Here is a 56,462-nt window from a genome sequence, read left to right as displayed (position 1 = left end):
CTCATGGTTGAGAGAGTGATCGTAGCCGTCGACGGGGGTCCCGCGAGTCGCGCCGCCCTCGAGTGGGCGCTGGAGCGGGCCGCCACCGTTCCCCTCCATCTGGAACTGACCACGGTGGTCGAACTCGGCTGGTCGCCGGTGGACGGTCCTGCCGATGACTTCCAGCCGGCGTACGAGCGGGCGTTGGCGGAGGCCGCCGGCGTCGTGCAGCGCACCGACCCCAGGTTGAAGACCACCAGTATCGTGCGCAGGGGCGCCCCGGTCGATGAGCTGGTGCGCGCGTCAGCGGATGCCGACCGCCTCGTCGTCGGCACCAACAAGACCGGCCTGCTCGTCGGCGCCGTGCACGGCACTCTGCCGCTGCGCCTGGCCGCACACGCCAAGTGCGCCGTCACCGTCGTCCCCACCGGCTGGACTCCCGGGGGCGACAGCGTGGTGGTCGGCGTGGAGGACGACGACACCGTCGACGCCCCACTCGCCGTCGCCGCGGCTGAGGCCGAGACTCGCTCTCTTCCCCTCGTCCTCGTTCACGCCTGGTCGATTCCGGCCACCCTCGGCGTGGACTTCGGGGCCGCGGTCCCGTTCGACGCCCTGATCGAGGCCCACGAGGAGATCCTGGTGCGCGCCCTCGCCCGGGTCAGGGCAACGCACCCGGCGCTCACCGCATCCACCGTCCTGATGCAGGGCGCCGCCGCGCCGGCTCTGGTCGATGCCGCCTCGTCTGCGGCCGTCCTCGTCGTCGGATCGCACGGCCGTGGCGCCATCGCCGGCCTCATTCTCGGCTCGGTCAGTCACGACGTGCTCCTGAACATGCCCTGCCCGGTGACCGTCGTACCGCGCAGTGCCCATGGTGTCGCCGACGAGTCCGCCCGGGGGTCCAGATGACGGTCACGTATTACATCGGTGTCGATGGATCCGGCCCCAGCCGCGCCGCCCTGCGTTGGGGGGTGCGTCGAGCCGCCGAGTGCGACGCGACCGTGGTGTTGGTCAATACCGTCGATGACGAGTGGGGCCGCATCGGCCGTGACGCCGCCGCCGATGCCGAACACCAGGCGAAGGAACTCCTCGCCGAGGAATCGGACCGTGTCCAGGCCCTGCATACCGGGGTCGCCCTGAGCACCCGGATCGTGCACGGCGGAACGGCGTGGGAGTTGGCCCGGCTGCCCCGGCCGGAGGACCTGCTGATCGTGGGTACCCACAAGACCGGGTTCCTTCGTGGTCGAGTCCTCGGGTCCCGCAGCGTGCAGATCGCCTCGGCGGCCCGGTGCTCCGTGGCCATCGTTCCCGACACCACCCTGGAGTCCCGCCACGACATCGTGGTCGGTGTCGACGGCGGCGACGGCTGCATCCCCGCCGTGCAGATGGGCGCCCAGGAGGCGAGCCGCCTCGACCAGGATCTGCTGTTGGTCTATGCGCCCGGCGCCAGGGCCGAGGCCGCGGACGATCGCAACCCGCAGTCCGCGCGCGTGCTTCTGAACGCCGCCGCCGTCGCATCCGCCACGGCGCCGCGGATCACGGTGCGGCGTCGGGTGGCCCACCGCGACCCGGCGGAGGCCCTGCTGGATGCCAGCTTCGATGCCGCCCTGCTCATCCTCGGTGTGTCGACGCGGCACGGCGAGAGCGCGCTGATCGGCTCCGTCACCCACGACGTGCTGATGAACATCAACGTCCCGGTGCTGATTGCCAGGGGAACGGGCGCCGCCAATTCGAGCGGCACGCTGGCGTCAACGGTCAGCGCCTACTAGGACAGCGCCTGCGACAGCAAGAGGCGGAGCCGTCCGGTCAGTAGTCGAATTCGTCGAACTGCGGTGAGCCCGCAGGGGCGCCGGCCCAGGCCAGGGACGCAGGAACCGAGCCCGAGCGCACCTTGTTCCGCAGCGACGTCGTGGTCGACGCTTCGGTCAGCTCGAGCACACCGTCGGCACTGGTCACGCTGACCAGTTGACTGGACCTGCCGATGAGGAACTGGGCTCGACCCTGGCTCCCGTCATCGGCGATCACCGGGATGTCCACGACGTCGGTCTCGTGGCGGTTGCTCAAAGCCTCGGCGTAGAGCATGACGGCGTCGGCGAGATCGCTGCCGGTGACGACAGACCCGCCCGGATGGTAGATGCGTTTCATGATTGACCCCTGCAGACTCACGAGAAGATGATGTGCCGTAGCCGGGGTCTGGGGCTATGGCGTTATCCTACGACCGTCGGAGTCATAAGGCGAGGTCTGAGCTGACGATCCGCGCTGCCACGTCGGCCAGCGCCAACCCGTTCGACCTGGCGTGCTGGCGGATCAGGGTGAAGGCCTCGTCCATGTTCACCGAGTGGGTATAGGCCACGACACCCTTGGCCTGTTCGATCACGACGCGGCTACTCAGGGCGTACTGCAGCTGCTGCCGCGCCAGGTCACTCTGTCTCAGGGCTCGTTCCTGCAGAATACCGATCGTCGCGACATCGGCGAGGGCCTGCACGGTCGGCGCGTCCTCGACCGGCAATCCACCCGTCCGATCCCAGAACAGGTTGAGTGAACCGATCGTGGTGTCCCGCAGCCGCATGGGCACCGAGAACATCGAGGAGAAACCCTGCTCGAGCGCGCCCTGGCGAAACCGTGGCCACTTCGGCCCAGACGCGCGGATGTCCGGGACGGACACGGCGTGCCCGGTGACAACGCTCTGAACACAGGGACCACTGCCGCTGCGCAGCTGCAGGATCTCCACCAGCCGGCTGCGCTCGTTCGTGGAGGCCACAACCTCGAATTCTTCGTCGTCGGTGAGGATGATCCCTGCGGCGGACGCGTCGAACAGAGGCACACAGTGGGACACCAGGGTGTGCAGCAGGTCGACGACGTCGTAGCCGACGACGAGAGTGTCGGCGAGCGTCACGAAGGCCTCAACGAGTTGGCCTTCACGGGTCTTGGTCGCCATGCCTACATCATAATGAACCGGCCGGAGGTGCCCAGTCCTCGGCCACGTCGACCCGGCGGGCCACGATATCGGCCGCGACGCGCCGCACCGTCATGCCCCGCGCGAAGGCGTACGCGTTGATCACGAGCAGGGCGTCAGCCGCGGTGAGTCCCAGCTGGGCCAACACCATGCCCGTCGCCTGGTGCACCTCCCGACGGGAGAACCCGTCCGGGTCCTCCTCGCCCCGCTGCACGGGCGACTCGGTCAGCGCCCGCCGCAGCACCTGGCGGGTGCAGATCTCGGCCAGGGTCACGGCGTCCTGTACCTGAGCGGTCGACAGCGTGCGCTCCTGATCGCTGTAGAGATCGACGGCGCCGATGTTCAGGGAGCCCAGGGTCAACGGAAAGGCGAACATCGCGCAGACGTCGAACCCGGCGAGGGCCGCTGTGAACAGCGGCCACCGGTCGGATTCCCGGTCCAGCTTCGCGGTCAGGACCGGGCGACGTTCCGTCAAGGCCTGCCAGCACGGCCCTTCACCGAGGTCGAATTGGAGTTCGTCCAGCCTGGCGGCCTGCGCGTCGGTGGCGCACACCGTCTCTGAACCGAATGGGGCGCCCAGCGTGGACACGGCCGCCCCGACGACCGGCAGCACCCTCAGGAACGGCCGGCACAGGCTCCGACCACGATCGACAGCAGTCGACAGTTCCTCGGCGGCGGCGGCGAGTGCCGATCGATCAGGCATCCGGGATCCCTTGCGGCGAACGGTCTTGTCGCGGTGTCGCCACGCAGACCTCGCAACCGATGAGAGTGGGCCCTACCGGGCTCGAACCGATGACATCCACGGTGTAAACGTGGCGCTCTACCAACTGAGCTAAAGGCCCCGACCGACGCGAGCGGCGGGATGGAAACAGCTTACCGGCACGGGAGGCCCGGGCGGCAACTCAGGCTAGGCCGGCTGCAGTTCCGCCAGCGCGGCCCGGTAGGCCGCGAGGGAGCGGGCCTCCCCCGGCGCGGTGATGAAGCTGGCGCGGATGATTCCGCTGGGATCGATCAGGAAGGTCGCCCGGTTGGCGAAACCCTTCTCGTCGAGGAAGACCCCGTATTCCTTGGCCACGGCCCCGTGCGGCCAGAAGTCGGCGAGGAGGGTGAAGCCGTAGCCCTGCTCATCCCCCCAGGCCCGGAGCGTGTGCCGGGAATCGACCGAGATACCGATCAGTTCGACGCTGTTGTCGGCGAACAGCGCCAGATTATCGCGCAGCTCGCACAGCTCGCCGCTGCAGATACCGGAGAACGCCAGCGGGAAGAACACCAGCGCGACCGATTTCTCACCCCGGTAGCGGCTGAGTTGGATGCGTTCGCCGTACTGGCTGACCAGCTCGAAATCGGGTGCCTGGGTGTCGTTCTCCAGAGCCATGGTGGGTGTCCTTTCCGGCCACCGGGAAACGGTGGCTGAATCCGAGAGTGCAGCCTAGTCTCCCGTTTCGGCATCGCCAACACGGACGAGGCCGGGCCGGCGGCCAGCCGTCTGCGCTTCCCAGCAAGAATCACTAGGCTGACGGGGTGCCTTTCGGTCGTGACCCGACCAGAGCTCTCTCCGGCACGCCTAATCCAGGCATGATCTTCCCCCAGCACGATCTGCCCTACAGAAAGAGGTCGAGTGTGACTGTCAACGACCAGGACCCGTACTCCATGGACAACTCGGACGCCGATCCGGACGAGACAAGCGAATGGTCGCAATCCCTCGACGCTCTCGTCGCCGCGAACGGCCCCGGCCGTGCGCGCGAGATCATGTTGAGCCTGCTCAAGAGGTCCAAGGAACTGCACCTCAACGTTCCGATGGTGCCCACCACGGACTACATCAACACCATCGCCTCGACCAACGAGCCCGAGTTCCCCGGCGATGAAGACATCGAACGGCGCTACCGCGCCTGGATCCGCTGGAACGCCGCCGTGCTCGTGCACCGCGCCCAGCGCCCCGGCATCGCCGTCGGTGGCCACATCTCGACGTACGCGTCCTCCGCGGCCCTTTACGAGATCGGCTTCAACCACTTCTTCCGCGGCCAGGATCACCCCGGCGGCGGCGACCAGATCTTCATCCAGGGCCACGCCTCCCCCGGAACCTACGCCCGCGCCTTCCTCGAGGGCCGCCTCAGCGCCAACCAGCTCGACGGCTTCCGCCAGGAGAAGTCGCACGCTCCCGACGGCATCTCGTCCTACCCGCACCCGCGCCTCATGCCGGAATTCTGGCAGTTCCCGACCGTGTCGATGGGCCTCGGCCCGATCAACGCGATCTACCAGGCCCAGCTCAACCGCTACCTGACCAACCGAGGCATCAAGGACGCCAGCGACCAGCAGGTCTGGGCGTTCCTCGGCGACGGCGAGATGGACGAGGTCGAGAGCCGCGGCCAGCTCCAGGTCGCCGCAAACGAGGGCCTGGACAACCTCAACTTCATCGTCAACTGCAACCTGCAGCGTCTTGACGGCCCCGTCCGCGGTAACGGCAAGATCATCCAGGAGCTGGAAAGCTTCTTCCGCGGCGCCGGCTGGAACGTCATCAAGGTGGTCTGGGGCCGCGAGTGGGACGACCTGCTGTCCCGCGACACCGACGGTGCGCTGCTCAACCTGATGAACGTCACCACCGATGGCGACTACCAGACCTACAAGGCCGAGAGCGGCGCATACGTGCGCGAGAACTTCTTCGGCCGCGACCCCCGCGCGCTCAAGCTCGTCGAGGGCTACACCGACGACGAGGTGTGGAACCTCAAGCGCGGTGGCCACGATTACCGCAAGGTCTACGCCGCGTTCAAGGCCGCCTCGGAGCACAAGGGCCAGCCGACCGTGATCCTGGCCAAGACGGTCAAGGGCTACGGCCTCGGCCCGAGCTTCGAGGGTCGCAACGCCACGCACCAGATGAAGAAGATGACTCTGGACAACCTCAAGACCTTCCGTGACAGCATGCACGTGCCGATCACGGATGCCCAGCTCGAGGCCAACCCGTACCAGCCGCCGTACTACACCCCCGGCGACGGTGACGAGGCCATCCAGTACATGCACGAGCGCCGCCGCGCGCTTGGCGGGTACCTGCCGGAGCGTCGCACCAAGTACACCCAGATCAACCTGCCGGACGACTCCACCTACGCCGTCACGAAGAAGGGTTCTGGCACGCAGGAGATCGCCACCACGATGGCGTTCGTCCGACTGCTCAAGGAGCTGCTGCGCTCCAAGGACTTCGGTCACCGCATCGTGCCGATCATCCCCGACGAGGCTCGCACCTTCGGCATCGACGCGTTCTTCCCGAACGCGAAGATCTACAACCCCAACGGCCAGCACTACACCTCGGTCGACCACGCGCAGCTGCTCGCCTACAAGGAGAGCCCGCAGGGCCAGATCATCCACGTCGGCATCAACGAGGCCGGGGCACTCGCGGCCTTCACTAACGTGGGAACGTCGTACTCCACCCAGGGCGAACCGCTCATTCCGGTGTACGTGTTCTATTCCATGTTCGGTTTCCAGCGCACCGGCGACGCCATGTGGGCCGCGGGCGACCAGATGACCCGCGGGTTCATGATCGGCGCGACGGCCGGCCGCACCACGCTCACCGGTGAAGGCCTGCAGCACGCCGACGGTCACTCGCCGCTGCTCGCATCGACGAACCCCGCTGTCGTGTCCTACGACCCCGCATTCGGTTACGAGATCGGGCACATCGTGCGCTCCGGCCTCGAGCGGATGTACGGCGGAGACCACACCGACCCGAACGTGATGTACTACATCACCGTGTACAACGAGCCGCAGGTCCAGCCCGTCGAACCGGCCGATGTGGACGTCGACGGCATCATCCGGGGCATCCACCGGGTATCGGTGTCCGGCCAGGACGGGCCGAAGGCCCAGCTGTTGGCCTCCGGCGTTTCGGTGCCGTGGGCACTCGAGGCCCAGGCCCTGCTCGCCGCCGACTGGGGGGTCTCCGCCGATGTCTGGTCGGTCACCTCGTGGTCCGAACTGCGCCGGGACGGCTTGGCCGCCGAGGAGCACAACTTCCTCTTCCCGAACGAAGAACCGAAGACCGCATACGTCACCGACAAGCTGGCAGACACCGCCGGCCCGTTCGTCGCCGTGTCCGACTTCATGCACGCCGTGCCCGACCAGATCCGTCAGTTTGTGCCCGGTGACTTCGCGACGCTCGGCGCCGATGACTTCGGCTTCTCTGACACCCGTCCGGCAGCACGCCGGTTCTTCAAGATCGACAGCCCGTCGATCGTGGTGCGCACCCTGCAGCAGCTGGCCAACAGCGGCGAACTGGACCGCAGCGTGATCCAGCAGGCGATCGACAAGTACAAGCTGCACGATGTGCTGGCCGGCAACACCGGCTCGGCCGGTGGCGAGAGCTAACCGACAACGTGGCCGCGTCGCCGAAGACAAAGGAACAGACGCTCACCTGGTTGCGCACAATTTCAGGTGAGCTGTCGACGGCGACGCTGAAACGGCTCGAGGACACGCTGCCCTGGTACGGCGATATGCCACCGGGGCGGCGGTCCGCCGTCGGCCTGGTGGCTCAGGCCGGCATCACGTCCTTCATCTCCTGGTACGACGATCCCCGGTCCACCCCGTGGATCGCCGCGGACGTCTTCGGCGCCGCTCCCCGCGAGCTTCTCCGCTCGGTCAGCCTGCAGCAGACGCTGCAACTGATTCGAGTCACCGTCGAGGTCGTCGAGGAGCGTGTCAAGGACGGCTCGGAGACCCTGCGGGAAGCGATTCTGCTGTACTCCAGGGAGATCGCGTTCGGCGCTGCGGATGTCTACGCCAGGGCTGCAGAGGCGCGCGGCCTGTGGGACGCCAGGCTCGAAGCGCTCGTGGTCGATTCGATCCTCAGCGGCGAATACGACGACGAACTGCCCAGCCGCATCGCCGCCCTGGGGTGGCACGGCCATGGCGAGGTCTGCGTCCTCGTCGGTACCACCCCGAAGATGCTCGACGTCGACCAGCTGCGCCGGTCCGCCAGGCACATGACCGCGGACGTGCTCATCGGCGTGCAGGGCAACCGGCTGGTCCTGGTGATCGGCCGTGCGCATCCGACCGTGCCGGAGGCCGACGAGGCCGCGGGCACCACGACCCTCAGCTTCATGGACATCGCCCTGCAGTTGGAGCCCAGCTTCGGCCCCGGCCATCTGGTGCTCGGCCACGAGGTGCCCAACCTGGTCGACGCGTCCAAGAGCGCCAAGGCCGCTCTGGCCGGTTTCGCCGTCGCCAGGTCCTGGCGAAACGCGCCCCGGCCCGTGTCGGCGGACGACCTGCTGCCTGAACGTGCCCTGGCCGGCGACCCGCTCGCTCGCGCCACCCTCATCCACCGCATCTACCGCCCGTTGCAGGCCCACTCCACCGAGCTGCTCACCACACTCTGGTGTTACCTCGACAACGGCCGCTCCCTCGAGGCGACGGCCAGGGAGCTGTTCGTGCATCCCAACACCGTGCGATACCGGCTCAAACGGGTCTCAGAGGTGATCGGGTACGACGCCACCGGTGCGAGGGAGGCTTTGATCCTCCAGGCGGCCCTGATCATCGGGTCCATCAGCGACCACGACGGTTCCAGCCGGCGACGGTAACCACACCCTGGCGCGGCGTTTGCGCATTCGCACAAACGTTTCCGGCATACTCGGTAGATTGTCCACACCCCTTGTGTGGGTCAAGTTGGGAGACTTAGGAAATGCTTGTTGTCGTCTGTCCCGGTCAGGGTTCGCAAACACCCGGATTCCTCGAACCCTGGCTGCAGAACCCGGTGTACGCCGACCAGCTGCGCAGCATGTCAGAGCAGGCGTCGACCGATCTGGTCACGGCGGGAACCATCGGCGACGCCGACACCATCCGTGACACGGCGATCGCGCAGCCGCTCATCGTCGCGGCCGGACTGCTCGCCCTGAACGCCCTCTTCGCCGACGGCCGTCGCGACGCGATCGGCGGCATCGCCGGGCACTCGGTAGGTGAGATCACGGCTGCCGCCGGAGCCGGTGTGCTCAGCACTGCCGACGCCATGACCTTCGTCGGAGAACGAGGCCGGGCCATGAAGGCCGCCGCCGCTCTCGTGCCCACCGGCATGAGTGCCATACTCGGCGGTGACGAGGCCGAGCTGCTCGCCAGGCTCGCCGAACTCGACCTGGAACCGGCCAACTTCAACGGCGGCGGACAGATCGTGGTGGCCGGCGAGCTCGGCGCCCTCGCCGCCCTCGCCGCGAATCCCCCGGCGAAATCCCGGGTCGTTCCCCTGCAGGTCGCCGGAGCGTTCCACACCCGTTACATGCAGCCGGCGGTGCTGCACCTGGCCGATGTGGCCGGCCGACTGACTCCCCTCGCGCCGACGCTGCCGCTCTGGACCAATTCCGACGGCAGCCTGGTCTCCGACGGGCCCGCTTTCGTCGACCTGCTCGTCGGCCAGGTCTCGTCGCCGGTACGGTGGGACCTGTGCATGCAGGCTTTCGCCGACGCCGGAGTGACCGGAATCATCGAGGTCGCTCCCGCCGGCGCTCTGGTCGGTTTGGCCAAACGAGCCCTTCGAGGCATCCCGAGCGTGGCCATCAAGACCCCGGACGACCTGCCCGCTGCGTACGATCTGATCGACCACCAGGCCTGAATCAGCAAGAATCGCCACCGGAAGAGAAGAATGACACAGCCACACCTCCTGCAGTCCCAGGGTGCCCAGTACACCCGCATCCTCGCCGTCGGCGCCGCCCGCGGGGACCTCATCGTTCCCAACGACGACCTCGTCGGGCCGATCGATTCCTCGGATGAGTGGATCCAGCAGCGCACGGGCATCATCACCCGCACCAGGGCCAGCCAGGACGTGGAAGCCGTCGACCTGGCCACCACCGCGGCCCTCGAAGCGATCGTCAAGAGCGGCGTCGACGCGTCCCAGATCGACGCGATCATCATCGCCACGATCAGCAACGGCCGCCAGACGCCGTCGATGGCCGCCGTCGTCGCCGAACGCATCGGCGCCGTGCCGGCCGCAGCCTTCGACCTCAATGCCGCCTGCGCCGGCTACGCCTACGGCGTGGCCCAAGCGGATGCCCTGATCAGGTCGGGCGCCGCCCACTACGCCTTGGTCATCGGTGCTGAGAAGCTCTCCGACCTGGTCGACCCCGCCGATCGCAGTATCTCGTTCCTGCTCGGCGACGGCGCCGGCGCCGTCGTCATCGGCCCGAGCGACTACCCGGGCATTTCCGCCTCGGTGTGGGGCTCGGACGGCCGCGCAGATGCCGTGGGCATGAACGGGACCCTGCAGGAGTACCGCAGGGGCGACAAGGACTGGCCCACCCTCCGTCAGGAGGGTCAGACCGTGTTCCGCTGGGCCGTGTGGGATATGGCGAAGATCGCCAAGCAGACCCTGGCCGCTGCCGGGATCACCGCTGATCAGCTCGCCGCATTCATCCCCCACCAGGCCAATATGCGTATCGTCGATGAGTTCGCCAAGCAGCTCAAGCTGCCGGAGTCTGTTGTCATCGCCCGCGACATCGCCACGACCGGGAACACCTCGGCCGCCTCGATCCCCCTCGCCACCCATCGCCTGCTCGAAGAACACCCCGAGCTCAGCGGTGGCCTCGCCCTCCAGATCGGCTTCGGAGCCGGCCTGGTTTACGGCGCGCAAGTAGTTGTGCTGCCGTAGCATCCCCCCGTCCCTCTAAACTGAGTCTCGGTCAAACGAGACACCCCCCAAGGAGAAACAACATGGCATTGTCCACCGAAGAAGTTCTTGCCGGCCTGGCCGAACTCATCAACGACGAGACGGGCATCGCAACCGACACGGTTGAGCTGGACAAGTCGTTCACCGACGACCTGGACATCGATTCCATCTCGATGATGACCATCGTCGTCAACGCTGAGGAAAAGTTCGACGTCAAGATCCCCGACGAAGAGGTCAAGAACCTCAAGACCGTCGGCGACGCCGTCGAGTTCATCGTCAAGGCCCAGGACTAGGTCCACGCCCGAACGGGCCGGTCGGCGCAGGCCGGCCGGCCCGTTCTCCAGGGACGCTCCATCCGGGGTATCCACCTCGCTTCGCGCTCGTACCCACTCGCGCACGCTCTGACGGAGAGTCGTTGTTATGACCAAAAAAATCGTTGTCACCGGACTGGGTGCCACGTCCCCCCTCGGCGGGACCGCCACGGACACCTGGAACGCCCTCCTCGCCGGCGAGTCCGGCGCATCCTCTCTCGACTATGAGTGGGTAGAGCGCACGCAGCTCCCCATCACCTTCGCGGCCCAGGCGCGCGTTCGTCCCGTCGACGTTCTCGCCCGCCAGGAAACGAAGCGCCTCGACCCGTCCAGCCAGTTCGCCCTCATCGCTGGGCGTGAGGCCTGGGCCGACGCCGGCATGCCCGAGGTCGAGCCAGAACGTCTCGCCGTTGACTGGGCGACCGGTATCGGCGGAGTGTGGACCCTGCTGGACGCGTGGGACACCCTGCGCGAACGCGGACCCCGCCGCGTGCTGCCGATGACCGTGCCGATGCTCATGCCCAACGGGCCTGGAGCCGCCATCGGCATGGACCTGCACGCCCGTGCCGGCATCACCACCGTCGTGTCGGCGTGCGCCTCCAGCACCGAGTCGCTCGTGAACGCGTACAACCGCCTGCAGGCCGGCCTGGCCGACGTCGTCATCGCCGGAGGGTCCGAAGCGGCCATCCACCCGCTCCCGATCGCCTCCTTCGCCGCCATGCAGGCGCTCTCCAAGCGCAACGACGACCCCGCCACAGCCTCCCGCCCCTATGACATCAGCCGGGACGGGTTCGTCCTCGGTGAGGGCGCAGCCGCTCTCGTCGTCGAGACCGAGGAACACGCCCTGGCCCGCGGAGCACACATCTACGCCGAACTGGTCGGCGGGTCGATCACGAGCGACGCGTACCACATCACCGCCCCCGACCCCGAGGGGTCCGCCGCCGCCAGGGCCATGATCGCGACGATCAGCAACGCCGGTGCCGATCTGGCCGACGTCATGCACATCAACGCGCACGCGACCAGCACCCCGGTCGGCGACATCGCCGAATACAACGCCCTGCGTCGGGTGTTCGGCGACCTGCTGGACGGCATCCCTGTCTCGGCGACCAAGGCCTCCACCGGCCACCTGCTCGGTGGCGCCGGAGCCATCGAGGCTCTGTTCACGGTCAAGGCACTGTCGGAGCGGATGCTGCCGCCGACGATCAACCTGACCGAACAGGACCCGGCGATTCCCCTGGATGTCGTCACGTCACCTCGAGCCCTCGGCTCTGGAGACCTGTTGGCCATCAGCAACTCCTTCGGCTTCGGCGGACACAACGCCGTCGTGGCCTTCCGCTCGGTGTAGCCGGCGGGGCTGAGTCGGCCGGCCGGCCCCGTCAGGGACCGGTCAGCCGACCCTGTGCAGCCAGACGACGCTGGTGAAGTCGCCGGCGTGCCGAAACACGTCCAGTTCGTCGTCCCAGTCCGCACCGAGCGCCCTGTGGAGTTCGCGGTGCAGGTGCACGGTGTCCCCACCCGCGCTGGCCATGGCCGCACGGATCCGGTCTTCGGGCAGGACGATGTTGCCCGCGGTGTCGGTCTGCGCGAAATGAATGCCCAGGGCAGGCGTGTGCAGCCAGCGCCCGCCGTCCCGCCCAGGACCTGGATCCTCCGTCACCTCGAAGCGCAGGTGGTCCCAGCCCAGCAGCGCGCTCGACAGCGCCGCGCCGGTGCCCTCTGCTCCTTCCCAGAAGAACTCGGCCCTCTGGGCCCCCGCGAGCACGGGTTGTTCGCTCCAGTCGAAGTTCACGGGTTCGCCCAGGGTGCGGCTCGCCGCCCATTCGACGTGCGGGCAGAGGGCGCGCGGCGACGAATGGACATACAAAACTCCCCGTGCTGTCGGTGGCAGACGAGTGGGGGGTGCCGTCATCGTGTTCTCCGTTCCCTGGTTGCTGTCTGAGAGGCGTCTTCCCCAACGTTCTCAACATCAACAACCCGAAACCCGCGAACACCCGGCGACGGTGCGCTGTTAGCTCAGATTATGCCCCACCGAGCCGATAATTCACAATGTCCCCCGCCCGCCGGGTGACGCTCGCGTGCCGGGGTCGACTGGTGATGCGGCCACCGATTATGTATATTCGGTATATCTTTTCGATATCGGAGGCCCCGTGTCCGTGCGCAATTCTCTCCTGGCGATCCTGACCATGGGCGACGCCTACGGCTTTCAGTTGCACGGCGAGCTCGATGCCAGGACGGCCGGCCGGCGGCGGGTCAACGTCGGCCAGATTTACAGCACCCTCGAGCGCCTGGTCGTGCAGGGCGCCGTCGAATCGGCCGGAAGCACGTCGGACGGCCTGCCGCTGTACCGGCTCACCGATCTGGGCCATACGGAGGCCGTGACCTGGTTGCACGGCACGCACAGCGCCACCGGCGACGACTGGGACGAGATGCTCGACCGCGTTCTGATCGCCTCATCCCTGCCCCAGATCGATGCGATCGGCATCGTGCACCGCTACCGGGAGGCGTGGGCGGCGCGGGTGGCCACCACCGGCCCAGGGCTGCCCAGCGGCCAGTTGAGGCTGGCCTCCGCCGCCGACGCCGCCCAGGCCCACGCCGCGCTCAGCTGGCTGGACACCGTCGGCACCCTCTTACAGGCGAGCAGCTCGCCGTCCGCCGGCGAGGACTCCCCGGTGTTCCATCGGGAATTCAGCGTGGAGCGGCCCAAGCGCGGCCGTCGGCCCAGTCTGGCCACGGCGGGCTGACCCGCATCACGAACCCCCTGCAGTGAGACCGCGGTCGCCTACTTGGCGTCGGCGTAGCTGTCCACCACCACGCAGGTGAGAGGGAAATCCACCGGAAAGTCGCCGAAGAGCAGCCGACCGGCCGTCTCAGCGGCGGCGGTGACCACTGCCGAGACCCGGTCGGACAGCTCGGCGGGCGTGTGCACGATGACCTCGTCGTGCAGGAAGAAGACCAGGTGCGGTGCGTTCTGGAACGGATTCGTCAGCGCCTGCCCGGCGCCGTGGCCTGCCTGTCCGGTTCCGTCCGTACCCGACAGATCCCAGAGTCCCTTTCGAATTTCCGCCATCCAGCACAGCGCCCATTCGGCCGCGCTGCCCTGAACGATGAAGTTGCGGGTGAACCGGCCCCAGTCCCTGGCCTGGCTGCGGGCCCGGCGTTCGTCGGCGGCCGTCGCGCCGGCCTCGGTGGCTCGACCCTGGTCGTCGTGCCACGCGGGCCCGGGCCGGGGAGAGGACCGGCCCAGCCTGGTGCTGACCACATCGCCGCGTTCTCCGGCCCGAGCGGCGGCCTCCGTCATCGCCAGCGCACGCGGGTACGCCCGAGCCAGCCTGGGCAGGAGCCGGCCGCTCTCCCCCGATGTGGCGCCGTACATGGCGCCGAGCATGGCCACCTTGGCGTGCGCGCGCGTCTCGACGACGCCGCTGGCCACGATGCCGGCGTAGAGGTCGACGCCACGGCCGGCCGTGGCCATGGCCGTGTCCGCCGACAGTGCCGCCAGGATCCTCGGTTCGAGCTGGGCGGCGTCCGCGACGACGAACGTCCAGCCGGGGTCAGCGACCACGGCTCCCCGCACCTGGTGGGGCAGCTGCAGCGCCCCTCCTCCCCTGGTGGCCCAGCGCCCGGTGACCACACCGCCTGGGAGGTACTCCGGATGGAAACGGTCCTGGACGATCCAGCTCTCCATCCAGAACCAACCGTTGTTGCTCAGGAGCCTGGCGAGCTTCTTATAGCGCAGCAGCGGCTCAATGACGGGATGATCGATCTTCTCCAGTTCCCAGGCCCTGGTCGACGCCGTGGCGACGCCGGCTCGATTGAGTGCCCGCAGCAGCTCCGGCGGTGAATCCGGGTTGAGAGTGCTCTCCCCCAGTGCCGAGCGGATGCGGTCGGCCAGCTCCTCGAGTCGTGCCGGGCGGAGTCCCGGCGCGACTCTGGCCCCGAGCTCGGCTGTGAGCAGCCGGTCGTGGATGGCGCTGCGCCACGGTAGTCCGGCGAACTGCATCTCGGCCGCGATGAGGGCGCCCACCGATTCCGCGGCGAGGAGCAGCCGTAACCGTCCGGGTTCCGCGGCGGCGGCCACCGCATCCAGTTGGGCCTTGAATTCGCTCAGGTCATCGCCGGAGGGGCTCGCCGCCGTGGCGCTGCCGAGGTCAAGGTCGAACAGGGTCGCGCCCGTCTCCTGGGCCACCGTAACGGGACTGGCGGCGTCCCAATCGCTTGTGGGTGCGTTGGCCAGGGCACTGCCGGCAGTCGCCTCTGACAAGCGCAGGATGGCGTGGCAGAGCCGAAGGTCGTGGGCACGCCTGACCCTGACGCCGCCGGAGAGCAGCAGGGGGTAGACCGACGCGGTGTCATTCCAGACCCACCGCGGCAACAGTACCTCCCGCTCGGCGGCGAACTCCCGGAACTCGGCAACGGTCAGGGTCAGGTCGGTCTCGTCGGGGGCGCCGAGGGCGCCCAGTCCCCGCACCCGGAGCGACCGTGTCCCTGTGCGGCTCACCAGAATATACACGGGCCAGGATTTCCGTTCCTCGGGAACAGCGTTCAGTAGGGTGGACGGGACTTGAACCCGTGACCGTGCGGTTATGAGCCGCGTGCTCTAACCAGCTGAGCTACCACCCCGTGCCCCACCATCGTACTGGGCGTACGGGCGGGAGTCAGTCTCGAGCCGGAGCGACGTGCTGATCGGTGGGGGTCGCCCTGCCCACGGCGGGTGACCCGGTGCTGGTCGCCTCGAGGATCGGCTCCCCCCGGTACAACCGCTCGAAGGTGTTCAGGGTGCGCTTGATGTCGTGCGCCTCGATCAGCTTCAATGACTCGCGTTTGAGCGCCTCGAGGTCGGCCGGCGTGGCCGTGAGAACCTGGGTGATCTTGTCGGCGAGGTCCTGGGCGCTGCCCGGTTCGAACAGATAGCCGTTCTGGCCGTCGTGCACGAGGTGCGGCAACGCCATGGCGTTCGCGGCGACAACGGGGAGTCCAGAGGCCATCGCCTCCATGGTGGCGATGCTCTGAAGTTCCGCGATGGAGGGCATCGCGAACAGGGTCGCCCTGGAATACGCGGCCCGCAGCTCCTCGTCGGTGACGTAGCCGGTGAAGGTGAACCGCTCACTCATGCCCAGGGACTCGACGAGTTGCTCCAGATGGCGACGCTGGTCGCCGCCGCCGACGATCTCCACCCGCGCGTCCAGGTCGGCCGCCAGGAGGGCCACCGCCTGCACGAGCACGTCGATCTGCTTCTCACCGGTGACCCGGCCGACGAAGAGGATGCGGTTCTCGGTGCGTGGTGCGAAGCTCGGCGAGTAGTTGTCGGCGTCGATGCCGCAGGAGATGGCCTGGACCCCGGCAAGGCCGGTGTACTTTTCCAGGAACTCCGCCGCCCGCCTGGTCGGCGTGGTGACAGCTTCCGCACGCTTGAAGGTGTGCCCGGCGTCCTTCCAGAGGGCGCGAACGAGATGGTCCTGGAAGCCCTTGGGCACCAGGGAGAACTGCAGCATGTTCTCCGGCATGAAATGGTTGGTGCCGACAATGCGGATGCCGCGTTTCTGGGCCTCGATCGAGACGCCCCGGCCGACGACGATGTGGGACTGGAAGTGGACGACATCGGGCTGGAAGGTATCGAGGATGGACCGGCTGTGCCGTCGGACGATCCAGGGCAGGGCGAAGCGCAGCCAGTCGTGCGGGCGCCAGCGCCAGCTGTGCAGCCGGTGCACGGTCATGGACTCGCCCTCGTGCACCTCCGTCCAGGTGCCGTGCTTGCGGGTGGGCGCCGGCGCCATGATCTGCACGACGTGGCCGCGGGCGACCAGGCCGGCGGCGAGCCGCTCAGCGAACCGGGCGGCACCGTTCACGTCCGGCGCAAAGGTGTCTGCGGCGATCAGGACGCGGATCGGTGTCGACTCGACCGGGGTGACCCGGTCGGGCGAACTGCCCGGTTGATCAGATGAAGCGCTCAAGTGGCGTTTTCCCTACGTTGGTGGGGCCGGGAATGGTCATCCGGCACGAAGTCTGGGTATGGACGGAACTCGCCGTCGAGGTCTATCTGCACCCTATTCTAAACCGGCTGGGCCACGGGAGCCCCCAGACGCGTCGGGACGGCGAGAAACCGCGGGTCAGCTCTGTGATTGCGGATGGTGTTTCGCGAGCACGAACACACCCCAGATCGCTACGACTCCGGCGACGACGAATAGCACGGCGGCCCAGAGCGGGGCCTGCGACGCCTCCCCGAGCACGATGATCCCGATGCCGACCGCAATCAGCGGATCGATGACCGTCAGGCCCGCGATGACGAGGTCAGGCGGACCGGACGAGTACGCGTTCTGCACGAAGTAGGCGCCGGAGGCGGCCGCAAGCAACAGGCCCGCGAGGCAGGCCAGGGTGAGCCAGTCGAAGTTGCCGTTCTGGGTGCGGTTGATGATGACCTTGGCGAGGGTGGCCACGAAGCCGTAGAGCACGCCGGCGCCGATGATGTAGAAGATCGCCTTGAACCGGGTGCGGAGCACGACGAAAGCGGCGGCGAAGGCGAGGAGGACGATCCCGAGGACGATGAGAATGGTGATGAGGTTCGCATCCGTGACGGGCTTGTCTACGGCGGTGAAAGCGGCGACGGTGACGAACAGGCCTACTCCGCCGACGCACATGGCGATGGCGATTACCGATGCCCGGTTGATCTTCACCCTGGACACCCTGGCGTTCAGGACTGCCGTGATCACCAGCGCCACTGCCCCGAGGGGCTGCACCACGATGAGCGGCGCGAAGGCCAGGCTGGTGAGCTGGAACACGATGGCCAGGCCCAGCATGAGGGTGCCGAACACCCAGGACGGCCTCGACAGCAACAGCACCAGCTGCTTCGTGTTCAGGCCGCCGGTGACCTCGACGGTATGGGCTTCGACTTTGGTCACACCACGGTGCTGGAATTGTGCGCCCAACGAGAGGAACACCGCCCCGATCAGCGCGAGCGGGATTCCAATTGCCTGGCGCGGATCGATAGCGATCTCCACAGCCAGGTCTGTCAGGTCGGGACTCACCACACGAGACTATCGAGAATTAGCCGTTATCCTTGCCGAATGGCCGTGCGACCGATAGTTATTTCAGGCGATCCCGTCCTGCACTCCCCCGCCGAACCCGTCGTCGCTTTCGACGACGACCTGCGGGCGCTGGTGCGGGACATGTACGAGACGATGGATGCCGCCCCCGGCGTGGGGCTTGCGGGCCCGCAGGTGGGGGTGGGACTTCGACTGTTCACCTTCAGCTACGTCGACGACGACGACGTCGAGACCAGGGGTGTGGCGATCAACCCGACCCTGTGGATCACGCCGGTACCCGCGACGGAGGCCGACGAGGACGAGGACGTAGAGGGCTGCCTGTCCTTTCCAGGGGAACGCTTCCCGCTGCAGCGTGCGGCATCCGCGATCCTCACCGCCGTCGACCTCGACCAGAAGCCCTTCGAGATCCATGCGGATGGCTGGCTGGCGAGGATCTTCCAGCACGAGTTCGACCACCTCGACGGCACCCTGTACGTCGACCGTGTCGAGCACTTCTACGCCAAGATCGCCGCGAAGGTGAGCCGCAAACGCGGCTGGGGCGTCCCTGGTCTCAGCTGGCTGCCCGGGGTCGACGACCTCGAGGGCTGACGCCAGGGAACCGGGGGGTCAGCGGGACAGGTCGACCCCGTGCACCCCGTTGTGGAAGCGCAACGTCGGGAACACCGCCGAGACCGAGAACCCCACCCCTGGCACAGTCCCGGCGGTGAAAACTCCGCCGAACAGGGCTGTGCGCTCCCGCATCTGGGTGAGATCCGCCCCGGTGAGGCTCTCGCTCAGCGCCCTGAGGTCATCGTCGATGGTGTACGACGTCCTGGCGGCGAAGTCGGTGTCGTTCGAGGCCGCCCGGCGGGCAGCGGCACGGATGCCGTCGTCGTCGATGAGCAGCTGCAGTCCGTTCTGCGTCCAGGTGAAGGAGACCCGCACCTGTGTGCCGGCCCCGCCGTGCTTGAGCGCGTTCTCGAGGGAGCTCTGCAGGATGCGGTAGATCGCCAGTTCGGCGGCGGGCTTGAGGGGGAACCGGTCGCCGGACTCGGCGACGTCGACGGCGAGTCCGGCGTCACGCATCACACCGAACAGGGCGCGGGCAGACTGCAGTCCAGGCCGGGTGAACACCGCAGACTCACCCTCCCTGGCCAGCGTCAGTACGCGTCGCAGGTCGGCGAGGGTCACCCTGCCCTCGTCCACAAGGCCGGTGGCGGCCCGAACCGCCGCTGACGGGTCGTTCTCGGCCGCGTAGCGGGCGGCTTCAGCCCTGGTGATCAATCGGGCCAGGGACAGCACGGCGATGTCCTGCAGTTCCCTGATCATGACCAACCGGCCGTGCTGCTCGGCGAGGGACAGTTCCAGGTCGACGCGCACCCGATCGGCTGCCGTCCGGTCGAACCGGCTGCGGCGTTGGCGGCGGTCGGCCACCAGCCAAAGCATGAGGAGGACGACACTCGTCACGACGAGCGCGACGCAGAGGCTCTGCCAGAAGATCACACCGACCGCCTTTCGATGGCGTAAAAAAGGCCACCGGGGGTGGAGCCCCTAGTGGCCTTTTCGCTCCCCGACTTGGACTCGAACCAAGAACCTGCGCATTAACAGTGCGCTGCTCTGCCAATTGAGCTATCGAGGAATGCATGCTCAGCTTCGTGTTTCGCTTGAACAGCGTTGCTACTTTACCAAAAGATCGCCGTGCACCAAATCCGCAGGTCTCCCTCAGTAGCCGGCGGCGGGGTCGACAACCCCGACGAAGGCCCCATTTCCCAGCAATGCGGCCACATTGAGGCGAATTCGTTCGGCGAGCAGGGGTGCGGTCATCTCGGGCGTGTCGGCCATGTGCGGGGTGATCAGGCATCTCGGCTCGTTCCACAGCGGGTGCGAGTCCGGCAGCGGCTCCGGATCGGTCACGTCCAGGGCCGCGCCGGCCAGGCGCCCGTCGGCCAGCGCGGCGACCAGGGCGTCGGTGTCGATGAGCGGGCCCCTGGCGATGTTCACCAGGTGGGCTGTCGGCTTGAGCAGCGCGAGTTCGGCGGCACCGAGCAGATGCCGGGTTCCACCGGTGAGCGCGGCGGCGAGCACCACGACATCCGCCTGCGGCAGTTCGATGCTCAATTGGTCTGCCGGGACGGTGCGTTCGGCCCCCGGAACGGCTGCCGCACTGCGTCGCACCACCGTTATGGCGGTGTTGAACGGCTCCAGCAGTCGAATCAGCTCCCGTGCGATACCTCCGGCACCCACGATGAGCACTCTCCGCCCGTAGAGCGACTCTCCGGCCGGCTCGGCATTCCAGGAGCGTGCCCTCGCCCGCTCCGGCAGGAGCCGCATCGACGCCAGCAGCAAGGCCAGGGCATGCTCGGCCACTGGCTGGGCGTATGCGCCCTTCGCGCTGGTCACCAGGAGGTCGTCGCGCTGGTGACGACTGAGGACGTCACTGAAGGCGTCCACACCCGCCCAGGGCAGCTGTAGCCAGCCCACCTGGGGGTTCTTCTCCAGGACGTCGTCGATCTCGCCCGCACGGGCGTAGGAGAGCCAGATGATGGCCCTGGTGGCGTCGGACAGCGGGGCCAGCACTCCCCCGGCTTGCTCGACGGCCGCGGCGAACAGCGGCGCTGGTTCCGGCAGGATGGCGATGGGCCCTGCTGAGGGCTGCCAGGAGTGCTGGTCGCGCTCCGGTTCGTCGGCGAGGACCGCGCGATGCTGACCGGTCACGTTCACGCCTCCTGGGTCGGGTCGGTCGTGCTCAGTAGGGAACCGTCGTCCGGGTCGGGATCGTCCAGGGCCAACGCCGCCGCCAGCTCCGCCACGTAGGGGTGCCAGGGGTTGTCGAAGACCTCGTCGATGCTGCCCAGGCCGACCAGGACGCCCTCGTGCATGACGCCGATGCGATCGGCCACCCGCTGGAGGACCGCGAGGTCATTGCTGATCAGCAGGGCGGAGAACGCACGCTCACGCTGCAGCTCACCGATCAGGTCGATGATGTCATTGCGCACGAGCGCGTCCACGCCTGCGGTCGGTTCGTCCGCGATGAGCAGGGTCGGGCCGAACACGAGCGCCCTGGCCAGGGCCACGCGCTGGCGCTGGCCGCTGCTGAGCTCGTACGGGTACTTCGACAGCAACGACAAGGGAAGCCGCACGGCGTCGACCATGGTCGCCACGGCGGTGTCGAGAGCGTGGCGGTCGTAACGGTGGTCCCGATCGAGCACGGGTTCGGCGACGATATCGGCCACGGTGAGGCTCGCCGGAAGTGTCATCGCCGCGTTCTGGCTGAGCATCCCGACGCCGAAGGTCAACCTGGCCAGTTTTCTGCGGCTGATCCGGCGGAGCGAATGCCCCTGCACGCTGGCGTCCCCGCCCGTGATCTGCGCGCGCACGTCGCCGTGCCCGCTGCCGGAGTCTGCTCCGGACAGCACCCTGGCCAGGGTGCTCTTGCCCGACCCGCTCTCGCCGAGCAGGCCGAGCACCTCACCGCGCCCGAGAGTCAGGGTGAACCCGCGCACCGCCACGAAGGCGGAGCTCGCGCCGTGAGCCGGGTATTCGATGGTCAAATCACTGGCAACGATCGGATACGGCTCTTCTTCGACGCGTCTCATGGCACCTATTCTGCCGCACGCAGCTTGGCGAGCTCCTCACGTCGGATGGCCTGGGCCGCCGGGTCCGGCACGGGAAGAGATGCGAGCAGGCGCCTGGTGTACGGATCTGCCGGCGCTCCGAGCACCTCGGCACCCGTGCCCTCCTCGACGAGGCGGCCGTGATAGAGCACCGCGATCCGGTCGGCCAGGATGTCGACGACGGCCAGGTCGTGGCTGATGAACAGTGCCGCGAAACCGAATTCGCGTTGCAGTTCGGCGAAGAGTTCGAGCACCCTGGCCTGAACGGAAACGTCCAGGGCGCTGGTGGGCTCGTCCGCGATCAGGAGCGCAGGTTCCAGGGCGAGCGCCCTGGCCAGGCTGGCCCGCTGGCGTTGCCCGCCGCTGAGCTCGTGCGGATACCTGTCGCCGAATGCCCGGGGCAGCTGCACGGCTTCGAGGAGCTCATCGACCCTGGCGCGCGCGGCGCGGGGGCTGTCGGCCCGCCCGTGCACGACGAGTGGCTCCGCGACGCACTCCGCGATGGTGAGCAGTGGATTGAAGCTGGACGCCGGGTCCTGGAAGACGAAGCCGATCTGACTGCGCAGCGGCTTGAACTTCCGCTCCGAGAATCCGTTCATCTCGTGGCCGAGCACGGACAGCGAGCCGTCGGTGACACGGGTGAGCCCGGCGATGGCGCGGCCGATGGTGGTCTTGCCGCTGCCACTCTCGCCGACCAGGCCGAGAACTTCACCCGGCCGGATGGCGAAGCTCACGCCGTCCACGGCCACGAAACCAGGTCGAGCAAACCGGCCGGGGTACTGAATGCGGAGGTTGTCTGCGACGACGACGGGCGCTTGGGCGGACCACTCGCGGGTGCGGGCCTCTGCCCGCGCCGCCGCGCGCACCACGCCCTGACCCACGTACGGGACCGCTGCGAGGAGCTTCTGGGTGTACTCGTTCTGCGGAGAACCGAACAGGGTGGCCGCATCCGCCTCTTCGACGACCTTGCCCTGGTACATCACGGCGACCCGATCGGCCAGGTCGGCGACGACACCCATGTTGTGGGTGATCAGCACGATCGCGGTGCCGAACTCGTCCCGGCACCGCCTGAGCAGGTCGAGGATCTCGGCCTGGACGGTGACGTCGAGCGCGGTCGTCGGCTCGTCGGCGACGATCAGACCGGGTTCGAGCACCAGCGCCATGGCGATGACCACACGCTGCTTCTGACCGCCGGAGAACTGGTGCGGGTAGTAGTTGACGCGTACCTCGGGGTCGGGGATACCGACCCGGCCGAGGATCTCGATGGCCTTCGTCCTGGCGTCGGCGCGACTGACGGTGCCGTGCGCGCGGATGCCCTCCATGATCTGCCAACCGACCGTGTAGACCGGGTTCAACGCCGTGGACGGTTCCTGGAACACCATCGACACATCGCTGCCGCGTACCTGCCGCAGCTGCTTGCCGCTGAGGGCGATGACGTTGTTCGAGCTGGCGCCGTCGCGGCTGCTGAGGATGACCGCACCATTGGAGACAGCGGTCTCCGGGAGCAAGCCGAGGATGGTCTTAGCCGTGACGGTCTTTCCGCTGCCGCTCTCACCGACGATGGCCAGTACCTCGCCTCGGCGAACGCTGAGGGTGACGCCGTCGACGGCGCGCACGGCTCCGGCGTCGGTGGCGAATGACACCCCGAGGTCGGAGATGCGCAGGACGGGGGCGGAGGGGTCGGAACGGGTCGAGACCGGGGGTCGGATGTCGCTCATCGGGTGGCCTCGCTGTCGTCGCCGGGGTGGACTGGTGGGTGGGCGGGGGTTTCGAGCCCGTCCAGGCCGCCGGGTCCTGCGTCCAGCGTGCCGCCGGGCACCACGGAGGTCTCGGCGACCAGGCCTGAGGAGGCGCCGACGGCGCGGCGGCCGCGCAGCCGGGGGTCGGCGAGGTCGTTGAGGCTCTCCCCGACCAGGGTGATGCCGAGCACCACGAGCACGATGGCGAGTCCGGGGAACAGGGCTGTCCACCAGATGCCGCTGGTGACGTCGGAGAGGGCCTTATTGAGGTCGTAGCCCCACTCGCTGGCTTCGGTCGGTTCGATGCCGAAGCCGAGGAAGCCCAGGCCGGCGAGGGTGAGGATCGCCTCGGAGGCGTTGAGCGTGAAGATCAGCGGCAGGGTGCGGGTGGCGTTGCGCAGCACGTGCCGGAACATGATCCGCAGGTTGCTGGCGCCCAACACGCGGGCGGACTCGACGTAGGCCTCGGCCTTGATCCGGACCGTCTCGGCGCGGATCACCCGGAAGTACTGCGGGATGAACACGACGGTGATGGAGATCGCCGCCGCCATGACGCCACCGACGAGGTCGGACTTGCCGCCGGAGATCACGATCGACATGACGATGGCCAGCAGCAGCGACGGGAAGGCGTAGACGGCGTCGCAGACCACCACGAGGACCCGGTCGAGCCAGCCGCCGAAGTAGCCGGAGACCAGGCCGAGCAGGACGCCAGCGAAGAGGGACAGCACCACGGCGACGATGATCACGAACAGGGCGGTCTGGGCGCCCCAGAGCACCCTGGAGAGCACGTCGTACCCGCCGACCGTGGTGCCGAGCAGGTGCGCGCCTCCCGGCGGTTGTTGGGCGCCGAAAAGCCCGGCCGTATCGCGCAACTGGCTGTAGCCGTACGGCGCGATGACGGGGGCGAGTATCGCGGTCAGCAGGAACAGTGACGTGACGAGGAGGCCGGCGACGAGCATGCCGCGCTGCAGGCCGACGCTCTGCCTGAGCTGGTGGACGATGGGGAGCCGGGCGAACAGGGCGGGTCTGGCGGGCTTCAGGAACGTGGCGTCTGTGGAACTCATAGTCAGTACCGCACTCTCGGGTCGATGATCGCGGCGACGATGTCGACGATGAAGTTGGACAGAGCCACGATCACGGCGAGGAGGGCGACGATGCCCTGCACGGCCACGAAATCGCGGGCCTGGAGGAACTCGGAGAGCATGAAGCCCAGTCCCTTCCACTCGAACGTCGTCTCGGTGAGCACGGCTCCGCCGAGCAGCAGGGCGATCTGCAGGCCGATCACGGTGATGATGGGGATCAGGGCCGGCCGGTACGCGTGCTTGCGCACGAGCCTGAACTCGCTCACTCCCCTGGACCTGGCGGCGTCGACGTAGTCGGTGCCGAGGGTGCCGATCACGTTGGTACGCACCAGTCGGAGGAAGACGCCGGCGGTGAGCAGGCCGAGGGCCAGGGCGGGCAGAACGACGTGCGAGAGCACATCCTGCAGCACGGCCGGGTTGCCGGTCTGGATGGCGTCGATGGTGTAAAAACCGGTCTTGCCCGGCAGGAGCTGCATCTGCAGTTCGGCGCCGGTCGAGGCGCGCCCGGCGACGGGCAACACCTTGAGCCAGACCGCGAAGACCAGCTTGAACAGGAGTCCGGCGAAGAACACCGGGGTGGCGTAGCAGAGGATGGCGAAGATGCGCAGGAACGCGTCCGGGGCCTTGTCGCGCCAGTATGCGGCGACCATGCCGAGCGGGATGCCGACGATGAAGGCCACCAGGAGCGCGTAGAAGGCGAGTTCGAGGGTGGCGGCGCCGTACGTGACGAGGACCTCTGAGACCGGCCGGTTGGTGCTGATGGTGGTGCCGAAGTTGCCCGTGAAGATCTGGCCGAGGTATTCGGCGTACTGGATCAGGATCGGCCTGTCGTAGCCGGCGGCGGAGATGCGCTCGGCCAGCTGGTCTGGTGTGAGGCGACCGCCGAGGGCGGCCGTGATCGGGTCGCCGGTGGTGCGCATAAGCCAGAACACCATGGAGACGAGAATGAAGATCGTCGGGATGATGAGCAGGAAACGCACCACGATGTAGCGGCCGAGGCCGCCACCTGAGCCGCGTTTCTTCTTCGCTGCCGACCCGGCCAGAGGCGGCCTGGGCGTTGAAACTGCTGTCGTCATTACTACCTCACTCGAGCACACACGGTGCAGACACTGACTGCGAACACAGCGGAACGGGAGCGTTCAGCGAGCGTGCGCCGAACGCCCCCGTTCCACTGGGGTGGTCTAGCCGACCGGCCGGGTGTTAGCCCTTGGCCAGTGCAGCGTAACGGAACTTGAACGACGCGTCGAGAGTGTCGGAGGCTCCGGTCACGCTCGTGCCGACGACGGCGACCTGGGCGCCCTGCAGAAGCGGGACGGTCGAGAGCTGCGCCGCGACCTTGTCCTGGATCTCCTCGATCAGTGCCGTGCGAGCGGCGGGGTCGACGGTCACGGCCTGCTCGAGGATCAGGTCGTTGACTTCCTGGTCTTCGTAGTGGTTGCCGAGGAAGTTCTCGGTGAGGAAGAACGGCGTCAGGTAGTTGTCAGCGTCCGAGTAGTCCGGGAACCAGCCGAGCTGGTACAGCGGGTACACGTCGGAGGAGCGGTCCTTGGAGTACTGCACCCACTCCGTGGTCTGCAGGTTGACGGTGAACAGTCCGGATGCCTCGAGCTGGTCCTTGACCAGGGCGTACTCGTCGCCGGACGAGGGACCGTAGTGGTCGTTGCTGTACTGCAGGTTGAGCACGACCTTCTCGCTGATGCCGGCGGCCGCCAGTGTCGCCTGGGCCTTGTCGGCGTCAGGAGCACCAGCGCCGTCGCCGTAGAGGCCCATCAGGGACTCGGTGGCGCCGGTGAGTCCGGCGGGGACGTAGGAGTACAGCGGCGTGTACGTGCCCTTGTAGACCTGCTCGGCGATCTCCTCACGGTCCACGAGGTGCGCGACGGCCTGGCGGACGGCGAGGGACTTGGCCGGGTCGGCTTCAGCGGTGGCCGCACCGTACGGCTGGGTGTCGAAGTTGAAGACGATGTAGCGGATCTCGCCGCCTGGCCCGTCGACGACCTCGACGTCCTCGTTGCCGCGCAGGTCCTCGACGTCGGTCGCGGACAGGCTGCGGAACGCCACGTCGATGTTGCCCTCCTGCACGTCGAGCTTGAGGTTGGACGAGTCGGCGTAGTACTTCACGTTGACCACATCGGTCTTGGCGGCGCCGAGCAGACCGTCGTAGTCCGGATTGGCCTTGTAGCCGATCAGGTTGTTGAAGTCGTAGCTGGTGATGACGTACTGGCCGGCGAAGGCCTCTGCGGCGACGATGTCGTCGTCCGAGGTGAGCTCGGTGGCGGAGAAGGACTCCTCATCGACGATGGGGCCGGCCGGGCTGGACAGGATCTGCGGGAAGATCTGGTCGTCGGGGGCGAGCAGGTTGAACACGACGGTGGTGTCGTCGGGGGCGTCGACGCTTTCCAGGTTGTAGAGCAGCGACGATGGGCCGTTGTCTGCGGCGATGGCCAGCTGGCGGTCGAAGCTGAACTTGACGTCGGAGGAGGTGAGCTCGTTGCCGTTGGCCCAGACCAGACCGGGCTTGAGCGTGACCGTGTACTGGGTCGGAGCGGTGTACTCGGCCGACTCGGCGATGTCGGGTTCGACATCCGGGCTGCCGTACGGCGTGTTCATGAGGAACGGGAAGACCTGGTTCTGCACGGCGAAGGAACCGTTGTCGTACGAACCGGCCGGGTCGAGAGTGGTGACCTTGTCGGTGGTGCCGATGGTCAACGGCGCGCTGCCGTCGTCCGGTGTGCTGCCGGAGCCTGAGCAGCCGGCGAGAACAAGTGCCGCGGCGGCGATACCGGCGGTGACGCCGATGTAACGGCCGCGCCTGGTGGGTACAAAAGCCATATTCGAATGCCTCTTCCTCAAGGTGGACATTCCCGGGTCCACCCGCGCAGGGCGAACGGACGCAGAAATGCGTTGCTGTGTTCCAAGAATTAGCACACCCTGCGCGCGGAACCGCCATTGGCCGTCGCATCTTAATACAGCCGCAATATAAGCGGCGCGATGTAGCGCGAGCGGATTCCTCGCGAGACCGGTCAGGATTCGCGTAAGTTGCGGCGCTCTGCTTCCACCCGGACCAATTCGCGTTGGATCGCGACGTACACCTCACGATTGGTCGCATCCGCTCGTTGCAGCCGGCCAAGGAGCTCGGCCTTCTGGCGCAGCAGGTCCTTCTCGATCAGCACCGTCGTGATGTCGCGCACGTAGCGGGTGACTTCCCGTTCCGCGCGTTCGGGCAGCGGGGCCATCGCCAGTTCCGTCACCAGGTTCGCCAACGGCGCCGGGGTCTCAGCGACCACCCTGGCGAGCCAGTCCGGCAGCGCCGCGGACGGCAGTGCCGCGGCCAGGGCATCCCGCACCACCGCCAGTGAGGTGTTGCTCATGCTGGTCTGCACGGCGCGCTGAACCAGGTCGATGCCCACCTGGGTGGGGTGTTGGAGCATCGCCATCAGGGCGTCCCGTTCGATCCGGGTCACCGGGTCTGCCGGAAGGTCGACGAGGGAGAACTGGTGCTCCCGCGGCGGTGGGACGGGTTCGCCTGGACGGCGGCTGTCGGCCGATGGTGCGGTGCGAGACCGCGACTGGGCCTGGGTGACCGCCCTGGACACCTCGTTCATGTCCATGCCGAGCATGCGGGAGAGTTCGTGCACGTACCCGGGCCGCAGGGACGGGTCACGGATGTCGCTGACGATCGGCGCCGCAGCGCGCAGTGCGGAGACCCGGCCTTCGACGGTGTCCAGGTTGTACTGCGCCAGCAGCTGCCTGATCATGAACTCGAACATCGGCTTCTTGGAGTCGATGAGGCGGCGCACGGCGTCGTCACCGCGGTGCAGTCGCAGGTCACACGGGTCCAGGCCCTCCGGGGCGACGGCGACGAAGGTCTGCGCGTTGAAGCGCTGCTCCTCCGCGAAGGCGCGCACGGCGGCCTTCTGCCCGGCCGCGTCGGGGTCGAAGGTGAAGACCACCTCACCCACGCCGCTGTCGTCGCCGAGGACCCGGCGCAGCACCTTGATGTGGTCGACGCCGAATGAGGTACCGCAGGTGGCGACGGCCGTGGTGATCCCAGCGAGGTGGCAGGCCATGACATCCGTGTAGCCCTCGACGACGACGACCTGGTGATTGCGGGAGATGTCCCGTTTGGCCAGGTCGAGGCCGTAGAGCACCTGGGCCTTGTGATACACCGGGGTCTCGGGGGTGTTGAGGTACTTCGGTCCCTTGTCGTCGTCCAGCAGCTTGCGCGCGCCGAAGCCGATGGTCTGCCCGGTGATGTCACGGATGGGCCAGACCAGCCGGCCACGGAATCTGTCGTAGATGCCCCGATCCCCGGCGGAGACCAGGCCGGAGAGGGTGAGTTCCTCTGTGCTGAAGCCCCGCCCGCGGAGGTGCTTGGTCAGTTCGTCCCAGCTCTTGGGCGCGAAGCCGATGCCGAACCTGTCCGCTGCTTGGGAATCGAACCCGCGCTCGCCGAGGAAGGTGCGGCCCACCTGCGCGCCCGGGCTGCTGAGCTGCTCGACGAAGAATTCCGCGGCGGCCTGGTTCGCGGCCAGGAGCCTGGCCCGGTTGCCGTGGTCGGGGGCGTTGCCGCCGTCCTCGTAGTGCAGTTCGAACCCGGCCCGGCCGGCCAGCCGCTCGACGGCCTCCGAGAAGCTGACGTGGTCCATCTTCTGCAGGAAGGAGTAGACGTCGCCGCTCTCCCCGCAGCCGAAGCAGTGGTAGAAACCGACCTGCGGGCGCACGTGAAAGCTCGGGGTGCGCTCGTCGTGGAACGGGCACAGGCCCTTCATCGAGCCGACGCCGGCGGACTTGAGGCTCACGTAGTCGCTGATGATGTCGGCGATATTGGTGCGGGCCTTGACCTCTTCGATGTCGCCCTGGCGAATCAGCCCTGCCATGCGTCGACCTTCATGCCCCTGGACAGGTGCAGCCGTCGTTGCAGGGCGATCGCGCTCTGGTCGGTGAGGCTGGCGACCTGGTCGAGGATCACGCGCTTACGGGCGGCATCATCGTCGGCAGCCGCCCAATCCTCGCGGAAGCCGGGGTCGAGGTGCTCGTCACCGGTGGCCAGCAGGGTGTCGGCGAGGTAGGTGAGGGTTTCCCGCTGCTCGACGTAGAGCGGCTGGCGCACATGCGTGGACATCACGAATGCGGCCACGATGCCCTTGAGGACACCGATCTCTGCCTGCACCTCCCTCGGCACGACCACGTGCGCGTTGAACCGGATGAGCTGCTGGTCGGGGTAGGCGGCCCGGGTGGCGGCCACAGCCGCGCCGCTGAAACGCCCGATCAGCTGGCTGGTCAGGTTCTTCAGCCGACCCTGGTCGCGTCGGCCAGCGTCCCAGCCGTGCACCCACACGTCGAGGGCTTCGAGCCTGTCGAACGCGGCGATGAGCTCGTCGTGGCCGAATTGGCCGCCGGTCCACTCGTACATCGAGGTGACCAGGGCGGTGTGCTCCGTGCGGCTGCTGAGCAGTTCGACGTCCAGGTACCCGCCGACGACGGCATCCTCGAAGTCGTGCACGGAATAGGCGATGTCGTCGGAGAGGTCCATGACCTGGGCTTCGACGCAGAGTCGGCGGTCGGGGGCGTCCTCGCGGAGCCACTCGAATGCGGCGCGGTCGTCGTCGTAGAACCCGAACTTGGCGCGGCCGCTGGGATCGGCGACGGACGAGTCTGCCGCCCACGGGTACTTGCAGCTGGCGTCGAGGCTGGCCCTGGTGAGGTTGAGGCCATAGCTCTGGCCGCCGTCGCCGAACACTTTGGGTTCGAGGCGGCTGAGCAGGCGGAGGGTCTGGGCGTTGCCCTCAAAACCGCCGATGTCGCCTGCCCAGGTGTTGAGGGCCTTCTCGCCGTTGTGACCGAAGGGCGGATGGCCGATGTCATGCGCGAGGCAGGCCGTGTCGACGATGTCGGGATCCAGGTTGAGACGGAGGGCGAGCTCGCGGCCGATCTGAGCGACCTCGAGGGAGTGGGTGAGACGGTTGCGGGCGAAGTCCAGCCCGGCGGCGGGGCTGAGCACCTGAGTCTTGGCCGCGAGTCGCCGCAGCGCACTGGAGTGCAACAGGCGTGCCCTGTCCCTGGCGAAATCGCTGCGGCTGGAGTCGTGCTCCTCCGGCTTGAACCTGGCCTCGTCATGGGTGCTGTAGCCGGTCTGGTTAACCACCGCTGGTGTCCCCTTCTCCCTCGGTGAGATTGCTGCGCTCTGCCCCGACGATGTCTCGTGAATCGAGCCAGCGCTCCGGCAGCGACGTCTTCTTGGGGCTGCCGGCCCTGCCCCGCTGGCCCTCCGCACCGATGCCGGGGTACGGCTGGTCGGGGTCGAGGGTGGCCAAGAGGTCGTCGAGCTGTGCGAGCGACTCGACCGAGGCGAGGCTGGCGCGCAGGTCGCCGCCGACGGGGTAGCCCTTGAAGTACCAGGCCACGTGTTTGCGCACATCGCGGCAGGCCCGGTCTTCGCTGTCGAAGAACTCGGTGAGGAGTTCGGCGTGCCGACGGAACGCATCCGCAACCTGGCCCAGGCTCGGCTCGGCCTTGACCACCTCGCCCCGGAAGGCCGCCGCGAGGTCGCCGAACAGCCAGGGCCGGCCCAGGCAACCGCGGCCGACGACCACGCCGTCGCAACCGGTCTCCGCGACCATGCGCAGCGCGTCGGCCGCACTCCAGATGTCACCGTTGCCGAGCACCGGCACGCTGGTGATGGTGTTCTTGAGGGTCGCGATGGCCGACCAGTCCGCGGTGCCCGAGTAGTAGTCGGCGGCGGTGCGGGCGTGGAGGGCGATCGCCGCGACACCGGCGCCCTCGGCGACCCGGCCGGCCTCGAGGTAGGTGAGGTGGTCGGCGTCGATGCCCTTGCGCATCTTGACGGTCAGGGGAACGGCACCGGCCGCGCTGACCGCCGCCTCGACGATCTCACGGAACAGGGTGATCTTCCACGGCAGCGCCGCTCCCCCGCCCTTGCGGGTGACCTTGGGCACCGGGCAGCCGAAGTTGAGGTCGATGTGGTCGGCGCGGTCCTCGGCGACGAGCATCGTCACGGCCTCGGCGACGGTCTTCGGATCGACGCCGTAGAGCTGGATGGAGCGGGTCTTCTCACTCTCGTGGTGCGTGATCAGACGCATCGACTCCGTCGTGCGCTCGACCAGGGCCCTGGAGGTGATCATCTCGCTGACGTAGAGCCCGGCACCGTATTCGCGGCAGAGCCTGCGGAAGGCGGTGTTGGTGATGCCGGCCATGGGGGCCAGCACGACGGGCACGTCGAGTTCGATGTCGCCGATCCGAAGGGGGGACACCGGGCTGATCGTGGAAGTAGGAGTGTTCATCTCGTCCAATTCTCCCAGACCTTACCGTGCCCGGCTGCCACGCCCGGCCGGCGGTGGAAAACCGGCGGCCGGGCGTGCCTGTGCGGGACGGGCGGATGCGGGGGTGGGGCGCGCCAGGGACCTCAGATGCCGCAGGCGCCGCCGCCGCAGCAGCCGCCGGCGTCCACGTCAGCGTCCTGGTTGAGCAGCTGGATGAGCGGGCGGGCCGGGGCAGCCTCGTCGGTGGCGACGGTGGCTGCGGTGCCGGTGGTTACGTCGCTCACGCGGGGACCTCCTCGGTCGCGCCGGCATCGGCCGGGCTTCGTTCGCTCTGCACCTGGCGCAGTGCCTGCGCGAAGGTCTCTGGGTCCTGCGCGCCGGAGATGCCGTACTTTCCGTCGATCACGAAGAATGGCACCCCCTGGATGCCGTACTCGGCGGCCTGGGCGACATCCGCCTTGACGGCGGGGAGGTACTCGTTCGCGCTGAGGGAGCGCACCACATCGGTGCGGTCCAGGCCGACAGTCGCCGCGAGGTCGGCGAGGTCCTCGATGCGGCCGACGTGGCCGCCGTCGACGAAGTAGGCCTTGAGCAGGCTCTCCTTCATCTCCAATTGCCGGCCGTGCGCCTTGGCGTAGTGCAGCAGCTCGTGTGCCTTGATGGTGTTGGTCTGGTGCACCGAGTCGTAGTCGTAGTGCAGGCCGACGCTCTCGGCGATGCCGGTGACGCGTTCGAGCATCTCCAGCACCTGCGGCACCGGGATGCCCTTGCGCTCGCTGAGGTACTCGACCGGGCTGCCCGCGAAGTCGACGGGCGTGTCAGGGGCTAGTTCGAAGGAGTGGTACTCCACGTCGACGTCGTCGCCGAAGGCGGCAACGCCCGCCTCGAACTTTCGCTTTCCGATGTAGCACCAGGGGCACTGCACGTCGGACCAGATGTCTACTTTGATTGATTCGCTCACGTGAGGCCCAACCCGAGCGACCCCTCCAGTTATTCCCGGCGTGCGTTCACGAGACGATTCGGTTCAGGCCGTCGGCGTGTCGACGGCGCCACCGTAGCGGCGGTTGCGGGCGGCGTAGAGCTCGATCGCGTGCCAGAGGTCGACGCGGGAGAAGTCCGGCCACAGGGTGTCGAGGAACACCATCTCCGCGTATGCGCTCTGCCACAGCATGAAGTTGCTGGTGCGCTGCTCCCCCGAACTGCGCACGAACAGGTCCACGTCGGGCAGGTCGGCGGTGTAGAGCTTTCGCTGGATGGACTTCTCGGTGATACCGGACGGTTTCAACCGGCCGGCGGCGACATCGTCGGCCAGCGCACGCACGGCATCCGCGATCTCGGTGCGGCCACCGTAGTTGACGCACATGGTCAGGGTCAGCACGTCGTTGCCCGCGGTGAGTTTTTCGGCGAACTGCAGTTCATTGATGACGGATGCCCACAGCTTGGGCTTCCGCCCCGCCCAGCGCACCCTGACCCCCCAGTCATTGAGCTGGTCGCGGCGGCGGTGCAGCACGTCCCGGTTGAAGCCCATCAGGAAGCGCACCTCATCGGGGGAACGTTTCCAGTTCTCGGTGGAGAACGCGTACACGCTGAGGTGCTTGACGCCGATCTGGATGGCGCCGGCGACGACGTCGAGCAGCGAGGCCTCGCCCGCCTTGTGGCCCTCGACCCTGGAGAGCCCGCGGGCGTTGGCCCACCGGCCGTTGCCGTCCATCACCACGGCGACGTGCTCCGGAACCACCTTGGCCGGCAGGGTGGGAGGGTACAGGCCGGTCCAATCGACGGGCTTGAACGCCACGGCATCCTTGTGAGTATACGGGGTGGAACGGAAAGGGTTCGGCGTCATGAGCGAACGTGCTCCAGTGATCGAAGGCCGCGACCGAGGTGCCACTGCGTGTACGCGGCGACAACCCCGGTGGCCTGGGCTTGGGTGGTCTCTGGCGCCTGGGCGGTGTGCGCCCAGTCGCCGGTGAGCAGGGCGCTCAGCAGGCCGATGGTGGCCGGGTCGAGGCGGGGAGACCCCGGTGCCGCGCAGTTGTCGCAGACGATGCCGCCGACCTGAGGCACGAACGCGGAGTGCGGGCCTGGCGCGCCGCAGCGTGCGCAGTCGTGGAAGCTCGGCGCCCAACCGGCCATCGAGAGTGCGCGCAACAGGTAGGAGTCCAGGGTGGCGCCGGAACCGTGCTCCCGGCGGGAGAGCGATCGGAGCGCACCGACCAGGAGCAGGTACTGCTGCAGGGACCCTTCAGACTCGGTGAGCTTGTCTGCGGTTTCCACCATGGCGCTCGCCGCCGTGTAGCTGGGATAGTCCGCGGTGATCTGCGCGCCGTATGACGCGATGGACTCCGCCTGGTTGACGATGTCGAGGCTGCGGCCGATGTACAGCTGCACGTCCACGACCATGAACGGTTCGAGTCGGGCACCGAACTTGGACGCCGTGCGACGCACCCCCTTGGCCACGGCGCGCACCTTGCCGTGCTGGCGGGTGAGCAGCGTGATGATGCGGTCTGCCTCACCCAACTTGTGGGTGCGCAGCACGACGGCTTCATCACGATAAACGGGCACGGTCAATTCTCCCACCTCCTCACGCCGGTTCCCTGCGCCCGCGCCGGATCGTCGCGTCGGATGACGGCCGGACCGCCGGGCTTGGTCATTCCTGAGGATTTTTCACACCGGGTCACTTTGGCCTCGCCTTTACCCGAATCTGGGTTCAGTATTGGGGTACAACCACGTCGCAGGGAGGTACTCCATGAAACGATCAGAGGGCACTGCGCCCGACCTGTTGCCCGTACTGGCCAGGGGCAAACACAAGAGCCCGCGCAGTGGCGCCTGCTTCATGGAATTCGCCTCGCACCTGTCCGGCGAAGCCTGGAGCGACCACCCCGCGTGTACCCACCCCGTACTGGCATCGCTGGCCAGGATGGTGAACGACTGCACGTCAGACGACGCCAGGTCACGCCTGATGACCCTGATCCCGTCGGTCATCGGCCTCCGCGGGGATGACCAGCGGGTGCGCCTCGTCGTGGCCCTCCGGGCAGCGACGGTCGGTCTTCCCGTGGTCAGCGCCGATCATCAACGCGCGTTGGCCGTTGGCATCCTCAACTGTCAGCGGCACCTCGCTCGGGCACAGAGCGGCGCGGCCATCGACGTGTCCGACCAGGTGCGCGATGCGTTCGCACGGGCTCCCCAGACCGAACGATGGGCCAGGGAATTCATGGGCTCGGTGGGTTCCTGGTCCAGGAGCAGGTTCACCGACCGCACCGCAGAGTCGATCATCCGCATTTCGGTGCAGGGTATCGCCGAGTCGTGCAGCCCCGACACCGACCAGCGCCTCTACGGCCTGCTGGCCGCCGCGATCGATGACTGCACGCGGGTGCTGGGCAAGCCGGAGGGCGAACCCATGACCATGCCGACACCGCTCACCCCTGAGGCGGAGCGGAAGGCCCTGCGGGTGTAGACCGGCGCATCATCCCGGCACAGCAGCCTCAACAGACAACGTCCCCGGCGGGGCAGCGCCGGGGACGTTCTGTGCTGCCTATGTGGCTGCTGCCTGGGCGCGATCGGCTGCGCGCGGTTGACCGCGTGCGGCGCCCCGCCTAGACGGCGGCGAGTTCCCGGTCGCCGCTTTCGGCGCGGATGCCGCGGTTCACAGCCGACACGACGGCCTTGAGCGACGCCGTCGAGATGTCGGCATCGATGCCCACGCCCCAGAACCGCTTACCGTTCACATCGAGTTCGACGTAGGACGCCGCCATGGCGTCGCCGCCGGCGGACATCGCGTGCTCCACGTAGTCATAGAGCGTGATGGCGATGCCCCGCTCGGCCATGATGCCCAGGAACGCCGCAATCGGACCGTTCCCGGTGGCGGAAGCGCTGGCAACCGATTCGGAGTCACGCAGGTCGACGGTGAGGTCGACCGCGCCGCTGAGATCGCTGGAGGTGCGGGTGGAGAACAGTTCGAACCGGCCCCATTTCGCATCCGGGTGGGTGTGGATGGCGGGCAGGTACTCGTCGTTGAAGATGTCCCAGATCTGCTCGCTGGTGACCTCGCCACCGTCCGCGTCGGTCTTGGCCTGCACCACGCCGGAGAATTCGATCTGCAGCTTGCGCGGCAGGTCGAGGTGGTGGTCGGTCTTGAGCAGGTAGGCGACCCCGCCCTTGCCAGACTGCGAGTTGACCCGGATGACCGCCTCGTAGCTGCGGCCCAGGTCCTTGGGGTCGATCGGCAGGTACGGTACGGCCCAGACCAGGTCGTCGACGCTCTGCTCGGTCTCGGCAGCCTCGGCGGCCATGGCCTCGAAGCCCTTCTTGATGGCGTCCTGGTGGGATCCACTGAACGCCGTGAAGACCAGGTCGCCCGCCCACGGGCTGCGCTCGGGCACGGGCAGCTGGTTGCAGTACTCCGCGGTGCGCTTGACCTCGTCGATGTTGCCGAAGTCGATCTGCGGGTCGATGCCCTGGGTGAACAGGTTGATGCCCAGGGCGACGAGGTCGACGTTGCCGGTGCGCTCGCCGTTTCCGAACAGGCAGCCCTCGATGCGGTCGGCGCCGGCCAGGTAGCCCAACTCCGCGGCCGCGATCGCGGTACCACGGTCGTTGTGCGGGTGCAGCGACAGCAGCACGTTCTCGCGGTGGGCCAGGTGCCTGCTCATCCACTCGATGGCGTCTGCGTACACGTTGGGTGTGGCCATCTCGACGGTGGCCGGCAGGTTGATGATGACCTTGCGCTCAGGGGTGGGCTCGAAGATCTCGATCACCTGATTGCAGATGTCGACGGCGAACTCCAGCTCGGTGCCCGTGAAGCTCTCCGGTGAGTACTCGTAGTAGACGGCGGTGCCGGGAACCGTGGACTCGAGGGCACGGCAGGTGCGGGCGCCGAACAGGGCCAGGTCGATGATGCCCTGCTTGTCCTCGCGGAACACGACCTCGCGCTGCAGCACGCTGGTGGAGTTGTACAGGTGCACGATGGCCTGCTTGGCTCCGAGGATGGACTCGTAGGTGCGGCGGATCAGGTGCTCACGCGCCTGGGTGAGCACCTGGATGGTCACATCGTCGGGAATGGCGCCGTCCTCGATGAGGCTGCGCACGAAGTCGAAGTCGGTCTGGCTGGCCGACGGGAAGCCGACCTCGATCTCCTTGTAGCCCATCCGCACCAGCAGGTCGAACATGATGCGCTTGCGCTCCGGGCTCATCGGGTCGATCAGCGCCTGGTTGCCGTCGCGCAGGTCGACGGCGCACCAGCGCGGGGCCTGGGTGATGCGGTTGGCCGGCCAGGTGCGATCCGGCAGGTCGACGCTGAACTGGTCCTGGTACGGGCGGTACTTGTGTACCGGCATCTTCGATGCGGCCTGATTGTTCTTCATGGTCTGGTTTCTCCTCGCGAGTGGTGGTCAGCCGACGACAAACTCCGCGACGAGTGAGGCCTCAGATTAGGACTCGTCGCGGCAGCTAAGGAGGAGCAGACCGAACAGCACACAAAAAGGGTAACACCGATTGGCGAAGAGTTCCTCAGCATCTGCTCAGCCGGCGGCCAGGGCGGTCACCGGGGCCACCGACACCGCACGCCGGGCGGGCACGATCGTGGCACCGACGGCCAGGACGGCGGTTCCGGCCAGGCAGAGCACGACGAGCAACCACGGCACCGCCGGCAGCACCAGCCCGACGTTGGCCACAGCGCCGAACAGGGACTGCGCGGCTGCCCAGCCGTAGCCCACACCGAGGGCCAGACCCAGGGCGACGGCGGCGACGGTCATCTGCAGGCTCTCGGCCAGGATCATCCTGCGCACCTGCCCGCCGGTGAAGCCGAGCGCCCGCAGCAAACCGATCTCCCTGGACCGTTGGAGCACGCTCAGGGCCAAGTTGTTCACCATGCCCACGGCCGCGATGAGGGCGCTGAAGCCCACCAGCACCGAGATCACCGTCAGGCTGACGCCGACCATCTCCCCGATCGCGGCGCGCACCGACGGATCCTCCATCGCCAACTCCATCATCCTCTCGAAGGTGGCCCCTGCGACGGCGAACATGGTGATGAGGGTGACCCCGATGACCAGGCCGATGGTGGCCCTGGAGCTGCGCTCCGGGTGCTGCTGCGCGTTGGCGGCCGCGAGCCTGGACGGTGCGTTCGTGCCCAGCCCCCGGCCCACCAGCCGCAGGAGGGGCGGCATGATCAGGTGCGATCCCAGCACGAGCCCGCTGAAGGAGAGCAACCCGCCGACCAGGCCCAGGAGCACCCCGTACTCGCTGACCAGCCCGACGACGACGCCCCCGGCCAGGAAGACGAACCCGGCCACGATCAGGAGCACGGCGATCACGTTGCGGGCCGGCCGTCGTACGGCTTCCTCGAGGGAGCGTTCCTGGGCGGCGCCGACGGCCTGCATCGGACTGACCGAGAGCACCCGGCGGGAGCCGACCCAGGCGGCGCACCAGGTGGAGAGCACGACAACGAGGACGGGCAGCGCCAGCACCGGTTCGATGAGGGTGTAGCGCAGGTCGGGGAGGGCGCCCGCCGCCACGGCGATCCAGAGTCCGGCGCCGAGGAGCACCGTTCCCACGACGGCGCCGAGGACGGCACCGGCGACACCGACGAGCAGGCCTTCCCTGGCCACCGCGCGGCGCTGGTCCCTGGCGCTTGAACCGATCAGACGCATCAGGGCGATGGTGTGGGTGCGGCCGGCGATGATCGTGGCGACGGTGTTCGTGGTCACGATCGAGCTCACGTACACGGCGATGGTGATGAACAGCACCGCGACGAGGGACAGCGCCGACTTCACCGCGCCGATGCTGGAGACGTCGTCGCCGCTGATCACCGTGGCGAGCACGCTGGTCACCTGCAACAGCACCACGCCGAAGGCTGAGGCGAGACCGGCGACGAGCAGACTTGCACCGCGGCCGCTCATGCGTGCTGCTCCATGCCCAGCATGATGCGGGAGATCTCCTCGGCCGAGGACCGTTCCCGGTCTTCGACGAGGCGGCCGTCGGCGAGGAAGAGGATGCGGTCGGCGTAGCTGGCCGCGATGGGGTCGTGTGTGACCATGGCAATGCTCTGGCCGTAACCGGTGCTCGCCGCCTGGAGCAGGGCCAGCACCTCGCGGCCGCTGCGGGAGTCGAGGTTGCCGGTGGGCTCGTCGGCGAAGACCAGCTCCGGCCGGGTCGCCAGCGCCCTGGCGATAGCGACCCGCTGCTGCTGGCCCCCGGAGAGCTCGTGCGGCCGGTGGGTGAGCCGGTCGGCAAGGCCGAGCGACTCGATGAGCTGCTCGGTCCAGGCGCTCTCGGAGCTGGTGGGTCTCCGGCCGTCCAGTGCGAACGGCAACAGGATGTTGCCGCGTACGTCGAGGGTGGGCACCAGGTTGAACGCCTGGAAGATGAAACCGATCCGGCGCCGGCGGAGGACCGTGAGTGCGGCGTCGTCCAGGGCGCTGATCTCGGTGTCGCCGAGCCAGGCCCGGCCGGCGGTGGCGGTGTCCAGCCCCGCCATGATGTGCATCAGGGTGGACTTGCCCGAGCCGCTCGGGCCCATGATGGCCGTGAACTGGCCGCGACGGATGCCGATCGACACGTCGTCCAGTGCCGTCACCGAGGTGGTGGCGGAGCCGTAGGTCTTGCTCAGGGAGGTGACTCTGGCCGCGAGGCCGGGTTCTGACGGTGAATTTTCCATGTTTCCACGGTACGAATCCGCCGCAGTCCGCCGCGTCGGGCCGCGGGTGTACATCGCCGGGCCGTGCGGATGACTCCGGGCGGCGTCGGGTCATCCGCTGGGTAGCGCCAGCTACTGGGTGAGGCGGTGCTGGAAGGCGAAGACCACCAGCTGCACCCGGTCGCGCAGGGAGAGCTTGGCCAGGATCCGGCTGATATGAGTCTTGACGGTGGCCTCACTCAGGAACTCGCCGGTGGCGATCTCAGCGTTGCTCAGGCCCAGGGCGGCGAGGGCGAAGATGTCCCGTTCCCTGCTGGTCAGGGTCGTGTACGCCACCGGCACCTCCTGCTCGGGGGCCGGGGCGTCGAAATGGGCGAAGAGCTCGCGGGTGGCCGAGGCGGCGATGACGGCGCTGCCGGAGTGCACGGTGCGGATCGCGGCGAGCAGGAACTCCGGATCGGCGTCCTTGAGCAGGAACCCACTGGCCCCGCCGCGGATGGCCCGGCTGGCGGATTCGTCGAGTTCGAAGGTGGTGAGCACGATGATCCGTGGCGGCGTCGTTCCCGCCGCGGCGGCGGCAGCGATGATGGCCGCGGTGGCGTCGATGCCGTCCATCACGGGCATCCGGATGTCCATCAGGATCACGTCGGGACTCACGGCCGCGGCCATGGAGACACCCGCAGCACCGTTGCCGGCCTCCCCGACGAATTCCAGGTCGAGCTGGGAGGACACCAGCATGCGGATTCCGGCCCGGAAGAGGGCCTGATCATCAACGAGGGCGACCCGGATACGCGGGGCATCCGCTGCGTGGACGTCGGTCATGGTCGTTCTCCGATGGTTGCAGCGGGGCTGGGGGCGGTGGGGATGGGCCGCACCAGGGCACTCGTGGTGATGGCCGGCAGGCGCGCGGTCACGATGAACCGGCCACCGACGGGCTCAGCGGTCAGGGAGCCGCCGGCCAGAAGGGCCCGCTCGCGCATGCCGGGCAGTCCGTGGCCGAGTTCCCCTGTGCCGTCGGCGGCCGGGGTGGGGCGCACGGCGTTGTCTATCGTCACCGCAACCCATCCGTCCGTCCAGGCGAGGCTCAAATATACCGCCCGACCGGCATCGCCGTGCCGGAGGGCGTTGGTGAGGGCCTCCTGCACGATGCGGTAGACGGCCAGCTGGGCGCCGGAGCCGAGAGTGGTGGGCGTGCCCGTCGTGGTCCACTCGATGTCGAGCCCGGTGCTGCGCATCTGCGCAACCAGGCGGTCGAGGTCGGCGAGCACCGGCTGCGGACCGGCAGCGTCGTCCTGCCGCAACCGGGTGAGCAGGATACGGACGTCACCGAGGGCATCTCGTGCCGTGGTCGAGATGGTGGTCAGTGCGGCATCGACGGCGTCGGGATCCTGGGCACGCGCGTACCTGGCACCGTCAGCCTGCGCGATCACGACGGCCAGGGAATGCGCGACGACGTCGTGCATGTCGCGGGCGATGCGGTTGCGTTCCTGTTCCACGACGACGCTGCGCTGCGCCACGCGCTGTTCCTCCATAGCGCGGTGCTCGCCGACCCGCCCTGCCCTGGCGGTTTGCCAGGTGCGCATGAGCAGACCCAGGGTCCAGGAGAGACCGAGGACGGCGAGGCTGGCGACGAACGTGGCCACCATCGACCAGATCAGCCCGCCGATGTCCTGGGCCAGAGCGAACTCGAGCGACCGGTAACCGCCCTGGAAGATGGTGAGGTAGGCCGCCGCGAACAGCGCCCCGACCCCGACGGAGACCAGCCCGGCCCACCGGACGAACCGGTCGGCGTACGCCGCTGTGGCGTACAGCACGGCGAGCACGGCGAAGTTGCTGCCCAGCACCGGCTGCCCGGCCAGCATCTGCGTCAACGCGCCCACCCAGGCCAGCGCGAGGGCCAGCGCAGGGCAGAGCCTGCGCACGGACACCGCCGCGGTGAACACGGCCAGCACGATGAGTGACCAGGCGCTGCCGTACGGGTCGCTCAGAAAGCCGAACAGCGTGAAGCCGCCGGCGATGCCCAGGTCGATGAGCAGGGTTCTCCGGCTCAACGGCCGGAATCCCGGACGGTCGGCGAACAGGCTGGGACCGGTGAGCCAGCCCGTCGGCGCCGGGAGCATCAGCCAGGTCTCCCAGGTGAGCCGAGCGGGCTGGTGCTGGGCGGCCAGCCGGGCGTCCGCACGCATGCGGAGCACCAGGGCACCCACCCAACCGGCCACGAGCAGGGCCGTCAGGAAGAACCCCAGGGTGAGCCGGAAGGCCACCTCGACGAAGAACCCCGGCACGCCACCGAACCCGGTCTCGGTGCTGACCGACGCCGAGACCAGCAGCAACGTCGTCAGCAGGGCACCGACCAGCAGGGCACCGGCGAGGGCGACATACCTTTCGGCGGAGCTCCCAGACAGACACACCCCCCAGGTGATGAGGCATCCGCTGACCAACACCAGCGCCAGCGCGACCGGGTTGGTGAAGAGCCCGGAGGACGCCGCGACAGTGCCGACGGCCGCGACGACCGAAACGACGAGAGCGACGCTGGGCAGGGCACGGGAGACGGCGACGGCGACCATCAGGAGACCGACGATGAGCAGGGACGACCGGTGGCCGAAGACCAGGGCCGCACTGCCCCAGACGAGGGCGATGGCCACGCCGAGGGCAGGCTCGAGGGCCCACCGGTACGGCGCCGTGCGCGTGAAGAAGCCCTGAGCAGCCATCACCCCAGCGTAGGGCTCGGCGGCTGCCTGCTTCCCGCCGCGGCGGGGAGATCATCCCGGCATCGGCCGGAAGTCATCCCTGCGATGTAGTCGGGTCAGGTGTCACCGTGCGCGGAGGTCGGCGACGAGCCGGTCCACCGTCGCGGTGTCCGCGCCGACAGCGAGGCCGCGACGGGCCACTGCTCCCCCGATGGCGTCGAGCTCGTTCGCCTGCTCCGCCTCGAGGTCGTTCTGCAGGGATGAGCGCATGCCGGGCGGGAGTGCGGCGAGGGCACGGGCCAACTGGCCCGCATCCGTCGGAACGCCGTCCAGCGTCGCGATCTGGGCGACCTCGGTCAGGAGGGCGAGGGTGAGTGCCGGATCCCGATCAACCGCGGCGCCGATCGGTAGCCGCCAGTGCGAGGTGAGCAGGGCCATCGGCGCGAGGAAGCGGAGTTTGGTCCAGAGCACGTCGTTGTCGCTCCCGCCGATCGTGACGTCGAAGCCGGCGGCCTGCCAGGCCAGGACGATTGCAGTGTCTGCGGCGTGGGCCGGCACGGTGAGACGCAGGAACGGGCTGCGGTGCTCGATGACCGTCGGGGCCAACCGGGTCGACTCCACGGCGACGGAGGCGCCCGCCACGACCGAGCCTGGCGCGGCGTCGTGGAGCACGGCCAGGTGTTCGATGCCGTTGAGCAGCGACACGATCTCCGCGGGGCGCGCGGAGCCGATCTCTGGAGCCAGGGCCGGAAGCGCGGCGGCCTTGGTGGCGAGAATGACGTGGGCTCCGGCGGGGATCCGAGTGGCGACCCGGATTCTCGACACTCCGTCACCGAACTGTCGGCTGTGGATGGTGAGCCCGTCCTCTGCGATGGTGCGGGCGGTGTCGGGGCGGGCGACGGCGACCACATCCACACCGGTGCGGTGCAACAGTGCGGCGATGAGGCCGCCGACCGCTCCGGCGCCGACGACGGCGATGACGGGTGCGGATGGTGTCGGCTGCGACATGTGATCTCCTCGACCGGATTCGTCTGCTCGAACGGGTTCGTTCACGCCGGGTCCCGGCGCGTCCCGATCCGGACCAGTCTGGCAGCCCTTGCGGCCCACAACTGTTCCCCGTGCGGACAATTGGTGCCGGCACACCGGGCGCAATTGTCCGTTTCGGGAACAGTTGCCGAGAGCACGGGGAACGAGGCCGGCCGAGCAGGCGCGCACCCGCCGCTCCTCGCGGATCAGAAGCCCAGGCGGCCGAGCTGCTTCGGGTCGCGCTGCCATTCCTTGGCGACCTTGACCCGCAGCGAGAGGAAGACGCGCTTGCCGATGAGCGGCTCGATCTGCTTGCGGGCACGCATGCCGACGTCCTTGAGCCGGCTACCGGAATGGCCGATGATGATGCCCTTCTGACTGTCCCGCTCCACGAACAGGTTCGCGTAGATCTCCACGAGGTCCTGGTCGTCACGATCGATGATGTCGTCGATGGTCACGGCGATGGAGTGCGGCAGCTCGTGGGTGACGCCCTCGAGCGCCGCCTCGCGGATGTACTCGGAGATCCGTGATTCCAGGCTTTCGTCGGTGACGGCATCCGCCGGATACAGCGGCGCGTCACTCAGCGGCAGCAGGCGCAGCAGCTCGGTGCTGAGCACATCGAGCTGGATCCGGCTGGTCGCCGAGATCGGCACGATCGCCTCCCAGTCGCGCAGCTGCGACACCGCCAGGAGCTGGTTGGCGACACTGGTCTTGCTCGACATGTCGATCTTGGTGACGATGGCCACCTTCTTGGCGCGGGGGAAGTTGTCGAGCTGCTCATTGATGAACTTGTCGCCAGGCCCGATCGGTTCGTTGGCCGGGATGCACAGGCCGACCACGTCGACGCCGCTCAGGGTGGACTGCACCAGGCTGTTCAACCGCTCGCCGAGCAGGGTGCGGGGGCGGTGGATGCCGGGGGTGTCGACCAGGATCAGCTGGCCGTTCTTCTGGTGCACGATGCCGCGGATGGCACGGCGGGTGGTCTGCGGCTTCGACGACGTGATCGCGACCTTCTCCCCCACCAGGGCATTGGTGAGGGTGGACTTGCCCACGTTGGGGCGTCCGACGAAGGAAACGAACCCCGCCCGGAAATCAGGTTCTTTGGTCATGGCCGTGTGCTCCTTCGATGTCCGGCATTCCCAGGAATGCGGACTGTGCGTCTCTCAACGCCTTGTCTGGTTCGACCAGCACTGTGCTGATTCGTTTGCGGCGACCCTCGGTGCGTTCTGCGGTGAGGATCAGCCCGCTGGTTCTGGCTTCGCTGCCGGCGACGGGCAACCTGCCCAACGCCTTGGCGAGCAGCCCGCCGACGGAGTCGACGTCGTCGTCATCGAGGTCGAGGTTGAAGAGTTCGCCGAGTTCATCCACCGGCAGGCGGGCGCTCACCCGGAATCGACCCGACCCGAGGTCTTCGATCTCCACGACGTCCCGGTCGTATTCATCGGAGATGTCGCCGACGAGCTCCTCAATGAGGTCCTCGAGGGTGACCAACCCGGCGATGCCGCCGTACTCGTCCACGACCATCGCCAGGTGGTTCGACTCCAGCTGCATCTGCCGCAGCAGCGCGTCGGCCTTCTTCGATTCCGGCACGAACTGGGCCGCCTTGGCCAGTTCCCGCACCCGCAGGGTCTCGAGGTTGCGTGGACGCTCGTAGACCAGCCTGGCCACATCGCGCAGATAGAGGATGCCGGTGACGTCGTCGACTTCACCGTCGACGACGGGCACCCGGGAGAAACCCTTGCTGAGGAACAGGCCCATCGCAGCACCCACGGTGGCGTCGGCGTCGATGGTGACCATGTCCGTGCGCGGGATCATCAGCTCGCGCACCACGGTCTCGCTGAACTCGAAGATCGAGTGGATCAGTTCGCGATCGTCTTCCTCGATCACGTCGAGCTCCGTGGCCTCGTCGACCATGCTGAGCAGCTGGTCCTCAGAGGTGAACGTCGCCAGCCGGGTGCGGCCGGGAGTGACACGGTTACCCAGGGCGACGAGGGCGTTCGCGACCGGACCGAGCAGCACCCGGAGCAAGTGCACGAGCAGGGCGGTGACGGCCACCAGGGTCTTCGGATGCGCGCGCCCGACACTGCGCGGACTCGCTCCGACGAGCACGAACGACACCGCGGTCATCAGCAACGCCGACAGCAGCAGGGCGAGCCAGATCTGCTCGATCGTCGTGGCGAACACGAGGGTCACCAGGACCGCCGCGGTGGTCTCCGCGATGATCCGCACAAAGTTGATCGCGTTGAGGTGCGCGCCGGTGTCCGCGGCGATCGCGCGAAGGGATCGTTTGGCCCGTGCCGTGACGGCGAGCTCGGCGATGTCGGCCCTGGACTGGGCCATGATCGCGGAATCGACGGCGGCCATGAGCCCGCCGAACGCGACGAGCAGGATGGCGGCCGCGAGGAACCACCCGACGATCATGTGGTGCGGCGTCGTTCCTGCATGGCGAAGCCGATCAGGATGTCGCGCTGGATGCCGAACATCTCCTTCTCTTCTTCCGGCTCGGCGTGGTCGAAGCCGAGCAGGTGCAGCACCCCGTGGGTGGTGAGCAGCAGCAATTCGTCGAGGGTGCTGTGGCCGGCGGTCTCGGCCTGGCCCTGCGCCACCTGCGGGCACAGCACGATGTCACCGAGCAGGCCCGGCGGGGTTTGGGCGTCTTCGGTGCCAGGGCGCAGCTCGTCCATCGGGAAGCTCAGCACGTCGGTGGGGCCCGGTTCGTCCATCCACTGCACGTGCAGCTGTTCCATGGCGCCCTCGTCCACGAGCACGATGGCCAGTTCGGCGTCGGCGTGTACGTGCATGGCGTCGAGGGCGAAGGCGGCCAGCCGCAGGATGGCGGCTTCATCGACCGGGATGGCCGACTCGTTGTTGATTTCGATGCTCAACTGGATCTCCGTTTCGGGGTGCGATCGCGCGGGTTCCCCTGATGCGGAGCGCGGGCGGCGAAGTCGCGGGCCTGGTCGCTTTCGTAGCGTTGGGCCTGCTTCTGCGCGTCGTATTCGGTGTACGCATCGACGATGCGTCCCACCAGGCTGTGGCGCACGACGTCGGCGCTGGTCAGTCGGACGAAGGCGATGTCGTCGATTCCGTCGAGGACCCGGGTGACCAGGCGGAGCCCGCTGGCGCCTGCCGGCAGGTCGATCTGGGTGATGTCGCCGGTGACGACCATCTGCGAGCCGAAGCCGAGGCGGGTGAGGAACATCTTCATCTGCTCCGGCGTGGTGTTCTGCGCTTCATCGAGCACGATGAACGCCGAGTTGAGGGTGCGGCCGCGCATGTAGGCCAACGGCGCGACCTCGATCGTGCCCGCGGCCAGCAGCTTGGGCACCAGCTCGGGGTCCATCATCTCGAACAGGGCGTCGTAGAGCGGGCGCAGGTAGGGATCGATCTTGTCGGTGAGGGTGCCTGGCAGGAAGCCGAGCCGCTCCCCGGCCTCAACGGCCGGACGGGTGAGGATGATGCGGTCGACCTCTTTGCGTTGCAGCGCCTGCACCGCCTTCGCCATGGCGAGGTAGGTCTTGCCGGTGCCGGCCGGACCGATGCCGAAGACGATGGCGTTCTCATCGATCGCGTTGACGTAGTCGCTCTGCCCGAGCGTCTTGGGGCGCACGGTGACACCGCGAGAGGTGAGGATGGCCTGCCCGAGCACGGTCGACGGGCTGGACGAACTGTCGGCTCCGAGCATCCGCGCGGAGGTGCTCACCTCGGCCTCGCCGAGGTCGGCACCCGTGCGCAGCAGCTGTTCGAGCTCCTGGATCAGGCGCACGACGGCATCGACGGCCTGGCTCGGACCGGTGAGGGTGACCTCGTTGCCGCGCACGTGCACGGCGACGGCGGGGTATTCCTTCTCGATGGTGGTGAGGAAACGGTCCTGCGGGCCGAGCAGCCTGACCATCGCGACACCGTCGACGAGCAGCTTGCGCACCGCCGGCAGCACTTCGGCGCCGTCCTCCGGTTCCGGCGTCTGCGTGTCACCGGCCACTAAGCGTGCCCTCCTCGAGTCCGCCGCCGAGAACGTGCGCGTGCACGTGGAAGACGGTTTGGCCGGCGGAGGCGCCGGTGTTGAACACGAGCCGGTATTCGCCGGAGCAGTGCTCGTCGGCGACGCGGCCGGCCACCGCGACCAGCTCGGCCAGCAGTGCGGGGTCGGCGGCGGCGAGCTCGCCGACATTGCGGAAGGCCGCGCTCTTGGTGGTCACGACGACGTGCACCGGCGCCTGCGGGTGGATGTCGTTGAAGGCGATGATGTGGTCGGTCTCCGCCACGATCGTCGCCGGAATTTCGCGCGCGACGATCCGGCTGAAAACTGTGGGTTCTGCAGCGGGGGAAGACATGTCTCTATCTTAAGCGGAACTACCAGCGGCCGAGCGTTGCGTTCAGGATGGCGACCGCCGCCGGCCCGGCGGTCGACGTGCGTAGCACGGTGTCGCCCAGGCGCACCCGGCTCGCGCCGGCCCGCTCGAGCAGGTCAAGCTCCGAGGCGGCGATTCCGCCCTCCGGTCCCACGACGAGCACGATGTCGCGGTCGTCGGTGGGCGCCGCGATGGTGGTCAGGCGCACGGATGCCGTCGGCTCCAGCAGCAGCATCCGGCTGGTGGCCGCCAGGGCGGCCAGCTGCTTGGTCGTGGTCAGCGGGAACACCATCGGCAACCAGGGCCGGATGGACTGTTTGCTGGCCTCCCGCACGATGGCGGTCCAACGCGCCTGGCCCTTGGCGATCTTGACGCCCTCCCACCTGGCCACCGAGCGGCTCGCCGCCCACGGCTGCACGGCGTCGATGCCCAGCTCGGTGGCGGCTTGGACGGCGAGCTCGTCGCGGTCCCCCTTCGCCAGCGCCTGGACCAGCACGATCCGGGGCGTGGCGGGCGGGGTGCGCACCACCGTCTCCACCCTGGCCGTGAGCACGGTCGGTTCGGCCGTGAGCACGGTGACGCCGAGAACCAGGCCGGCGCCGTCGCCGAGCAGCAGGCTCTCCCCCGGCCGCACACGGCTGACCGTGACGGCGTGCTTCGCCTCTGCGCCGGTGACGCTGACGGTGCCGCCCACGACGGGGTCGGCGCTGGGCGTGCCGTCCGCGGTTGCGCCGAGGTTGTCGGAGAGGAAGTAGTGCGCCATCGAGCCGGCTCTAACCCAGGAACCTGTCGCGCAGCTTCGCGAACAGTCCCTGCTGGAATTGGCTGAGGGCCGGAGCCGGGGCCTTGTGCCTGGCCGCGAAGGCCTCGATCAGTTCGCGTTCCTTGTGGTCCAGTTTGGTCGGTGTCAGCACCTGCACACCGACGCGCAGGTCGCCGCGACCGTTGCCGCGCAGTCTGGTCACGCCGCGGTCCTTGATGGTGAGGATCTCTCCGGCCTGAACGCCGGCGCGGAGCTCTACCTCGATGTCGCCGTCGAGGGCCTTGACCGTGGCCGTGGTGCCGAGGATGGCGTCGGTCATCGCCACCGTGAGGGTGCAGAGCAGGTCGTCACCGTCCCGGCTGAAGACGTCGTGGTGGCGCACCTTCATCTCCAGGTAGAGGTCACCGTTGGGTCCGCCGGCCGGGCCGGCCTCGCCGCTTCCCGGCATCTGCAGGCGCAGGCCGGTGTCGACGCCGGCGGGGATGTCGACCGGAACGGTACGACGGGCACGCACCCGGCCCTGCCCCTGGCAGGTGACACACGGGGTGGCGATGATGGTGCCGTAGCCGCGGCAGGAGCCGCACGGGCTCGAGGTCATCACATTGCCGAGGAGCGAACGAACGGCGCGCTGGATGCTGCCGGTGCCGTGGCAGATGTCGCAGGTGACCGGGCTCGTGCCGGGCTGGCAGCAGGTTCCCGAACAGGTGGCGCACATGATCGCCGTGTCCACCTCGATGTCGCGGTGGGTTCCGAAAATGACCTCGTCGAGGTCGAGCTCCACGCGGATGAGCGCGTCCTGACCGCGTTCTCGTCTGGAGCGCGGCCCCCGCATGCCTCCGCCCCCGCCGCCGCCGCCGAAGAAGGTCTCGAAGATGTCGCCGAAGTTCCCGGCGTCGAAGCCGCCGCCCTGGCTGGAACCGGAGCCGCCGCGGTCGTAGTTCTGGCGCTGCTTGGGGTCGGAGAGCACGTCGTAGGCGTGGGTGACGGTCTTGAACCGTTCGGATGCTTCTGCCCCGGGGTTCACGTCGGGGTGCAGCTGACGGGCCAGCTTGCGGTACGCCTTCTTGATCTCTTCGGTGGAGGCGTCGCGCGCGACGCCGAGTGCTTCGTAGTGGTCAGCCAAAAGTGGCTCTCCTCGGGTTCTGGGGTGGGAATTCGTCGTCGGGATACGTGATGGGGCCGGCTAGTTCTCGCCCAGGAGGCGAGACAGGTAGCGGGCGACGGCGCGAACGGCCGCCATGTTGTTGGAGTAGTCCATCCGGGTGGGGCCGAGCACGCCGAGGCGTGCCGCGTCGCCCCTGGAGGTGTAACCGCTGGTGAGCACGGAGGTCTCGCCCAGACCGAACGGGGCGTTCTCCCGGCCGATGCTCACCGAGACACCGTGCTGGTCCGTCGCCATTTCGCCGAACAGGCGCAGCAGCACGACCTGCTCCTCGATGGCTTCGAGTACGGGGTAGATGCTGCCGGTGAAGTCTTCCTCGGTGCGCACCAGGTTGGCGGCGCCGGCCATGACGAGGCGGTCCTGCCGGTTGGCGCCGACCTGGTCGCGGAGGGTTCCGGTGATCAGGTCGACGAGGTCGGTCTGCTCAGGGGCACCGAGGCCGGTTGGACCGTTGAGGGCCGTCGCTGCGGCCGTCATGCCGAGGCCGCCGATGACGGCATTGAGCTTGGATCGGAGCTCCGCCAGGGCCGCCTCGTCGATCGGACGCGGCAGTTCGACCACCCGCTGCTCCACCCGACCGGAGTCGGTGATCAGCACGGACAGCACCCGGGTGTCGCTGAGCGGCACGAGTTCGATGTGCCGCACAGACGCCCGGGACAACGACGGATACTGCACCAGCGCCACCTGGTTGGTGAGCTGGGACAGCAGGCGCACACTGCGGGCGAGCACCTCATCGAGGTCGGCCGATTGGCCGAGGAACACCTCGATGGCCTGCCGCTGTGCTCCGGTGAGCGGGCGCAGGTCGGCCAGGTGGTCGACGAACAGGCGGTAGCCCTTGTCGGTGGGGATGCGCCCCGACGACGTGTGCGGGGCCACGATGAGTTCTTCCTCTTCGAGCAGCGCCATGTCGTTTCGGATGGTGGCGGCAGAAACCCCGAAGGCGTGCCGGTCGACGATGGACTTGGAACCGACCGGTTCCCGGGAGGCCACGTAGTCCTGCACGATGACACGGAGGACCTCGAGGCTGCGATCAGACACCATGTAGCGATCGCCTCCCTCTGCCTGTGTGTGCCGCCGACGACTGGCACTCTCGTTGTTTGACTGCCAATCATATCGCGGGCGCCCGGCATACCCGTTGCCCGACGTGGAATTGGCGCAGTACCGTGGGGACAACGGCAACCGCACGGGTCACCGAACGAAGTGGAAGGGCATTGTCATGAGCACCCCATACGGGCCGACAGGGTCGTCCGGATCAGGCACCGGCGCCGCGTTGAACGCCGAGCAGGACCGGATGTGGGCATCCCTCGCCCATCTCGGCGGCATCCTCTCGTTCCTGCCGTCACTGATCATCTGGGCGGTGTTCCGCTCCAGGGGCCCGTTCACCGACGAGGAGGCGAAGGAGGCCCTGAACTTCCAGATCACGCTGCTGATCGGGTACCTCGCCATCAATGTCCTCAGCACGGTCCTGGCACTGTTCACCTTCGGCCTGCTGGGCGGCCTCGGCTCGCTCAGTTGGGTGCTGTGGCTGATCGGATCGGTCTTCTCGGTGCTGGGCTTCGCCAGCGCCCGCGCCGGCCGCCCGTACCGATACCCGTTCGCCCTTCGCCTGATCAGCTAATTTGCAGGCGTGCACGACGGCAACCGGCGCTAATCTGGTGTCAGTGACACCCGTACCATCCCGATTCCCCGAGTGTCCACGAAGGAGAACCATATGTCTGAGTCGAAACTTCCCCCCGCCAACCCCTACTCCGCCCCGAGCCAGCTGGGCCCGGCCGACGAGAAGCTGTGGGCCACTCTGATCCACATCGGCGGGATCCTGTTCGGCTTCCTGCCCGCCCTGATCGGTTTCATCGTGCTCAAGGACCGTGGCCCGTTCATCCGTGCGCACTCCGCGACGGCCCTGAACTTCCAGATCACCCTCGCGATCGCGTACGTGGTCGGTTCGATCCTCACCGTGATCCTCGTCGGCGTCTTCATCCTCGCCGCCGCCTGGATCCTCAGCATCGTCTTCAGCATCATGGCCGCGATCGCCGCCAACAAGGGCGAGTGGTACACCTACCCGCTCACGATCAAGTTCATCAACTAACCCCGCGAACCCCACTCGCGAACCTCCCCAGCGAACCGCGCCGGCAGGCCCACACACGCGTGTGTGGGCCTGCCGGCGCGGTTCGTGGGGGCGCTTCAGTCGGTGAGCAGCCGACGCACCACGGCGTCGGCCAGGAGCCGGCCGGTGAGGGTGAGCTCGATGGTGCCGCCGATGGCGGCCCTGCCGTCGATCAGCCCGTCGTCGATCAGCCCGTCGTTGATCAGCCCGGCGACTTCGCGGCGGCCCAGCGGCGACAGCGTGGCCACGGGGATGCCCTCACGGATGCGGGTGAGCAGCAGTACGCGCTCGGTCTCCCTGGTGGCGTCGTCGAGGGTCTCCCGGCCCGCGGCCGGAGAGTGGCCGGCGAGGACCCGGTCGGCGTACGCTGCCGGGTGCTTCACGTTCCACCAGCGCACCCCGCCGACGTGGCTGTGCGCGCCGGGGCCGATCCCCCACCAGTCGGCGCTCCGCCAATAGGACAGGTTGTGCCGTGACCGGTGCGCGTCATCCGTCGCCCAGTTGCTCACCTCGTACCAGGCATAACCGGCGTCGCCGAGCATGGCGTCGGCCAGTTCGTAGAAGTCGGCCTGCAGGTCCTCATCGGGTTGCACCAGTTCACCGCGGCGGATCTGCCTGGCCAGCTTGGTGCCGTCCTCGACGATGAGCGAGTACGCGCTGATGTGGTCAGGGGCCTGGCTGATGGCGTGCGTGAGGCTGGCCCGCCAGTCCTCGATGGTCTCCCCAGGGGTGCCGTAGATCAGGTCCAGACTCACGTCCAGGCCGGCCTCGCGAGCCCAGCCGACCACGAGCGGCACCCGCTCGGGGTCGTGGGTGCGTTCCAGGGTGGCCAGCACGCGGGGTACGGCGGACTGCATGCCGAACGATACCCGGGTGAATCCGGCCTGCTTGAGCTGGCGCAGGTAGGCGAGGTCGACGGAATCGGGGTTCGCCTCCGTGGTGATCTCGGCGCCAGGCACGATGCCGAAGGTGTCGCGCACGGCGTGCAGCATCCGCACCAGGTGGTCTGCGGGCAGCAGGGTGGGGGTGCCGCCGCCGAAGAAGACCGTACTGGCGGGCCGGGCGGGCACACCCGATGCGGTCAGGACGCGGGCGGCGGCCTCGACCTCGAGGATCGCCTGGCTGGCGTAGTCGCTCTGTTTGACGCCGCGCAGTTCGGTGGCGGTGTAGGTGTTGAAGTCGCAGTAGCCGCAGCGCACCCTGCAGAACGGTACGTGCAGGTAGACACCGAAATCACGGGTCTCAGAACCGATCGCGGCCGAGGCCGGGATCAGGCCGTCCAGCGGGGCGGGGTCGCCGACCGGGTGCGGTCCAGCCACCCCGGTCAGCCCATCCCGACGGGGTGCAGGGCCAGCAGGTATTTGCGGGTGTAGCGCTCCTGCTGGAAGCGCAGGATCGGCGCGGCCAGCTTGTAGTACCAGGTGCTGGGGCGCGAGAAGGAGCGGATGGTGAGCCACACCGAGTCGTCGGCGCGACGATCCACGATGAAGCACTCCTCGCCGGTCTGCGGGTGGCCGCGCATGGTGCCGTAGGCGAAGCCGATCTTGTCGACCTCGTCGATGACGTACACGACACGAACAGGAGCGGCGACGGTGAACCAGGCGGTCGGGATCGCGAGGGTCGCGGTCATGCCGTTGCTGATGAACGGGGTGCCGTCCTCGGCGAAAGTGGCCTCGTTGACGGGGTGCTCCTGCTTGGGCGCAGGGGTGCCTTCCTCGGTGAAGACGATGCCGGTGTACTGCACACCGGTGCCGGCGTCGAGGTCGGTCACGGTGATGCCACTGCCGCGCTGGATGCCCCAGGTCATCAGGGCGGTCGTCGCCACCCGGAAGCGTTCCTCACCGCTGCCCAGGCGCACCGTGCGCTCGAGCGGACGGTGCCCCTTGGGCGGGTACCGCATCAGGTCGGGGGCGAGGGTGCCGCCGATGGCCGCGTAGGTCACGGCGGCGTCGGTGAAGGTCGAGCGGCGCATTTTTCGTTACTTCTTTTCCTTCTTGGCCGGCTCGTCGCCGGAGAGCGCGGCGATGAACGCCTCCTGCGGGACCTCGACGCGGCCGACCATCTTCATGCGCTTCTTGCCTTCCTTCTGCTTCTCGAGCAACTTGCGCTTACGGGAGATGTCACCGCCGTAGCACTTGGCCAGAACATCCTTGCGGATGGCGCTGATCGATTCGCGGGCGATGATGCGGGCGCCGATGGCGGCCTGGATGGGCACGTCGAACTGTTGGCGCGGGATGAGCTTGCGGAGACGTCCGGTCATCAGCACGCCATAGTCGTACGCCTTGTCGCGGTGCACGATGGCGCTGAACGCGTCGACCTGCTCGCCCTGCAGCAGGATGTCGACCTTGACCAGGTCGGCCTCCTGCGAGCCGATCGGCTCGTAGTCCAGCGAGGCGTAACCGGCGGTCTTGCTCTTGAGCTGGTCGAAGAAGTCGAACACGATCTCGCCCAGCGGCATCGTGTAACGAATCTCGACCCGGTCCTCGCCGAGGTACTCCATGCCGAGCAGGGTGCCGCGGCGGCCCTGGCAGAGTTCCATGATGACGCCGACGTAGTCCTTGGGCGCGAGGATCGCGGCCTTGACGATCGGTTCCTCCACCACGGCGATCTTGCCGTTGGGGAACTCGCTCGGGTTGGTCACCGTGACGGTCTTCTTGTCGTCGGTGGTGACCTCGTAGATCACGCTGGGTGCGGTGGTGATCAGGTCGAGGTTGAATTCCCGGTCGATGCGCTCGGTGATGATCTCCAGGTGCAGCAGGCCGAGGAATCCGCACCGGAAACCGAAGCCGAGCGCGACGGACGTTTCCGGCTCGTAGACCAGCGACGCATCCGAGAGCTTGAGCTTGTCGAGTGCTTCACGCAGCGCCGGGTAGTCGCTGCCGTCGATCGGGTACAGGCCGGAGAACACCATCGGTTTGGGTTCGGTATAGCCGGGCAGCGCGTCGGTGGCGGGCTTCACGGCGGTGGTGACGGTGTCGCCGACCTTGGACTGGCGCACGTCCTTCACACCGGTGATCAGGTAGCCGACCTCGCCGACGCCCAGACCCTTGCTCGGCGTGGGCTCGGGGCTGGTGACACCGATCTCGAGGATGTCGTGGGTGGCGCGGGTGGACATCATCTGGATCTTCTCGCGCGGACTGAGATGACCGTCGATCATGCGCACGTAGGTGACGACGCCGCGGTAGCTGTCGTAGACGGAGTCGAAGATCATGGCTCGGGCCGGTGCGTCTGCGTCGCCGACGGGCGCGGGGATCAGCGAGGTGGCGCGGTCGAGCAGCTCTGACACGCCGACGCCGGTCTTGCCGGAGACCCGCAGCACGTCGTCCGGGCTGCCGCCGATCAGGCTGGCGAGTTCCTTGGCGTACTTGTCGGGGTCGGCGGCCGGCAGGTCGATCTTGTTGAGCACCGGGATGATGGTGAGGTCGTTCTCCAGGGCCAGGTACAGGTTCGCCAGCGTCTGGGCTTCGATGCCCTGCGCGGCGTCGACGAGCAGGATGGCGCCCTCGCACGCGGCCAGGCTGCGGGAGACCTCGTAGGTGAAGTCGACGTGGCCAGGGGTGTCGATCATGTTCAGCGCGTAGGTCTGACCGTCGATCTCCCAGGGCATCCGCACCGCCTGGCTCTTGATGGTGATGCCGCGTTCACGCTCGATGTCCATCCGGTCCAGGTACTGGGCGCGCATGGAGCGGTCGTCGACGACGCCGGTGATCTGCAGCATCCGGTCGGCCAGCGTGGACTTGCCGTGGTCGATGTGCGCGATGATGCAGAAGTTACGGATGAACGCGGGGGCAGTGGCGGCCGGTTCCAGCGCCTTGAGAGCTCTCGGTGACATGATGAGCCCAATTCTCCCATGCCCCGCGGTGTCGGGGTGACCCGGAGCTTTCTGCTGCCGGTCAACCATTCGACGGATGACTGTTCCGGCCGGCCTGATTAGGCTGGGCGCACCATGTCCAGCCTCGCGCTCGCCCCCACCCCGCTCCGCCGGGATCCCACGCCGCCCGCCAGCATCGGCGAGGGTGTCCCCCACTCCGCCCTGACCCCGGTGTTCTCCGGCCTCCGCAACGGCCTGCACCTGCTGATCGCCGGGCTCACCGGTCTCGTCATCGTGCGGACCCTGCTCGGCGAGGTACCGAACCCGGTCGGCGTGGTGACGCTGGCGCTCGTGTTCCTGGCCAGCTACGTCGGGGGCAGCGAACTCGCCCGTCGCACCGCGTGGCGCTGGGTGGTACCGGTGTGGATGGCCGTGCTGCTGCTGGAGTGGCTGGCGCTCACCCTGCTCACCCCGGATGCCGCGTTCATCGTGTTCCCGCTGTTCTTCCTGCAGTTGCACGTGCTGCCGCTGCGGGCGGGCATCCCGCTGGTGCTGCTCAGCGTGGGACTGACGATCTGGTCGATGAGTCTGCACGTCGGGCTCAGCCTGGGTGCCACCCTCGGCCCCCTCGTGGGCGCCGCGGTCGCCGTGGCCGTGGGGCTGGGCTATCGGGCGATGCTGCGCGAGGCCGCCGAGCGCCAGAACCTCATCCAGGACCTGCTCGCCACCAGGGCCGAACTGGCCGCAACGGCCAGAGACGCCGGCACGCTGGCCGAACGCGAACGACTCGCCAGGGAGATCCACGACACCGTCGCCCAGGGACTGTCCAGCATCCAACTGCTGCTGCACGCGGCCGAGCGCACCGTGACCGATGACGCCGCTCTGGAGCACCTGCGTCTGGCCAGGGACACCGCCGCGGCCAATCTGCAGGAAACCCGCCGCTTCATCCGGGAACTGACCCCGCCCGCGCTGGACACCCAGAGCCTGCCAGGTGCTCTGGCCCGGCTCGCCGCGGCGGTGGAGCGCACCGCGACCGGTGGGGGCAGGAGCACCAGGGTCAGCCTGCACGTCACCGGTGATGCGGTGCCGCTGCCGATGACCCTGGAGACGACGCTGTTGCGCATCGCGCAGGGCTCGCTCGCCAACGTCACCCAGCACGCAGGGGCCGGACGTGCGGAAATCACGCTGAGCTACATGTCCGACGAGGTCGCCCTCGACATCGTCGACGACGGGCGCGGTTTCGCCGTCACCGATTCCGCCGCTCAGAGTCCTGACTCCTTCGGCCTGGTCGCGATCAGGCAACGGGTGGAGCAG

53 protein-coding genes and 3 tRNA genes (1 of these 56 cut by a window edge) are annotated in these 56,462 nt (G+C 68.1%); 14 read left to right on the top strand and 42 right to left on the bottom strand.

All coding sequences use genetic code 11. The features are described 5' to 3' along the window. Positions 1–3: 3 nt before the first annotated feature. Together K2F54_RS02955 and K2F54_RS02950 are read left to right on the top strand one after the other, a co-directional pair. On the top strand, positions 4–885 hold the full coding sequence (locus K2F54_RS02955; protein ID WP_220604334.1) for a universal stress protein: 882 nt from the start codon (positions 4–6) through the stop codon (positions 883–885). Next, positions 882–1,745, top strand: a complete 864-nt coding sequence (locus tag K2F54_RS02950) for a universal stress protein (RefSeq protein ID WP_220604333.1) — start codon at positions 882–884, stop codon at positions 1,743–1,745. The genes K2F54_RS02955 and K2F54_RS02950 overlap by 4 nt, the downstream gene beginning before the upstream one ends. A gap of 37 nt (positions 1,746–1,782) precedes the next feature. Here K2F54_RS02950 and K2F54_RS02945 read toward each other — a convergent pair whose 3' ends face one another. The 5 genes from K2F54_RS02945 to K2F54_RS02925 form a co-directional block, all read right to left on the bottom strand. Then, complete coding sequence (locus K2F54_RS02945; protein WP_220604332.1) at positions 1,783–2,121, bottom strand: hypothetical protein; 339 nt, start codon at positions 2,119–2,121, stop codon at positions 1,783–1,785. 82 nt (positions 2,122–2,203) lie between these two features. Further along, positions 2,204–2,914, bottom strand: coding sequence for a GAF and ANTAR domain-containing protein (locus tag K2F54_RS02940; protein ID WP_220604331.1), 711 nt, complete (start codon positions 2,912–2,914; stop codon positions 2,204–2,206). 7 nt (positions 2,915–2,921) lie between these two features. Then, positions 2,922–3,635, bottom strand: a complete 714-nt coding sequence (locus K2F54_RS02935; RefSeq protein WP_220604330.1) for a GAF and ANTAR domain-containing protein — start codon at positions 3,633–3,635, stop codon at positions 2,922–2,924. Positions 3,636–3,701: 66 nt separating this feature from the next. Next, a tRNA-Val gene (locus tag K2F54_RS02930) sits at positions 3,702–3,774 on the bottom strand. Positions 3,775–3,839: 65 nt separating this feature from the next. Beyond that, the gene (locus K2F54_RS02925) at positions 3,840–4,307 is read right to left on the bottom strand and encodes a peroxiredoxin (RefSeq protein WP_220604329.1); all 468 of its coding nucleotides are present in this window, start codon (positions 4,305–4,307) and stop codon (positions 3,840–3,842) included. A gap of 245 nt (positions 4,308–4,552) precedes the next feature. Between K2F54_RS02925 and aceE the strand changes: the two genes are divergently transcribed. The 6 genes from aceE to K2F54_RS02895 all read left to right on the top strand — a co-directional run bounded on the left by aceE (position 4,553) and on the right by K2F54_RS02895 (position 12,218). Next, the gene (aceE, locus tag K2F54_RS02920) at positions 4,553–7,279 is read left to right on the top strand and encodes a pyruvate dehydrogenase (acetyl-transferring), homodimeric type (protein WP_220604328.1); all 2,727 of its coding nucleotides are present in this window, start codon (positions 4,553–4,555) and stop codon (positions 7,277–7,279) included. 50 nt (positions 7,280–7,329) lie between these two features. Beyond that, complete coding sequence (locus tag K2F54_RS02915) at positions 7,330–8,490, top strand: PucR family transcriptional regulator (RefSeq protein WP_220604327.1); 1,161 nt, start codon at positions 7,330–7,332, stop codon at positions 8,488–8,490. Positions 8,491–8,591: 101 nt separating this feature from the next. Then, positions 8,592–9,512: an ACP S-malonyltransferase gene (locus tag K2F54_RS02910; protein ID WP_220604326.1), complete on the top strand. Its 921-nt coding sequence runs from the start codon at positions 8,592–8,594 to the stop codon at positions 9,510–9,512. Between the two features lie 30 nt (positions 9,513–9,542). Next, positions 9,543–10,544, top strand: coding sequence for a beta-ketoacyl-ACP synthase III (locus tag K2F54_RS02905; protein ID WP_220604325.1), 1,002 nt, complete (start codon positions 9,543–9,545; stop codon positions 10,542–10,544). A gap of 62 nt (positions 10,545–10,606) precedes the next feature. Next, positions 10,607–10,855 (top strand): acyl carrier protein, encoded by a 249-nt coding sequence (locus K2F54_RS02900; RefSeq protein WP_022883990.1) that lies wholly within the window; start codon positions 10,607–10,609, stop codon positions 10,853–10,855. Positions 10,856–10,982: 127 nt separating this feature from the next. After that, complete coding sequence (locus K2F54_RS02895) at positions 10,983–12,218, top strand: beta-ketoacyl-[acyl-carrier-protein] synthase family protein (RefSeq protein ID WP_220604324.1); 1,236 nt, start codon at positions 10,983–10,985, stop codon at positions 12,216–12,218. 42 nt (positions 12,219–12,260) lie between these two features. On the opposite strand, the gene K2F54_RS02890 is transcribed toward K2F54_RS02895, so the two are convergent. After that, the gene (locus K2F54_RS02890) at positions 12,261–12,782 is read right to left on the bottom strand and encodes a DUF3145 domain-containing protein (RefSeq protein ID WP_220604323.1); all 522 of its coding nucleotides are present in this window, start codon (positions 12,780–12,782) and stop codon (positions 12,261–12,263) included. 238 nt (positions 12,783–13,020) lie between these two features. Here K2F54_RS02890 and K2F54_RS02885 point away from each other — a divergent pair, with 238 nt between their 5' ends. Then, entirely contained in the window at positions 13,021–13,614 is a 594-nt protein-coding gene (locus K2F54_RS02885; RefSeq protein WP_220604322.1) for a PadR family transcriptional regulator, read from the top strand. A 38-nt stretch (positions 13,615–13,652) separates the two neighbouring features. Here the strand turns inward: K2F54_RS02885 and K2F54_RS02880 are convergent, their stop codons facing one another. The 4 genes from K2F54_RS02880 to K2F54_RS02865 all read right to left on the bottom strand — a co-directional run bounded on the left by K2F54_RS02880 (position 13,653) and on the right by K2F54_RS02865 (position 17,895). Next, positions 13,653–15,383, bottom strand: a complete 1,731-nt coding sequence (locus K2F54_RS02880; RefSeq protein WP_220604321.1) for a bifunctional 3'-5' exonuclease/DNA polymerase — start codon at positions 15,381–15,383, stop codon at positions 13,653–13,655. Positions 15,384–15,419: 36 nt separating this feature from the next. After that, positions 15,420–15,493: transfer RNA gene (locus tag K2F54_RS02875), tRNA-Ile, on the bottom strand. Positions 15,494–15,528: 35 nt separating this feature from the next. Next, positions 15,529–16,824 (bottom strand): glycosyltransferase, encoded by a 1,296-nt coding sequence (locus tag K2F54_RS02870; RefSeq protein ID WP_374107263.1) that lies wholly within the window; start codon positions 16,822–16,824, stop codon positions 15,529–15,531. Positions 16,825–16,980: 156 nt separating this feature from the next. After that, on the bottom strand, positions 16,981–17,895 hold the full coding sequence (locus K2F54_RS02865) for a DMT family transporter (RefSeq protein WP_220604320.1): 915 nt from the start codon (positions 17,893–17,895) through the stop codon (positions 16,981–16,983). Positions 17,896–17,934: 39 nt separating this feature from the next. On the opposite strand from K2F54_RS02865, the gene def reads away from it, so the two are divergent. Further along, positions 17,935–18,501, top strand: coding sequence for a peptide deformylase (def, locus tag K2F54_RS02860; protein WP_220604319.1), 567 nt, complete (start codon positions 17,935–17,937; stop codon positions 18,499–18,501). 18 nt (positions 18,502–18,519) lie between these two features. Here def and K2F54_RS02855 read toward each other — a convergent pair whose 3' ends face one another. From K2F54_RS02855 to recO, 15 genes are all read right to left on the bottom strand, one after another. Next, positions 18,520–19,395, bottom strand: coding sequence for a sensor histidine kinase (locus tag K2F54_RS02855; RefSeq protein WP_308287484.1), 876 nt, complete (start codon positions 19,393–19,395; stop codon positions 18,520–18,522). A 63-nt stretch (positions 19,396–19,458) separates the two neighbouring features. Then, positions 19,459–19,531, bottom strand: a tRNA-Asn gene (locus K2F54_RS02850). A gap of 83 nt (positions 19,532–19,614) precedes the next feature. Beyond that, on the bottom strand, positions 19,615–20,607 hold the full coding sequence (locus K2F54_RS02845) for an NAD(P)-dependent oxidoreductase (RefSeq protein ID WP_308287483.1): 993 nt from the start codon (positions 20,605–20,607) through the stop codon (positions 19,615–19,617). 2 nt (positions 20,608–20,609) lie between these two features. Then, positions 20,610–21,488: an ATP-binding cassette domain-containing protein gene (locus K2F54_RS02840; RefSeq protein ID WP_220604318.1), complete on the bottom strand. Its 879-nt coding sequence runs from the start codon at positions 21,486–21,488 to the stop codon at positions 20,610–20,612. A 5-nt stretch (positions 21,489–21,493) separates the two neighbouring features. Next, the gene (locus K2F54_RS02835; protein ID WP_220604317.1) at positions 21,494–23,224 is read right to left on the bottom strand and encodes an ABC transporter ATP-binding protein; all 1,731 of its coding nucleotides are present in this window, start codon (positions 23,222–23,224) and stop codon (positions 21,494–21,496) included. Beyond that, positions 23,221–24,309 carry an ABC transporter permease gene (locus K2F54_RS02830; protein ID WP_220604316.1) on the bottom strand — a complete coding sequence of 363 codons (1,089 nt, stop codon included), beginning with the start codon at positions 24,307–24,309 and terminating at the stop codon, positions 23,221–23,223. The genes K2F54_RS02835 and K2F54_RS02830 overlap by 4 nt, the downstream gene beginning before the upstream one ends. A 2-nt stretch (positions 24,310–24,311) precedes the next feature. Continuing rightward, positions 24,312–25,403: an ABC transporter permease gene (locus K2F54_RS02825; RefSeq protein WP_220604315.1), complete on the bottom strand. Its 1,092-nt coding sequence runs from the start codon at positions 25,401–25,403 to the stop codon at positions 24,312–24,314. 124 nt (positions 25,404–25,527) lie between these two features. Continuing rightward, a complete protein-coding gene (locus K2F54_RS02820) occupies positions 25,528–27,159 on the bottom strand; it encodes an ABC transporter substrate-binding protein (RefSeq protein ID WP_220604314.1) in 1,632 nt (543 codons plus the stop codon). Between the two features lie 191 nt (positions 27,160–27,350). Continuing rightward, the gene (gene dnaG / locus K2F54_RS02815) at positions 27,351–29,207 is read right to left on the bottom strand and encodes a DNA primase (protein WP_220604313.1); all 1,857 of its coding nucleotides are present in this window, start codon (positions 29,205–29,207) and stop codon (positions 27,351–27,353) included. Further along, positions 29,195–30,475: a deoxyguanosinetriphosphate triphosphohydrolase gene (locus tag K2F54_RS02810; RefSeq protein ID WP_308287481.1), complete on the bottom strand. Its 1,281-nt coding sequence runs from the start codon at positions 30,473–30,475 to the stop codon at positions 29,195–29,197. Before K2F54_RS02810 ends, dnaG begins: the two co-directional genes overlap by 13 nt. Continuing rightward, positions 30,468–31,631 (bottom strand): tRNA dihydrouridine synthase DusB, encoded by a 1,164-nt coding sequence (gene dusB, locus K2F54_RS18990; RefSeq protein ID WP_255576619.1) that lies wholly within the window; start codon positions 31,629–31,631, stop codon positions 30,468–30,470. Before dusB ends, K2F54_RS02810 begins: the two co-directional genes overlap by 8 nt. Positions 31,632–31,753: 122 nt before the next feature. Further along, positions 31,754–31,894: a hypothetical protein gene (locus K2F54_RS02805; RefSeq protein ID WP_220604311.1), complete on the bottom strand. Its 141-nt coding sequence runs from the start codon at positions 31,892–31,894 to the stop codon at positions 31,754–31,756. After that, a complete protein-coding gene (locus tag K2F54_RS02800; RefSeq protein ID WP_220604310.1) occupies positions 31,891–32,571 on the bottom strand; it encodes a DsbA family oxidoreductase in 681 nt (226 codons plus the stop codon). The genes K2F54_RS02805 and K2F54_RS02800 overlap by 4 nt, the downstream gene beginning before the upstream one ends. A gap of 63 nt (positions 32,572–32,634) precedes the next feature. Continuing rightward, positions 32,635–33,453, bottom strand: coding sequence for an isoprenyl transferase (locus K2F54_RS02795; RefSeq protein WP_220604309.1), 819 nt, complete (start codon positions 33,451–33,453; stop codon positions 32,635–32,637). Next, positions 33,450–34,172, bottom strand: coding sequence for a DNA repair protein RecO (gene recO / locus K2F54_RS02790; protein ID WP_220604308.1), 723 nt, complete (start codon positions 34,170–34,172; stop codon positions 33,450–33,452). Before recO ends, K2F54_RS02795 begins: the two co-directional genes overlap by 4 nt. A 184-nt stretch (positions 34,173–34,356) precedes the next feature. On the opposite strand from recO, the gene K2F54_RS02785 reads away from it, so the two are divergent. Beyond that, entirely contained in the window at positions 34,357–35,064 is a 708-nt protein-coding gene (locus K2F54_RS02785) for a hypothetical protein (protein WP_220604307.1), read from the top strand. A gap of 139 nt (positions 35,065–35,203) precedes the next feature. Here K2F54_RS02785 and leuA read toward each other — a convergent pair whose 3' ends face one another. From leuA to hrcA, 14 genes are all read right to left on the bottom strand, one after another. Further along, a complete protein-coding gene (leuA, locus tag K2F54_RS02780; RefSeq protein ID WP_220604306.1) occupies positions 35,204–36,970 on the bottom strand; it encodes a 2-isopropylmalate synthase in 1,767 nt (588 codons plus the stop codon). Positions 36,971–37,126: 156 nt separating this feature from the next. After that, the gene (locus K2F54_RS02775) at positions 37,127–38,503 is read right to left on the bottom strand and encodes an ABC transporter permease (protein ID WP_220604305.1); all 1,377 of its coding nucleotides are present in this window, start codon (positions 38,501–38,503) and stop codon (positions 37,127–37,129) included. Continuing rightward, positions 38,500–39,261: an ABC transporter ATP-binding protein gene (locus K2F54_RS02770; protein WP_220604304.1), complete on the bottom strand. Its 762-nt coding sequence runs from the start codon at positions 39,259–39,261 to the stop codon at positions 38,500–38,502. Before K2F54_RS02770 ends, K2F54_RS02775 begins: the two co-directional genes overlap by 4 nt. A gap of 111 nt (positions 39,262–39,372) precedes the next feature. After that, positions 39,373–40,062, bottom strand: coding sequence for a response regulator (locus K2F54_RS02765; RefSeq protein WP_220604303.1), 690 nt, complete (start codon positions 40,060–40,062; stop codon positions 39,373–39,375). After that, positions 40,059–41,951 (bottom strand): sensor histidine kinase, encoded by a 1,893-nt coding sequence (locus K2F54_RS02760; RefSeq protein WP_255576618.1) that lies wholly within the window; start codon positions 41,949–41,951, stop codon positions 40,059–40,061. The genes K2F54_RS02765 and K2F54_RS02760 overlap by 4 nt, the downstream gene beginning before the upstream one ends. A gap of 102 nt (positions 41,952–42,053) precedes the next feature. Then, entirely contained in the window at positions 42,054–42,938 is an 885-nt protein-coding gene (locus tag K2F54_RS02755) for a ketopantoate reductase family protein (RefSeq protein WP_220604302.1), read from the bottom strand. Between the two features lie 224 nt (positions 42,939–43,162). After that, entirely contained in the window at positions 43,163–44,065 is a 903-nt protein-coding gene (era, locus tag K2F54_RS02750) for a GTPase Era (RefSeq protein ID WP_220604301.1), read from the bottom strand. Next, positions 44,049–45,377 carry a hemolysin family protein gene (locus tag K2F54_RS02745; protein WP_220604300.1) on the bottom strand — a complete coding sequence of 443 codons (1,329 nt, stop codon included), beginning with the start codon at positions 45,375–45,377 and terminating at the stop codon, positions 44,049–44,051. The genes era and K2F54_RS02745 overlap by 17 nt, the downstream gene beginning before the upstream one ends. Beyond that, complete coding sequence (ybeY, locus tag K2F54_RS02740) at positions 45,374–45,841, bottom strand: rRNA maturation RNase YbeY (RefSeq protein ID WP_220604299.1); 468 nt, start codon at positions 45,839–45,841, stop codon at positions 45,374–45,376. Before ybeY ends, K2F54_RS02745 begins: the two co-directional genes overlap by 4 nt. Further along, positions 45,838–46,851 carry a PhoH family protein gene (locus K2F54_RS02735; RefSeq protein ID WP_220604430.1) on the bottom strand — a complete coding sequence of 338 codons (1,014 nt, stop codon included), beginning with the start codon at positions 46,849–46,851 and terminating at the stop codon, positions 45,838–45,840. Before K2F54_RS02735 ends, ybeY begins: the two co-directional genes overlap by 4 nt. A gap of 76 nt (positions 46,852–46,927) precedes the next feature. Next, positions 46,928–47,290, bottom strand: coding sequence for an HIT domain-containing protein (locus tag K2F54_RS02730; RefSeq protein WP_220604298.1), 363 nt, complete (start codon positions 47,288–47,290; stop codon positions 46,928–46,930). A 19-nt stretch (positions 47,291–47,309) separates the two neighbouring features. Beyond that, complete coding sequence (locus K2F54_RS02725) at positions 47,310–48,071, bottom strand: 16S rRNA (uracil(1498)-N(3))-methyltransferase (RefSeq protein WP_220604297.1); 762 nt, start codon at positions 48,069–48,071, stop codon at positions 47,310–47,312. Positions 48,072–48,081: 10 nt separating this feature from the next. Next, the gene (gene dnaJ, locus K2F54_RS02720; RefSeq protein ID WP_220604296.1) at positions 48,082–49,194 is read right to left on the bottom strand and encodes a molecular chaperone DnaJ; all 1,113 of its coding nucleotides are present in this window, start codon (positions 49,192–49,194) and stop codon (positions 48,082–48,084) included. A 60-nt stretch (positions 49,195–49,254) separates the two neighbouring features. Beyond that, a complete protein-coding gene (gene hrcA / locus K2F54_RS02715; protein WP_220604295.1) occupies positions 49,255–50,274 on the bottom strand; it encodes a heat-inducible transcriptional repressor HrcA in 1,020 nt (339 codons plus the stop codon). 175 nt (positions 50,275–50,449) lie between these two features. Here hrcA and K2F54_RS02710 point away from each other — a divergent pair, with 175 nt between their 5' ends. After that, positions 50,450–50,851, top strand: coding sequence for a DUF4870 domain-containing protein (locus K2F54_RS02710; protein WP_220604294.1), 402 nt, complete (start codon positions 50,450–50,452; stop codon positions 50,849–50,851). Between the two features lie 93 nt (positions 50,852–50,944). Then, the gene (locus K2F54_RS02705; protein WP_220604293.1) at positions 50,945–51,319 is read left to right on the top strand and encodes a DUF4870 domain-containing protein; all 375 of its coding nucleotides are present in this window, start codon (positions 50,945–50,947) and stop codon (positions 51,317–51,319) included. 95 nt (positions 51,320–51,414) lie between these two features. On the opposite strand, the gene hemW is transcribed toward K2F54_RS02705, so the two are convergent. From hemW to lepA, 3 genes are read right to left on the bottom strand one after another with little or no spacing between them, the layout of a single operon-like run. After that, a complete protein-coding gene (hemW, locus tag K2F54_RS02700) occupies positions 51,415–52,656 on the bottom strand; it encodes a radical SAM family heme chaperone HemW (RefSeq protein ID WP_220604292.1) in 1,242 nt (413 codons plus the stop codon). A gap of 5 nt (positions 52,657–52,661) precedes the next feature. Continuing rightward, on the bottom strand, positions 52,662–53,309 hold the full coding sequence (locus K2F54_RS02695; RefSeq protein WP_220604291.1) for a DUF1990 domain-containing protein: 648 nt from the start codon (positions 53,307–53,309) through the stop codon (positions 52,662–52,664). A gap of 6 nt (positions 53,310–53,315) precedes the next feature. After that, positions 53,316–55,169: a translation elongation factor 4 gene (lepA, locus tag K2F54_RS02690; RefSeq protein WP_220604290.1), complete on the bottom strand. Its 1,854-nt coding sequence runs from the start codon at positions 55,167–55,169 to the stop codon at positions 53,316–53,318. Positions 55,170–55,283: 114 nt separating this feature from the next. Between lepA and K2F54_RS02685 the strand changes: the two genes are divergently transcribed. After that, on the top strand, positions 55,284–56,462 hold the 5' portion of the coding sequence (locus K2F54_RS02685) for a sensor histidine kinase (RefSeq protein ID WP_220604289.1). 87 nt of this gene lie beyond the right edge of the window; the window shows 1,179 of its 1,266 coding nt (coding positions 1–1,179); its start codon is at positions 55,284–55,286; its stop codon lies beyond the right edge, outside the window.

Origin of the sequence: Cryobacterium inferilacus, assembly GCF_019599185.1 — a bacterium.
GTDB lineage: Bacteria > Actinomycetota > Actinomycetes > Actinomycetales > Microbacteriaceae > Cryobacterium > Cryobacterium inferilacus.
This window is presented reverse-complemented; position numbering and strand designations above follow the sequence as displayed.

Coding starts and splice junctions, on each gene's coding strand:
- dusB (WP_255576619.1), bottom strand. CDS start 31,631: ATGAACACTCCTACTTCCACGATCAGCCCGGTGTCCCCCCTTCGGATC.
- K2F54_RS02710 (WP_220604294.1), top strand. CDS start 50,450: ATGAGCACCCCATACGGGCCGACAGGGTCGTCCGGATCAGGCACCGGC.
- K2F54_RS02735 (WP_220604430.1), bottom strand. CDS start 46,851: ATGGTCAGGCTGCTCGGCCCGCAGGACCGTTTCCTCACCACCATCGAG.
- K2F54_RS02925 (WP_220604329.1), bottom strand. CDS start 4,307: ATGGCTCTGGAGAACGACACCCAGGCACCCGATTTCGAGCTGGTCAGC.
- dnaG (WP_220604313.1), bottom strand. CDS start 29,207: ATGGCAGGGCTGATTCGCCAGGGCGACATCGAAGAGGTCAAGGCCCGC.
- hrcA (WP_220604295.1), bottom strand. CDS start 50,274: ATGGTGTCTGATCGCAGCCTCGAGGTCCTCCGTGTCATCGTGCAGGAC.
- K2F54_RS02795 (WP_220604309.1), bottom strand. CDS start 33,453: ATGACGCCGAACCCTTTCCGTTCCACCCCGTATACTCACAAGGATGCC.
- K2F54_RS02835 (WP_220604317.1), bottom strand. CDS start 23,224: ATGAGCGACATCCGACCCCCGGTCTCGACCCGTTCCGACCCCTCCGCC.
- K2F54_RS02895 (WP_220604324.1), top strand. CDS start 10,983: ATGACCAAAAAAATCGTTGTCACCGGACTGGGTGCCACGTCCCCCCTC.
- K2F54_RS02950 (WP_220604333.1), top strand. CDS start 882: ATGACGGTCACGTATTACATCGGTGTCGATGGATCCGGCCCCAGCCGC.
- K2F54_RS02900 (WP_022883990.1), top strand. CDS start 10,607: ATGGCATTGTCCACCGAAGAAGTTCTTGCCGGCCTGGCCGAACTCATC.
- K2F54_RS02825 (WP_220604315.1), bottom strand. CDS start 25,403: ATGACGACAGCAGTTTCAACGCCCAGGCCGCCTCTGGCCGGGTCGGCA.
- K2F54_RS02745 (WP_220604300.1), bottom strand. CDS start 45,377: ATGATCGTCGGGTGGTTCCTCGCGGCCGCCATCCTGCTCGTCGCGTTC.
- K2F54_RS02940 (WP_220604331.1), bottom strand. CDS start 2,914: ATGGCGACCAAGACCCGTGAAGGCCAACTCGTTGAGGCCTTCGTGACG.
- K2F54_RS02695 (WP_220604291.1), bottom strand. CDS start 53,309: ATGCGCCGCTCGACCTTCACCGACGCCGCCGTGACCTACGCGGCCATC.
- K2F54_RS02910 (WP_220604326.1), top strand. CDS start 8,592: ATGCTTGTTGTCGTCTGTCCCGGTCAGGGTTCGCAAACACCCGGATTC.
- K2F54_RS02705 (WP_220604293.1), top strand. CDS start 50,945: ATGTCTGAGTCGAAACTTCCCCCCGCCAACCCCTACTCCGCCCCGAGC.
- K2F54_RS02935 (WP_220604330.1), bottom strand. CDS start 3,635: ATGCCTGATCGATCGGCACTCGCCGCCGCCGCCGAGGAACTGTCGACT.
- K2F54_RS02955 (WP_220604334.1), top strand. CDS start 4: ATGGTTGAGAGAGTGATCGTAGCCGTCGACGGGGGTCCCGCGAGTCGC.
- K2F54_RS02840 (WP_220604318.1), bottom strand. CDS start 21,488: ATGAGACGCGTCGAAGAAGAGCCGTATCCGATCGTTGCCAGTGATTTG.
- K2F54_RS02905 (WP_220604325.1), top strand. CDS start 9,543: ATGACACAGCCACACCTCCTGCAGTCCCAGGGTGCCCAGTACACCCGC.
- K2F54_RS02830 (WP_220604316.1), bottom strand. CDS start 24,309: ATGAGTTCCACAGACGCCACGTTCCTGAAGCCCGCCAGACCCGCCCTG.
- K2F54_RS02775 (WP_220604305.1), bottom strand. CDS start 38,503: ATGAGCGGCCGCGGTGCAAGTCTGCTCGTCGCCGGTCTCGCCTCAGCC.
- K2F54_RS02760 (WP_255576618.1), bottom strand. CDS start 41,951: ATGGCTGCTCAGGGCTTCTTCACGCGCACGGCGCCGTACCGGTGGGCC.
- K2F54_RS02785 (WP_220604307.1), top strand. CDS start 34,357: ATGAAACGATCAGAGGGCACTGCGCCCGACCTGTTGCCCGTACTGGCC.
- K2F54_RS02770 (WP_220604304.1), bottom strand. CDS start 39,261: ATGGAAAATTCACCGTCAGAACCCGGCCTCGCGGCCAGAGTCACCTCC.
- K2F54_RS02765 (WP_220604303.1), bottom strand. CDS start 40,062: ATGACCGACGTCCACGCAGCGGATGCCCCGCGTATCCGGGTCGCCCTC.
- era (WP_220604301.1), bottom strand. CDS start 44,065: ATGACCAAAGAACCTGATTTCCGGGCGGGGTTCGTTTCCTTCGTCGGA.
- K2F54_RS02820 (WP_220604314.1), bottom strand. CDS start 27,159: ATGGCTTTTGTACCCACCAGGCGCGGCCGTTACATCGGCGTCACCGCC.
- K2F54_RS02755 (WP_220604302.1), bottom strand. CDS start 42,938: ATGTCGCAGCCGACACCATCCGCACCCGTCATCGCCGTCGTCGGCGCC.
- K2F54_RS02945 (WP_220604332.1), bottom strand. CDS start 2,121: ATGAAACGCATCTACCATCCGGGCGGGTCTGTCGTCACCGGCAGCGAT.
- def (WP_220604319.1), top strand. CDS start 17,935: ATGGCCGTGCGACCGATAGTTATTTCAGGCGATCCCGTCCTGCACTCC.
- leuA (WP_220604306.1), bottom strand. CDS start 36,970: ATGAAGAACAATCAGGCCGCATCGAAGATGCCGGTACACAAGTACCGC.
- K2F54_RS02725 (WP_220604297.1), bottom strand. CDS start 48,071: ATGGCGCACTACTTCCTCTCCGACAACCTCGGCGCAACCGCGGACGGC.
- K2F54_RS02730 (WP_220604298.1), bottom strand. CDS start 47,290: ATGTCTTCCCCCGCTGCAGAACCCACAGTTTTCAGCCGGATCGTCGCG.
- lepA (WP_220604290.1), bottom strand. CDS start 55,169: ATGTCACCGAGAGCTCTCAAGGCGCTGGAACCGGCCGCCACTGCCCCC.
- K2F54_RS02890 (WP_220604323.1), bottom strand. CDS start 12,782: ATGACGGCACCCCCCACTCGTCTGCCACCGACAGCACGGGGAGTTTTG.